This is a genomic window from Streptomyces sp. SX-6, assembly GCF_059089585.1.
The window spans coordinates 1-57,671 of record NZ_JBTHHU010000033.1 but is presented as its reverse complement, the minus strand read 5'-3'; the positions used below and the strand labels follow the sequence as shown (position 1 = coordinate 57,671).

44 protein-coding genes and 2 pseudogenes (1 of these 46 running past the window's edge) are annotated in these 57,671 nt (G+C 69.6%); 22 read left to right on the top strand and 24 right to left on the bottom strand.

What is annotated here, in order from left to right; translation table 11 throughout:
* The 4 genes from ACV530_RS29685 to ACV530_RS29670 form a co-directional block, all read right to left on the bottom strand.
* Nucleotides 1-450, bottom strand: partial view of an LURP-one-related/scramblase family protein gene (locus ACV530_RS29685; RefSeq protein WP_494335736.1) — the 5' portion only. 54 nt of this gene lie to the left of the window's left edge; 450 of the gene's 504 nt are visible here — the first part of the coding sequence; it begins with the start codon at nt 448-450; its stop codon lies beyond the left edge, outside the window.
* Nucleotides 451-1,001: 551 nt separating this feature from the next.
* Nucleotides 1,002-1,181: a hypothetical protein gene (locus ACV530_RS29680; protein ID WP_494335735.1), complete on the bottom strand. Its 180-nt coding sequence runs from the start codon at nt 1,179-1,181 to the stop codon at nt 1,002-1,004.
* A 104-nt stretch (nt 1,182-1,285) separates the two neighbouring features.
* Entirely contained in the window at nt 1,286-1,966 is a 681-nt protein-coding gene (locus ACV530_RS29675; RefSeq protein WP_494335734.1) for a hypothetical protein, read from the bottom strand.
* Entirely contained in the window at nt 1,963-2,568 is a 606-nt protein-coding gene (locus ACV530_RS29670; RefSeq protein ID WP_494335733.1) for a sigma-70 family RNA polymerase sigma factor, read from the bottom strand. Before ACV530_RS29670 ends, ACV530_RS29675 begins: the two co-directional genes overlap by 4 nt.
* Before the next feature lie 598 nt (nt 2,569-3,166).
* On the opposite strand from ACV530_RS29670, the gene ACV530_RS29665 reads away from it, so the two are divergent.
* Nucleotides 3,167-3,721 (top strand): NUDIX hydrolase, encoded by a 555-nt coding sequence (locus ACV530_RS29665; protein ID WP_494335732.1) that lies wholly within the window; start codon nt 3,167-3,169, stop codon nt 3,719-3,721.
* 621 nt (nt 3,722-4,342) lie between these two features.
* On the opposite strand, the gene ACV530_RS29660 is transcribed toward ACV530_RS29665, so the two are convergent.
* Nucleotides 4,343-4,975, bottom strand: coding sequence for a M15 family metallopeptidase (locus tag ACV530_RS29660; protein WP_494335731.1), 633 nt, complete (start codon nt 4,973-4,975; stop codon nt 4,343-4,345).
* A 155-nt stretch (nt 4,976-5,130) separates the two neighbouring features.
* On the opposite strand from ACV530_RS29660, the gene ACV530_RS29655 reads away from it, so the two are divergent.
* The 3 genes from ACV530_RS29655 (at nt 5,131) to ACV530_RS29645 (ending at nt 8,470) form a co-directional block, all read left to right on the top strand.
* Nucleotides 5,131-5,463 carry a DUF6183 family protein gene (locus ACV530_RS29655; protein ID WP_494335730.1) on the top strand — a complete coding sequence of 111 codons (333 nt, stop codon included), beginning with the start codon at nt 5,131-5,133 and terminating at the stop codon, nt 5,461-5,463.
* Nucleotides 5,464-5,724: 261 nt separating this feature from the next.
* Nucleotides 5,725-7,518: a sialidase family protein gene (locus tag ACV530_RS29650; RefSeq protein ID WP_494335729.1), complete on the top strand. Its 1,794-nt coding sequence runs from the start codon at nt 5,725-5,727 to the stop codon at nt 7,516-7,518.
* Between the two features lie 535 nt (nt 7,519-8,053).
* Entirely contained in the window at nt 8,054-8,470 is a 417-nt protein-coding gene (locus ACV530_RS29645; RefSeq protein WP_494335728.1) for a hypothetical protein, read from the top strand.
* A gap of 164 nt (nt 8,471-8,634) precedes the next feature.
* Here ACV530_RS29645 and ACV530_RS29640 read toward each other — a convergent pair whose 3' ends face one another.
* On the bottom strand, nt 8,635-9,234 hold the full coding sequence (locus ACV530_RS29640) for a cysteine hydrolase family protein (RefSeq protein WP_494335727.1): 600 nt from the start codon (nt 9,232-9,234) through the stop codon (nt 8,635-8,637).
* Between the two features lie 87 nt (nt 9,235-9,321).
* Nucleotides 9,322-10,566 (bottom strand): MFS transporter, encoded by a 1,245-nt coding sequence (locus ACV530_RS29635; protein ID WP_494335726.1) that lies wholly within the window; start codon nt 10,564-10,566, stop codon nt 9,322-9,324.
* A 139-nt stretch (nt 10,567-10,705) separates the two neighbouring features.
* Here ACV530_RS29635 and ACV530_RS29630 point away from each other — a divergent pair, with 139 nt between their 5' ends.
* The gene (locus ACV530_RS29630) at nt 10,706-11,641 is read left to right on the top strand and encodes a LysR family transcriptional regulator (protein WP_494335725.1); all 936 of its coding nucleotides are present in this window, start codon (nt 10,706-10,708) and stop codon (nt 11,639-11,641) included.
* A gap of 146 nt (nt 11,642-11,787) precedes the next feature.
* Here ACV530_RS29630 and ACV530_RS29625 read toward each other — a convergent pair whose 3' ends face one another.
* Nucleotides 11,788-12,297, bottom strand: coding sequence for a VOC family protein (locus tag ACV530_RS29625; RefSeq protein WP_494335724.1), 510 nt, complete (start codon nt 12,295-12,297; stop codon nt 11,788-11,790).
* A gap of 248 nt (nt 12,298-12,545) precedes the next feature.
* Between ACV530_RS29625 and ACV530_RS29620 the strand changes: the two genes are divergently transcribed.
* The gene (locus tag ACV530_RS29620; protein ID WP_494335723.1) at nt 12,546-13,325 is read left to right on the top strand and encodes an ATP nucleotide 3'-pyrophosphokinase; all 780 of its coding nucleotides are present in this window, start codon (nt 12,546-12,548) and stop codon (nt 13,323-13,325) included.
* A 65-nt stretch (nt 13,326-13,390) separates the two neighbouring features.
* Here ACV530_RS29620 and ACV530_RS29615 read toward each other — a convergent pair whose 3' ends face one another.
* Complete coding sequence (locus tag ACV530_RS29615; protein ID WP_494335722.1) at nt 13,391-15,064, bottom strand: L-lactate permease; 1,674 nt, start codon at nt 15,062-15,064, stop codon at nt 13,391-13,393.
* A 135-nt stretch (nt 15,065-15,199) separates the two neighbouring features.
* On the bottom strand, nt 15,200-15,943 hold the full coding sequence (locus ACV530_RS29610; RefSeq protein WP_494335721.1) for an IclR family transcriptional regulator: 744 nt from the start codon (nt 15,941-15,943) through the stop codon (nt 15,200-15,202).
* Nucleotides 15,944-16,040: 97 nt separating this feature from the next.
* On the opposite strand from ACV530_RS29610, the gene ACV530_RS29605 reads away from it, so the two are divergent.
* Together ACV530_RS29605 and ACV530_RS29600 are read left to right on the top strand one after the other, a co-directional pair.
* The gene (locus tag ACV530_RS29605; protein ID WP_494335720.1) at nt 16,041-17,207 is read left to right on the top strand and encodes a pyridoxal-phosphate-dependent aminotransferase family protein; all 1,167 of its coding nucleotides are present in this window, start codon (nt 16,041-16,043) and stop codon (nt 17,205-17,207) included.
* 12 nt (nt 17,208-17,219) lie between these two features.
* Nucleotides 17,220-20,123, top strand: a complete 2,904-nt coding sequence (locus ACV530_RS29600) for an FAD-binding and (Fe-S)-binding domain-containing protein (protein WP_494335719.1) — start codon at nt 17,220-17,222, stop codon at nt 20,121-20,123.
* Here ACV530_RS29600 and ACV530_RS29595 read toward each other — a convergent pair.
* Nucleotides 20,118-21,569, bottom strand: coding sequence for an NAD(P)/FAD-dependent oxidoreductase (locus tag ACV530_RS29595; RefSeq protein WP_494335718.1), 1,452 nt, complete (start codon nt 21,567-21,569; stop codon nt 20,118-20,120). The two genes, ACV530_RS29600 and ACV530_RS29595, sit on opposite strands and share 6 nt — an antisense overlap.
* 184 nt (nt 21,570-21,753) lie before the next feature.
* Here ACV530_RS29595 and ACV530_RS29590 point away from each other — a divergent pair, with 184 nt between their 5' ends.
* The 12 genes from ACV530_RS29590 to ACV530_RS29535 all read left to right on the top strand — a co-directional run bounded on the left by ACV530_RS29590 (nt 21,754) and on the right by ACV530_RS29535 (nt 44,399).
* The gene (locus ACV530_RS29590; RefSeq protein WP_494335717.1) at nt 21,754-23,565 is read left to right on the top strand and encodes a non-ribosomal peptide synthetase; all 1,812 of its coding nucleotides are present in this window, start codon (nt 21,754-21,756) and stop codon (nt 23,563-23,565) included.
* A 47-nt stretch (nt 23,566-23,612) separates the two neighbouring features.
* The gene (gene asnB / locus ACV530_RS29585; RefSeq protein WP_494335716.1) at nt 23,613-25,424 is read left to right on the top strand and encodes an asparagine synthase (glutamine-hydrolyzing); all 1,812 of its coding nucleotides are present in this window, start codon (nt 23,613-23,615) and stop codon (nt 25,422-25,424) included.
* 64 nt (nt 25,425-25,488) lie between these two features.
* On the top strand, nt 25,489-26,991 hold the full coding sequence (locus ACV530_RS29580; RefSeq protein WP_494335715.1) for an amino acid adenylation domain-containing protein: 1,503 nt from the start codon (nt 25,489-25,491) through the stop codon (nt 26,989-26,991).
* A 26-nt stretch (nt 26,992-27,017) separates the two neighbouring features.
* Complete coding sequence (locus ACV530_RS29575) at nt 27,018-28,820, top strand: acyl-CoA dehydrogenase family protein (RefSeq protein WP_494335714.1); 1,803 nt, start codon at nt 27,018-27,020, stop codon at nt 28,818-28,820.
* Nucleotides 28,817-35,479, top strand: a complete 6,663-nt coding sequence (locus ACV530_RS29570; protein WP_494335713.1) for an amino acid adenylation domain-containing protein — start codon at nt 28,817-28,819, stop codon at nt 35,477-35,479. The genes ACV530_RS29575 and ACV530_RS29570 overlap by 4 nt, the downstream gene beginning before the upstream one ends.
* The gene (locus ACV530_RS29565) at nt 35,476-36,750 is read left to right on the top strand and encodes an MFS transporter (RefSeq protein WP_494335712.1); all 1,275 of its coding nucleotides are present in this window, start codon (nt 35,476-35,478) and stop codon (nt 36,748-36,750) included. Before ACV530_RS29570 ends, ACV530_RS29565 begins: the two co-directional genes overlap by 4 nt.
* Before the next feature lie 24 nt (nt 36,751-36,774).
* On the top strand, nt 36,775-37,209 hold the full coding sequence (locus ACV530_RS29560) for a beta-ketoacyl synthase N-terminal-like domain-containing protein (protein WP_494335711.1): 435 nt from the start codon (nt 36,775-36,777) through the stop codon (nt 37,207-37,209).
* Nucleotides 37,206-39,788: a type I polyketide synthase gene (locus tag ACV530_RS29555; protein WP_494335762.1), complete on the top strand. Its 2,583-nt coding sequence runs from the start codon at nt 37,206-37,208 to the stop codon at nt 39,786-39,788. The genes ACV530_RS29560 and ACV530_RS29555 overlap by 4 nt, the downstream gene beginning before the upstream one ends.
* Complete coding sequence (locus tag ACV530_RS29550; protein ID WP_494335710.1) at nt 39,785-40,567, top strand: thioesterase II family protein; 783 nt, start codon at nt 39,785-39,787, stop codon at nt 40,565-40,567. Before ACV530_RS29555 ends, ACV530_RS29550 begins: the two co-directional genes overlap by 4 nt.
* Before the next feature lie 167 nt (nt 40,568-40,734).
* On the top strand, nt 40,735-42,888 hold the full coding sequence (gene helR, locus ACV530_RS29545; RefSeq protein ID WP_494335709.1) for an RNA polymerase recycling motor ATPase HelR: 2,154 nt from the start codon (nt 40,735-40,737) through the stop codon (nt 42,886-42,888).
* An 81-nt stretch (nt 42,889-42,969) separates the two neighbouring features.
* On the top strand, nt 42,970-43,830 hold the full coding sequence (locus ACV530_RS29540; RefSeq protein WP_494335708.1) for a haloalkane dehalogenase: 861 nt from the start codon (nt 42,970-42,972) through the stop codon (nt 43,828-43,830).
* 35 nt (nt 43,831-43,865) lie between these two features.
* A complete protein-coding gene (locus ACV530_RS29535; protein ID WP_494335707.1) occupies nt 43,866-44,399 on the top strand; it encodes a GNAT family N-acetyltransferase in 534 nt (177 codons plus the stop codon).
* Between the two features lie 116 nt (nt 44,400-44,515).
* On the opposite strand, the gene ACV530_RS29530 is transcribed toward ACV530_RS29535, so the two are convergent.
* The 3 genes from ACV530_RS29530 to murJ all read right to left on the bottom strand — a co-directional run bounded on the left by ACV530_RS29530 (nt 44,516) and on the right by murJ (nt 49,090).
* On the bottom strand, nt 44,516-46,423 hold the full coding sequence (locus ACV530_RS29530; RefSeq protein WP_494335706.1) for an ABC transporter ATP-binding protein: 1,908 nt from the start codon (nt 46,421-46,423) through the stop codon (nt 44,516-44,518).
* A gap of 125 nt (nt 46,424-46,548) precedes the next feature.
* Nucleotides 46,549-47,295: an NAD-dependent epimerase/dehydratase family protein gene (locus ACV530_RS29525; RefSeq protein WP_494335705.1), complete on the bottom strand. Its 747-nt coding sequence runs from the start codon at nt 47,293-47,295 to the stop codon at nt 46,549-46,551.
* A gap of 106 nt (nt 47,296-47,401) precedes the next feature.
* Nucleotides 47,402-49,090, bottom strand: a complete 1,689-nt coding sequence (murJ, locus tag ACV530_RS29520; protein ID WP_494335704.1) for a murein biosynthesis integral membrane protein MurJ — start codon at nt 49,088-49,090, stop codon at nt 47,402-47,404.
* Nucleotides 49,091-49,282: 192 nt separating this feature from the next.
* Here murJ and ACV530_RS29515 point away from each other — a divergent pair, with 192 nt between their 5' ends.
* Nucleotides 49,283-50,440, top strand: a complete 1,158-nt coding sequence (locus ACV530_RS29515; RefSeq protein WP_494335703.1) for an alpha/beta fold hydrolase — start codon at nt 49,283-49,285, stop codon at nt 50,438-50,440.
* Between the two features lie 73 nt (nt 50,441-50,513).
* Here ACV530_RS29515 and ACV530_RS29510 read toward each other — a convergent pair whose 3' ends face one another.
* The 10 genes and pseudogenes from ACV530_RS29510 to ACV530_RS29465 form a co-directional block, all read right to left on the bottom strand.
* The gene (locus ACV530_RS29510; protein ID WP_494335702.1) at nt 50,514-51,482 is read right to left on the bottom strand and encodes an alpha/beta hydrolase; all 969 of its coding nucleotides are present in this window, start codon (nt 51,480-51,482) and stop codon (nt 50,514-50,516) included.
* 34 nt (nt 51,483-51,516) lie between these two features.
* Complete coding sequence (locus ACV530_RS29505; RefSeq protein WP_494335701.1) at nt 51,517-52,092, bottom strand: TetR/AcrR family transcriptional regulator; 576 nt, start codon at nt 52,090-52,092, stop codon at nt 51,517-51,519.
* 54 nt (nt 52,093-52,146) lie between these two features.
* A complete protein-coding gene (locus ACV530_RS29500; protein WP_494335700.1) occupies nt 52,147-52,650 on the bottom strand; it encodes a GNAT family N-acetyltransferase in 504 nt (167 codons plus the stop codon).
* Between the two features lie 89 nt (nt 52,651-52,739).
* Nucleotides 52,740-53,277, bottom strand: a pseudogene (locus ACV530_RS29495) (hypothetical protein).
* Nucleotides 53,278-53,413: 136 nt separating this feature from the next.
* Complete coding sequence (locus tag ACV530_RS29490; RefSeq protein WP_494335699.1) at nt 53,414-53,956, bottom strand: hypothetical protein; 543 nt, start codon at nt 53,954-53,956, stop codon at nt 53,414-53,416.
* A 45-nt stretch (nt 53,957-54,001) separates the two neighbouring features.
* The gene (locus ACV530_RS29485) at nt 54,002-54,178 is read right to left on the bottom strand and encodes a hypothetical protein (RefSeq protein ID WP_494335698.1); all 177 of its coding nucleotides are present in this window, start codon (nt 54,176-54,178) and stop codon (nt 54,002-54,004) included.
* A 133-nt stretch (nt 54,179-54,311) separates the two neighbouring features.
* Nucleotides 54,312-55,505: an alpha/beta hydrolase family protein gene (locus ACV530_RS29480; protein WP_494335697.1), complete on the bottom strand. Its 1,194-nt coding sequence runs from the start codon at nt 55,503-55,505 to the stop codon at nt 54,312-54,314.
* Between the two features lie 157 nt (nt 55,506-55,662).
* Nucleotides 55,663-55,956: pseudogene (locus tag ACV530_RS29475) on the bottom strand (DUF899 family protein); the annotation flags it as partial.
* Between the two features lie 28 nt (nt 55,957-55,984).
* On the bottom strand, nt 55,985-56,206 hold the full coding sequence (locus tag ACV530_RS29470; RefSeq protein WP_494335696.1) for a hypothetical protein: 222 nt from the start codon (nt 56,204-56,206) through the stop codon (nt 55,985-55,987).
* Nucleotides 56,199-56,762 (bottom strand): RNA polymerase sigma factor, encoded by a 564-nt coding sequence (locus tag ACV530_RS29465; RefSeq protein WP_494335695.1) that lies wholly within the window; start codon nt 56,760-56,762, stop codon nt 56,199-56,201. Before ACV530_RS29465 ends, ACV530_RS29470 begins: the two co-directional genes overlap by 8 nt.
* A gap of 116 nt (nt 56,763-56,878) precedes the next feature.
* Between ACV530_RS29465 and ACV530_RS29460 the strand changes: the two genes are divergently transcribed.
* Nucleotides 56,879-57,671, top strand: a 793-nt coding sequence (locus ACV530_RS29460; protein ID WP_494335694.1) for a cbb3-type cytochrome c oxidase subunit I, incomplete at its 3' end; no start/stop codon positions are given.

Here is a 57,671-nt window from a genome sequence, read left to right as displayed (position 1 = left end):
GACCGCGAAAATGATCAGCAACAGTGCCTCCCGATCGTCGAAGACGTCGACCGAGTAGGCGTCGCGGATGGTGAACCAGCGCCTGGAGACATGGGCCAGCGTGGTGCCCTCGTGCCGGATGTCGAACTCCCGGTCCCAGAAGTTGCCGTCCACCCGCAGCCGCCGCCCGTCCCGGAGGACGACCTTGAAGCGGTCGCCGAAGAGGTTGAAGGCGCGCTTGCTGATCCATCCCACCTGCTCGCCGTCCTGCTCGATCAGGATCGTGTGGTGGAGAGTGAAGAACTTCTTCACGATGGCCGCCACCTGCCGGCCTTCGGTGTCCACGAAGTGGAACGTCGGGCGGAACCGGAAGAACTTCCGGTCGACCCTGAACAGCTTCTGCCGGTGCTCGGTCTCGACCCACGCCTCCTCGTGAAAGGCGAGCATCCGGTCACGTACCAGGTAACGCATTGAACTACCCCCGTCGGATCAGCCTGCGTCGCAGCGTAGCTGTTGTTGCCGAGTGCTCCGGGCACTCGGGGTCCACCGGACAGCTCACCGGCACGGATTCCTGCCCGCGCCGGTGAGCTGACGCACTGCGGCGGGGAACTGAGCTCCGGCTTGACTCTCGACCGGCGCATCTCCCTCAAGAGGGCTAAATTGGTGGAAAGCGCATGCGAGAGGAGGGGCGATATGTCCTCGAAACGGCGCCGCAAGAAAAAGAAGGCTCGTATGAAGGGCGCCAATCACGGCAGGCGGCCACAGTGCTGAACGCCAGCCGGCGCCGCCCGGTGATGTCCGGGAGGACTGCCGGGACAGCGGGTCCGTCGGACCACTCCCCGTCGGCTCCTGGCCACGGCCGTAGAGATCGACGGGTGGCGGACGCAGGACATGCTGGAGGTGTGTGACGGCGTCCAGGTCCTCACGTCGTCCGCCGCCCGCGCTCCTCGGCGCGGTGGCGTGGCGGCTCTGTGTGATGTGCAAGCAGAGCAAGCACCGCCAGTCGCACGGTATTTCAAAGGTCAGCGACGGTTCTGGAGCCAATAGACGAGCAGACTGACCGCACCGGTGCCAGCGCCGTAACAGATGCCACGCAGAACGTGCCCGAGAGCGGTCGCGCCGTGGTCGGCGACATGGCGGGTCAAGTGATGTGATGCCTTGCGGAGTTGCTGCAGGGGCTGGGTCGGGCGGCTATCGTGCATGGTGGATGTCCTTCTTCGGGGATGTCGTGTGAGGAGCCCTGTGCGACGCGTGGCCTGGGAACCGGAGTCGCAGTGAGGGCTCCTTGCTGTGTGCCGGGGGTGGTTCAGTGACGGTAGAAGTGCCGTAGCCGGTCGGCCAGGCGCCGGTCGGGGCGGCGGACGATGATGCACTGGCCGGTGCCGTCGTCGGCGAGCCGGTCGACCTCCATCTCCAGGCTCCCGGGAGGAGAGCAGGCCCGGGAGCCGTGGTCGTGCACGTAGCGGGCTATGCCCTCCACGCTCTCGACGAAGTCTTCGTTCAGCTGGTCGCCCGCCGACACCGGGGCGTGGACCACCTGGTGACGCCAGTGGGCCGCCTCACGGGACTCACCGAGGGAGAGGTGGTGGAGGTAGAGGCAGTAGTCGCCCACGCGGTGACCGGCCCCGGCAGCCAGCTGCCACCAGAACTGGGCGGATTCCGGATGCTCCGTCAGGTACAGCAGGCAGGCGAAGACCATCGCGCCCTCGACGTCGAGATTGTCCTCCTCGACGAGGGCATCCGGACTGTCCGGGCGGTCCTGGGCAAGGCAGTCGACATGATGGGCCGCGCCAGGCTGATTGAGGATCCGCCGGGCGACGACCAGCAGGCGCTGGCGGGCAAGGGCCGCGCGGCGCATGTCCGGGCCCGGGGCGGCCTGGGCGGCGTCAGCGGCCAAGCGGCGCAAGGCTGCGCCGACGTCGAAGCCGCGCGCCGGGGGAACCGGCACTGCGGCATCCGCCAGAAGCTCGTCGATGGTCGAGGTCACTGTTGTCCTTCCCACTTCTTCCTCGGTTTGTCAGCGGGCAGCCCCAGCCGGACCCGCAGGCGTTCCTTGGCGCGGCGGCCGTGGTAGTCGACGGTGCGCGGGTCCAGGCCCATGAAGCGGGCGATGCGGTTGGTGGGGAAGCCGAGCAGGTACTTGAGCACGATGACGGTGAACTGGCGGGTGGGCAGCTCGAGGATCGCTTCGTACAGGCCGGTGGCGCCGTCGGCGAGTTCCATCTGGCTGCGGACCGCACGCAGGGTCTGCGCTATGGGGCCGGATATCACGAACGCGGGCGGTCGCCCCTCACGGTCGAGTTCCTCCCGCACACGCCGGCTGAGGACGGCCAGGGCGCGCTGTTCCAGGTCCGTTTCCTGCAGCAGGTCCTCCCAGCCGGCCAGGACCTCCAGGAACGCCTTGTGGACCACCTCCTCGGCCTCGTGCCGGTTGCCGAGGTGGAGTTCGGCGAAGGCGTGGAAGAACTCCTGGTGTCCCAGGTAGTACGCCTCGAAGTCCAGCGGCAGCAGCAGCGGTTCGTCCAGCGGCTGTGGCCGTCCGGGAACTGGGGCTCCAAAGGGCTCCACTAGGTGCTCGTCGTTGGTCATCGTGTCCCTGTCGCGTGTCGGGGGCCTGAGCGACCCGGCCGGAGGGGTGCAGAGCCGGTTGACTCCGCTCTCCACGATGTCGAGTTGTGCGCCCGCTCACTCATGAGGGCCCGAAAAAAGTCACCCCATGATCACGATCGACCACTGAACGTGTTCGCGAATCGGGCGAGTTCGTCCACTGGAGGCCATCTGACCTGCAGGGCTGACCGCACCGTTGCAACGAAGCGGTGGGTTCCCCATCCTCAAGTGGCATTCGTCACAGGCGAGTTACATGCCCACTACGCCGAGCACGACAGCGGTGCTCAACACGACTGCTCGCTCGCACCGGCGGGCGTCAACCGACGGTGCGGAACATGAGCCGCCAGAGGAAGGCCGAGGTGCGATCGTGCGCACGAACCGCGCAATTCCCCGCAAGGGTGAGTCACCTCGCGCGGGTGGCCTCGAATACGCCGTCACCCACCGGATCCCAGGCACGACTTGACGTGCGGGAGAGCGTCGAATCTTCGTTTCACCTTTCGCTCGGCCGCGCCAGTGACGGGCCTCTGATCAGTAGCGTTGTCCCCGACGTCCACCTCAGCCGCTCGCCCACGGAGGCCACATGACCCCCTCTCCGGCATCATCGCTCCGCGTGCCGCGTTCGAAATCCGTCTCTTCGGCGACCGGCCGGGGGTTGACGGTTTCTTCGATCGTGCTGGAGGAGAGGGAGACCATGTCGTTCGTGCCGAACATCGTTGGCGCACACTTGTTGTTCGAACGAAGAGGCGGCGTCCTGTTGGGGCTACGGCCGCCGGACGCGCTGTTCGCGGCGAATATCTGGCATGTGCCGGCCGGGCATGTGGAGCGGGAGAGCGCACGGGCCTGCGCTGTGCGGGAAGCCTACGAAGAGCTCGGTGTCGCCGTTGCCGAGCCGGACCTCGAGCTCGTGCACACCGTGCATCTGCTCGACGCCGATGACGCTGTGCCGCGGCTGCAGCTGTTCTTCCACGTTCACCAGTGGGACGGCGAGCCGCGGCTGATGGAGCCGGACCGGTGCGTGGAGTGGCGGTGGTGGCCGTTGAACGCTCTGCCCGACCCGATGGTGGAGTACACGGTCGCTGCTCTGGAAGGCGTCGCGAACGGCTGGCCGTACACGGACATGGGCTGGCCCTGCTGAACCTCCCAGGCGCACCGGCGGCCGGCCGCCCCTGGGCAGATGCTGCCCAGGCGCCGACCGGCACCTCAGGGGCCAGTGCAGGAACATGCCCCAGCCACGACGCAGCATGATCTGTGCCGGGGCCTTCGTCATGCCAGCAGAACCGCGATGCCACGCAGCACCCACCAACCCGCCACGGCCAGGAGCAAAAGCCGCAGGAGACCCGGCCGGCGCCGGAGAAGCCGGAGTTGACGGTCAAGAGCATGCGCATCGTCGACAGCCCGCTCGAGACGAGTATGGTCACGGCGAAGGTCAGCAAGGCGCAGGTCTACGTCATCCACGCCAGCACGGTACGCGGCCGCCCGGGACACCGAACAGGCCAAGTCACCCTGCAACGGCGATCGGCGCCGGCTCGAGAGCAGAAGTCTCTCGCCGTGCGGCGATGCCCAGGCCTCCTCGCGGGGCACCTTTGCGTACTTGTTTCTCGACGAGTTCCCCACCAGTCATGAAGACCCGACGGTCGGCCCGATCACCTTCCGATGCACGCTGGTTGAGACAGGTGCCGAGTCCCACCGTTTCCAAGCCACCGCATCCGAAACGCCGAGCGAGACCGGCGAGTGGGCGAACGTCGCCGCCGGAGCGTCAGATCGGTCCGTAGACAGCAGCGCGGGCGCCAGTCGCGAGCGCCCAGTAGCGGTCGCCGTAGGACCAATGCCACCACTCACTCGGATAGTTGACGAATCCCTCCGCGCTCAGGCTCCGGGCGAGGAGGGCGCGATTGTCGCGAGCGGTCTCCGACAGCCCCGGAGCGTCAAGTGGGCACGACCTTTCATCGCCCGTGCGGTGCCCGTTCACCGGGCCGCCCATGTCCAGCTCGACGCCATCGGCGTCGATGAGCGTCAGGTCGATGGCAGAGCCGACGCAGTGCGGGGCCACCTCGACCGGAGAGACGAACGCACTGGCCTGGCGCCGACGCTCGGCCGGGTCTGTGATCCCCGACAGGCGCAGGCGATCCTCGTACGGCGCGAACCGGCGCGCTTGTTCATTCAGGCTGCGATGGCCCTCGATGACGAGGAACCTGATGCCCGCAGGGAGCCTCTCGGACGCTGAACGCAGGCGTTCGAGCACCCCGGCCCTGACCCGCCCGTACTCCCCGGCCTCATCCCGTTCCCGCGGGTCCAGCGTTACAGCCGAAACGGCGGCGATCTCTACAAGAGGTTCGCCACAGTCCACCACAGGGATGTTGACCACCGCAGGGTCGCTCAGCAAGACCATGGGCCATGAGCTTATCGATCCGAGTGCGGCATTTGTAGGACGAACCAGCGATTCGCGCATCGCGGTCCCTGCTTGTCAGCCGCCCACACCGCCCGTCGGGGGCGCTGCGGTGTTGCTTGACCGCGGCCTGGGCACCCGCATTCCCCCCGGAAGGGATGGACGACAACGACCGCTTCGAAGCCGCGCCCTGTTCGCTTGCCGAGGTCTGGCACATCCTTTTCGTAGGCGCTTCGAGCGGCGGTCTGTGGGGCCCGGGCGTCCACGGTGCCTTTGGCCGTCTGGCCGCATGGCGGTCCATCGCCGGGCTCTGTGGCGCCGCGCGGGACGCCACACCGGCCGAAGTCGAGCAACAGGCGCTGGCCTGCAGCTGGTTCCGTTTCGAAGCGGATTCGCCGTGGTTCGCTGACCGTATCTACGACTACGGAATCGCGGTCGTCACACCGGACGGGTGCCGCATAGCCGTGGTGGCAGCCGTGGACGTCGACTGACCTCACGACTCAAACCGTGGTGCGCCGGGTGCGTACCATCAGGTTCGCGTGCGGATCGTCGGACGGGTCTTGGCGTCGCGCTGTCGTCGGCGACGTTGCCGGAGTCCGGGGGCATGGCCAAGGCGTCCGCGCCTGGCCGGAGCGGCCGGATGCGAGCCGGACGGCCGCGACGGAGAATGTCGGGTGGCGGCGTGTTCGATGACGTGCCCATCGGAGGTGTCGTCGCCGCCGGCACACACCAGCCGAGTGGGAGCACCCGACATGACGCTGAACATCTCGGTCGGACCCAACGTCCAGGTCACCTTCGACGGCAATCCGGCCAACGACCGTAGCGAGTCCTCGCTCACCGCGGATCCGAACAATCCCGCCCGGATGGTGGGTGCTTCGAAGAAGTTCACCGACCCGGCCCGCTACGCGTTCACGCTGGCCGCCTACCTGACCACCGACACGGGCAGCACATGGGCCGAGGCCGCCGCGTTGGAGCTGGACCCGGCCTGGGGCGGCATCTCGGACCCGGTCGTGGCGATCGACGACCAGGGGGCCGCCTATCTCGTCGCCCTCCCGTTCCTGCCCGGCACCGGCACCGACGCCTCCGGAGACGTGGTCGGGATCGCCGTCTACCGCTCCGCGGACGGCCTCGACTGGGGTCGGCCCAACCTGATCCACACCAGCAAGAACGACGACAAGCAGGCCGTCGCCGCCGACGGCAACCCGGCGAGCCCGCACTACGGCACCGTGTACGCGGCCTGGGACGATGCCCCGGACCTCGCCTTCGCGCGGTCCGTCGACCACGGCCGTACATGGGGCGGCGTGGGCGGGCAGCCGGTCGGTACCGCGCTCGCGCAGAACTCGTTCTCCCCGGAGATCGCGATCGCGCCCGACGGCGCCGTCTACATCACCTGGGTCGGGGCCGCGACCGGGACCGACCTGTACTTCGTGAAGTCGACGGACGGCGGCGCCTCCTTCTCCGCGCCGGCACCGGTCGCCACGCAGATCACGCCGCTCGGACCCCCCGGCCTGCAGGCACCCGACAGCTTTCCCGAACTGCCCGGCGGCACCTTCCGCGTGGACACGATCCCCACCATCTGCGCGGGCCCCGGGAACGTGGTGGCGGTGGCCTGGGCCGACTACCGCGAAGGCGTTGCCCGGATCTGCTTCCGGCGCTCGGCGGACGGCGGCACGACCTGGGACGGCCCGGCCTCGGGACAGCTGATGACCGGTTCGGCACCGAAGCTCCACGATTTCGATCCGCAGCTGGCGGTGAACGAGGTGGGGACCATGCTCTGCTCGTTCTACGAGTTCGGGCCCACCCCGACGCAGAACCTGGTCAGTGTCCAGGCCGCGGCGTCCGGGGACCTGGCGCAGAGTTTCGGCTACCGGGTCACGGTCACCGACCGTCCCTGGGATCCGGCAGTGAACGCACCGCTCTCCCACGGGCGCGCCACGACCACCTTCATCGGGGACTACTTCGGCCTGGCAGCCAGTCCCGCCGGTTACTTCCCGTTCTGGACCGACACCCGTACCGGCGTCCAGGAGATCTTCTGCGCGCGGATCCGGATACCGCCCACCGTCACCGTGGTACCCGGCCGCAACGAATGCGGCCTGGCCGACGGATCGTTCAGCGCGGAGACGATGAACATCCCGACCGGCGTCACGGTCCGGTACGCCTGGTCCGTGGCAGGCGGCACGATCGAGGGAGCGGCCGACCAGCGGTACGTCCGGGTGACGCCGGCCGGAACCGGGAATCAGATCGAGATCACGGTCGACGTCACGGTGGACGACGGCTACAGCATCTCCGCATCGACGACGTGGGTTCCGCTCTCTCGTGAGCTGGGGGAATTCCTGTCCACGCTCTGCGAGGTGATCCATGACGTGAAGTACAACCCGTTCGTCGACCCGCTCTGGGACCCGCTGCGGGATCTGATCGTGCGGCCGGTCGAACAGGGCGACGAGACCGGGATCCGTGCCACGGCGGCCACGCTCGAACGCATCGGGGACATCCTCCAAGACGCCGCCCGGGCAATGGACTCGGGGCGCGCCACGAGCCAATCCTGATCTCGGCCCGGACGATCGGCCCGGCGGTCAGGGCGATCCCACCAGGTTTCAGTTGATGCCCCGGGTGAACACCGGCTGGTTCGCCGGGTCGCCGACGCCGGTGTCCGCCCCAGGCGTGCGCCGGCCGGGCGGAGTCCGCGCGCTCTGCACTGCCTCCGCCTCCTCAGCGTGATCAGGTGCCGAAGACGTCCCTCCGAGGAGTACTTCCGGTAGCGGGCGGTCGCGGCCTGCGGAGTGTCTCGGCCAATTCTCGGGCGGCTCGAACTCGCCTGTCTCCGCGTACACCTGACGGAGAGGGTCATGGGCGGTGTCATTCCAGTTGACCGCCGGGGAATGCTCGGGTGGCTGCCGAGCCTCCCCCTGCCGCAGGGGCGCCGGGTTCGCCACGTATCACGTGCGATTGCCCCAACTGGACGTCGGCAAAAGGCTGGTGGCGTAATCCGAGCGGCCTGGAGGCAGTCCGGGCACCAAACGCAACATCGAACGTGTAGACGAGTGCTGTTATTTATCCGCTCGGTTTCATGAGGTGATGATGATGCGCATCAAGACTCTGGCCGCTCCCCTCGCCGTAGGGATGGCCCTGACCGCCATGGCCGTCTCCGCACCCACGTCGTTCGCGAGCACGGCCTCCGCGACCGACACGATCGTGCTGACGAACACCGACAGCAACACCACGGTGTCGGTGCACAGCGGGGACGTGGTCACGGTCCAGCTGACGGGTTCCAGCACGAACGGAATGACGTGGACGTGGTCCACGCCCACGTCGGCCAGCACGGACGTGCTCAACCCGATCGAGTCGGCGCCGCTGGGCAACGGCAGCGTCACCGCCTCCTTCCAGGCAACCGCCACCGGCACCACGCAGGTCACGTCCTTCAAGCGCTGCGTGCCCGACCCCGGCCACTTCTGTTCGAACCTGATCCAGAAGTGGAGCGCCACGATCAACGTCAACTGACCAGAGAAGAGTGATGGTTGTGCCCCGGTCCGTTCCAACGGACCGGGCACAACCGCGTTGCTACATGGTGTGCGGGATGCTCCGGTGGCGGAGCCCCCTCTTCGGGCCCCGGCCGCGTACTGGTGGGTGCGGCGGCTGTGGGTGGGACCACCTCATGGCTCGAGTCAGTCAGCCCGGAGCAGGGCGTGCAGCTCGGCGGTGTCGACGATGTGGGCCCGTGAAGGGAGGACTTTGTGAAGCAGGACGTCGTGGACTTCGGTGTCCGGGTCGGCGACGCCGTCGGACAGGACGTAGAGCTCGTAGTCGCGGTCGGCCGCGTCGATGACGGTGGACAGGACGACGCCGCTGGTGCTGATGCCGGAGACGACCAGAGTGGTGATGCCGCGCTCGCGCAGCTGCCGGTCGAGGTCGGTGGTGTACATGCCGCCGTAGCGGATCTTGCGCACGACGATGTCGCCGTCCTGGGGAGCCAGGCGCTCGTGGATGGCCGCGGCAGGGTCCTCGTGGTGCATGACACGGTGTTCGGCCAGCGGGGCGAAGGACTTGTTGACGGCCGGGATCGCGTCCCAGTCGGCCTCGGTGAAACCGACGCGTACGTAGGCGATGGTGCCGCCCTTTGCGCGAACGTCGGCGATGGCCCCTTCCACGCGGCCGAGCAGGGCTTCGCAGTCCTCGCCGTCGGGTAGACCGGCCAGGATCGCGGGCTGGTAGTCCATGACAAGAAGAGCGGTGTGCGCGGGGTCGAGCGCGGGGGCAGTGCTCATGCGGGTGTTCTCCTTGCTGGTGGTGCGTCTGGTCGATGTGGACATGCGTCGGCGGATCAGCTGCGGCCCGCGGGCTTCAGCGGTGCGTCATGCGTGGCTACGGGACGGTTCCGGCTCGTGCTGCGACATCTGGTCGCGGCGGGGAAGCAGGAGCGGGGTGGCCAGGATGAGCAGTCCCGCGGCCGTGAGAGCGGTGCGTGGGCCGGTGACATTGGCGAGCAGCCCGCCGAGCGCGGTGAGGACGGCGATGGACGCCTGCTGGCCGATCGACCAGGCCGACAGGGTGCGGGCGACGAGGTGATCAGGCGTGTGTTCGAGCCGGTAGGTGGCGAGCACCGGGGTGTACAGGCTCATGTTGATGATGATCGCCAGCTCGACAGCCATCACGGTGACGAGGCCGACGATGCCGGGACGGACGAAGACCAGGCCGATCAGCCAGACGGCGCGCAGGGTGCCGACGGTCCGGAAGACCCGGTGCCGGCCGTAGCGGGCCACGACACGAGGGGCCAGCCGGGAGCCGATGAGTCCGCCGAGACAAGGGGCGGCGAAGGCGAGGCCGTACTGCCAGGGTGGGAACTCGAGCTGGCGCAGGAGGAGCACGGCCAGCAGCGGCTCGGTGGCCATGATCAGGCCGCCGACGAGTACTTGGTTGAGGTAGAGCGCCCGCAAGCCGGGATCGCCCATGATGTGTCGCCAGCCGTCGAGCAATGCGCCCGCCCGTACCGGGCTTTTGCCGGTTGGTTGCGGCGCTTCCTCTCGGCCGTGGATCGCGGTGATGCCCAGTGCGGAGAGCAGGTAGCTGAACGCGTCGGCCACCACGGTGGTGACCGGCCCGAACAGTCCGATCGCCGCCCCGCCCAGCGGTGGCCCGACCGCGATGGAGCTCCAGTTCGTGGACTCGAACCGTGCGTTGGCCACGAGCAGGTCGTCCGGCCGGACGAGGGCCTTGAGGTAGGCGCCGCTGGCCGCGTTGAACGCGATCTTGGCCGCGGCGACCACGGCCGAGACCACGAGCAGCTGGACGAAGCTGAGCCAGCCGAAGGCGTACGCGACCGGGATTGTCGCCATGGCCGCGAACCGGGTCAGGTCCATCGCGATCATGACCGGGCGCTTGCGCCGGAACTCCACCCACGGCGCGAGTGGCACCGCGATCAGCGCGCCCACCGCAGGCCCCACCGCGGACAGCGCGGACACCTCAGCGGGGCCGGCATGCGACACCAGCACGGCGATGAGCGGCAACGCCCCGAACCCCAGCCCGGACCCATACGCGCTCACCGCATATGCCGCCCACAGCCAGCCGAACTGCCGGCCCAACGGTCTCCTGCCCACCATGCTTGGCACGCCCCCTCGATGTCCCACCCGAACAAACCAACGTTGACCAGTGAGAGCTAAGTGGGCGGCACAGCGGCAGGTCAAACAACTGCCCTGCCTGCTCTTCACAACGATCCGTTGTTCACTAAGGTGGGTCGGCGTGGATCTCGAAGCCGTACGTACCTTCGTCGCCGTCGCGGAAGCGGGCCAGTTCCAGAAGGCCGCCGCCGACCTGTCGGTCACCCAGCAGGCCGTCTCCAAACGCATCGCCACGCTGGAGGGCAACCTTGGTGTGCGGCTGTTCACCCGTACGCCGCGTGGCGCCGAGCTCACCATCGACGGGCAGGCGTTCCTGCCCCACGCCCGCGAGTTGCTGCGCATCGCCGAACGCGCCGTCGCCTCCGTGCGCACCGGCCATCGTCCGTTGCGCGTCGACGTGCTCACCTCGCGCAGCGCGCAGTCGGGCCTGATGCGCGGCTTCCACCACGCGCACCCCGAAATCGACCTCGACGTGCTGATGTTGTTCGACATCGAGACGGCCGTCGCCGCCATCCGATCCGGTGCGATCGACGCGTCCTTCCGCGCCGTCGCCATGCCCGGCCGACCCCTTCCCGAGGACATCGAATCCGTCCGGGTGCTCGACGAGCCGCTCCAGCTCCTCACCGGTCCCGCCCACGCGCTGGCGGGCGCCCGGTCGGTGACCGTCGCTCAGCTCGCCGGGCACCGCATCTGGATGCCCGGTGTCGTCCCCGGCACCGAGTGGACCGCCTACTACGACGACCTCGTCGCCGAGTTCGGCCTCACCATCGAGGCGACCGGCCCCAACTTCGGCTCCGATGCCCTCCTCGACACCATCGCCGACACCCCGGCCCTGGCCACCTTCATGGGCGAGCACACCCGCCTCATCTGGCCCGCCGGCCACGACCTGCGCCGCATCCCGGTGACCGACCCGACGTCCGTCTACCCGCACTCGCTCCTCTGGCACCGCGACAATCCCCACCCGGCGCTGGCCACCCTCCGCGCCCACCTCGCCGCCACAGCGGCCGACCACGACGCCCCCAGGACCTGGACGCCGCGCTGGGTCACTCCGCGCTGAACACCGCCGCCTCCGCGATCACCGTGGCCGGATCGGCCTCGCCCGCATCGGCCAGGCCGGACCTTCCTCGGACTGCCACAGGCCTCGTCGGGTGTCAGTGGGCCGGCGGATCAGCAGCAGGGTACCCAGCGGCGTCCGGATCGCCCTCAGCCGGTCGACGTTGACGCGGTCGGCGACCCGCGAAGGTGCCACGTTCGCGGCCACTCAGTCGAGACAGAACTCGTTGCCCTCGATGCCAGGCGCTCTTCACCCACGAGCCCGATACCGACCCGCACGTCAAGATGCAGCCGGTTCTTGACGACCTTGCCTTCGGGAACGCGCTGGAAGTACAGCCGCGGGCCCACACTTGAGGGATCAACGCATGCAAACCCTGTCGGGAACGTCGCATGCACGCAGGTGAGTTGTAGCCACGCCCCAGCGCAACGAAGGGGCGTACGGCAGGCAATCCGCCCGCGCTCATCGCACCAGCCCAGCCACGAGAGCACCGGCGCACGCCGGGGGTTCCAGGTGTTCACCGCGGAGCTGCCCCACAGCAGTTCCAGGACCTCGCCGAGCCGTTCGGCAGTCTTGCCCACCCCGATCCCATAGTTCCGGACCGTGTTCGGGTTGCCGAACGAGTCGAGGAACACGTCCGCCGTCGCGCGAACGATCAGCACCTATCCGGCCGACAGCTACACGACGGTGGACACACCGCCTCCCCCTGCCGCAGATAGCAGGGCCGCTTCACACGGCGGCCGACGAGGCCCGCGACCGGCTGGAGACCGCACTGCGCGAAGCGACCGGCTGACCTGTCGCGCGAGGCGTCGACCGGCTGCGCCGGTCCGGTCCGCGGCGTGAATCCATCGGTTCGGCACAGGCATGTGGTTGATTCTCGTCGGACTCACGGAGAGGCGACCATACGTCAATGAGCATCAGGAACACCGTCACCCGCGCCGCCACCGCCGCGGCGCTGGCCACCGCACTCGGCATGGGCGGGGTGCACTCCGCGTACGCCGCCGCGCAGGGAGACGGGCGGAGCCGGCTCGTTCGCATTCAGGACGACAGCGGGTGGCACAAGGACGGGCTCGACCTCAATGCCGCCGACAACAGGAAAGTCGACGAGTTCGCCGTCCACGCCGCCAAGGCCGAGCGTTCGATCAGTCCGCAGGTGCGGGCCGCCGCCCGGCTCAGCCATGCGCAACTCATAGGATTCGACCACCGGTTGAAGTCCCCGGACTCCCTCAAGCGCAAGGTCGCCACCGCGATGAAGGAACAGGGGCAGAGCGTCGATCAGGCCTTGGCGGCCATCAACGACTCGGTCCACTACACCCTCCAGTGGCCGGATGCGCGCTACACCCACGGCGTGGCGGTCGCCACGTCCGCGTTCGCCGGCTGGCGGAACGACAGCCGGAAGTGGTCCAACACCTGGGGCCGGGAAAAGGGGTACAAGGGGATCAATTCGGTCTGGCGTGCGCCGCGTTCCGGCCAGGTCTTCGAGGTGCAGTTCCACACCCCGGAGAGCAAGCACGCGCAGGAGGTCACGCACAAGCTGTACGAGGAGGAGCGGCTGCCCACGACCTCGCCCGAGCGCAAGCGGGAGTTGCAGGCAGAGCAGGACCGGATCTTCGCGGCGGTGCCGGTGCCGGACGGCGCGGTGAATCTGGCGGCTCCCGCGCCGCGGCAACCGGTCACCGCCGGGCGGTAGTTCAGCGACGATCCCGCCCGAGCCCGGGATCGGAGACCGAGACCTCAACGGTGCCGGGTGGCTGTTCACCCACCCGGCACGGTCCAGCCCAGGACCGACGTGGACTGCAGCCACGCGAGCAGGCACAGCGCGGCCAGCACGCCAAGGCTCCAGCCGATCACTTTGCGGAGGATCTCGCCCTCGCGGCCGGAGATGCCCAGCGCACTGGCGGCGATCACCAGGTTCTGCATGGCGGCGGCCTTGCCCTGGACGCCGCCGGTGCTGTTGGTGGCGGCCATGAGCAGAGGGGACAGGCCCGCCTGCCGGGCGGCGGAGACCTGCATGGCGCCGAACAGGGCGTTGGAGGAGGTGTCCGAACCGGTCAGGGCCACGCCGAACCAGCCGAGGAAGCCGGAGAGCAAGGCGAACGCGCGGCCGAGGCCGGCCAGCCAGGTGCCCAGGGAGACGGCCATGCCCGAGAGGTTCATGACGTAGGACAGGGCGAGCACGCAGGCGATGGTGAGCGCGGCCCGGCGCAGCCCGTGCAGGGTCTGCAGGTAGCAGCGCACCGCCCGGCGGGCCGGTACGCGCAGGATGGCGGCGGTGAGGACTCCGGCGATCAGCAGCACGGTGCCGGAGGCGCCGAGCCAGCCGAAGTCGAAGACGGTGACGGTGACCGGGCGGCCGTCGGTGCCGAGGACGTCGAGGCCGGGCCAGGAGAAGGCCACGTCCCGGGACTCGATGAAGCGCTGTACGGGGCCGTGGTACGAGGTCAGGGCGAACAGGGCGATCAGGAGTGCGTACGGGGAGAAGGCCCGGAGGATCTCCGAGGGGCGGTCGGGGCGTTCCGGTACCTCGCTCGCCGTCGCGGCCGCTTCCCCGGCGTCCCCGGTCGGCGATCCGGCTGTCACGGCTGCCACCGGAACCGCCGCGCGGTGGCTCTGCGGACTCCGTGGCTTCCAGACCCGAAGGAGCACGACCAGGGCAGCCGTCGAGGTCAACGCCGCGACAACGTCGGTGAGTTGGTAGGCGAAGTAGTTCGAGCACAGGAACTGTCCCGCGCCGAAGCCCGCTCCGGCGGTCAGCGCCGCGGGCCATGCCTCCGCCAGGCCCCTGCGGCCGTCGAGCATGAGCAGCAGGACGAACGGCACGAGCGCGGCGATGACGGCGGACTGCCGGCCGACCATGGCGCCGAGGTCGTGCGCGGGGTACGCGGTCACCTTGGCCAGTGCCTGGATCGGGTTGCCGACCGAACCGAAGGCGGCGGGGGCGGTGTTGGCGAAGGTGGCGACCGCTGCCGCCCTGAGCGGTCCCAGGCCGAGGGTGAGCAGCAGTAAGGACGTGATCGCGATCGGCGTGCCGAAGCCGGAGAGAGACTCGATCAGGGCGCCGAAGCAGTAGGCGATGAGGATGGCCTGCACGCGCGGGTCGCCGGAGAGCGAGGAGAACGTCCTGCCCACGATGTCGAAGTGGCCTCCGACGCGCTGCAGTCGGTTGATCCAGACGGCGTTGAGGACGATCCAGACGATGGGGAACAGCCCGAAGGCCGCTCCTTCGGCCGCGCCGTCGACGACCTGGGGCAGCGGCATGCGGTAGGCGGTCGCGGCGATCAGGGCCGCGGTGGCCAGGCCGCCGAGTGCGGCGCGGTGGGAGGCGGTGCGCAGGATGCCGAGCAGGGTGAGGAGCACCAGCAGGGGCAGGGAGGCGAGGAATGCGCTGAGGGCGGGGTGCCCGAGAGGGTCGGGGACTTGTCGGAACACGGATGCGTCTCGCTTTCTCCGGTACCGAGGGGGGATCCAGCCACAGAGAATTCCGCTATGCGGAAGTGCGATTTCGGTAGTCGCAGCATGGGCCGCCGGTGTCCCGGCGTCAAGAGCCCCGCCCACGCCCGGCGTTCAGCGGTCCGCCAGCGCAGCGCCCAGCGTCTGCGCCGCCTCCGCGACCAGCGCGCCGAACGCCGTGCGCGAGGTCTCGCTCATCCGGCTGGTGGGGACGTTGACGCTGATGCCGGCCACCGGCAGCCCGGCTCCGCCGACGACCGCCGCCGCGACCGCCGAGACGTCCGAGCGCCACTCGCCGCCGTTGGTCGCGTAGCCCCGCGCCCGGATGACGGCCAGTTCCGCCCGCAGCCGTTCCGGGTCGATGATCGTGGTGTCGGTGTAGCGGGGCAGGCCCTCGGCGAGGTGGCGCTCGATCGTCTCCGGCGGGCTCGCGGCGAGCACGGCCTTGCCGTTCGAGGAGGCGTGCAGCGGCAGCTGCTGCCCCAACGGCAGGACGATGCGCACGGGTTGGGATGTCTCCAGCCGCTCGATCAGTACGACCCTGCCGCCCTCCGGGACCGTCAGGTGGACGGTCTCGTCGGTGCGCCGGCGCAGTTCCTCCAGCACCGGGAGCGCGACGTCCCGCAGCCCGAGCTCGCCGGTGGCGCTCCGGCCCACCTGCAGGGCCTTGGTGGTGACCACCCAGCGGGTGACCGTCTCCCCCGCGGGCCGGATCCACCCCGCTTCGTGCAGGGTGACCAGCGCGCGCTGCACCGAACTCTTCGGCAGGCCCAGCGTCCTGGCCAGCTCCGCGACGCCGGCCGGCTGGTGGGCGGCGACCTCCTCCAGGGTCCGCAGGGCGTTGAGGACGCTCTGCATCCATTGACTCCTTCCGCTTTCCGCGCCTACTCTCCGGCATGCCTCTTCACGGTACGGCGTGCCGTAACACGGCACAACCGCTTGGGAGTTGATCGTCATGGCCTCCCGCATCGGACAGCACTTCCTCCAGATCCCCGGCCCCACCAACGTCCCCGACCGGGTGCTGCGCGCCATCGCGGCACCGACGATCGACCACCGGGGCCCCGAGTTCGCCGCCCTCACCCTGAGGCTGCTCGACGCCCTCAAGCCGGTGTTCGGCACCGACGGCCCCGTCGTGATCCACCCCGCCTCCGGCACCGGCGCCTGGGAGGCCGCCCTGGTCAACACCCTCGGTCCCGGCGACCGGGTGCTCTTCTGCGAGACCGGCCACTTCGCTACCCTCTGGCAGCGGATGGCCCGCTCCCTCGGCCTCGACGTCGTCTTCCTGCCCGGCGACTGGCGCCACGGTGCCGACCCGGAGGCCGTACACCGCGAACTCGACGCCGACAGCGGCCGGTTGATCAAGGCGGTGTGCGTCGTGCACAACGAGACCTCCACCGGCGTCACCAGTCGCATCCCCGAGATCCGGCAGGCCGTCGACGCCGCCGGTCACCCGGCGCTGCTGCTCGTCGACGTCGTCTCCTCGCTCGCCTCGATCGACTACCGCCACGACGCCTGGGGCGTCGACGTCACGGTGGCAGGCTCGCAGAAGGGCCTCATGCTCCCGCCCGGACTGGGCTTCAACGCCGTCAGCGGCAAGGCACTCGACGCCGGCCGCGCCGCCCGGCTGCCCAGGTCCTACTGGGACTGGCGCCCCGTCATCGAGGCCAACCGGCACGGCCGCTTCCCCAGCACCCCCGCCACCAACCTGCTCTACGGGCTCGAGGAGGCCCTGCGCCTGCTGCACGCCGAGGGCCTGCCGCAGGTCTTCGCCCGGCATGCCCGGCACGGCGCCGCCACCCGGGCCGCCGTACGCGGCTGGGGACTCGAGGTGCTGTGCGCCGACGAGCGCGAGCATTCCGCCACCCTCACCGCCGTCGTCCTGCCCGACGGTCACGACGCCGATCACGTACGCGCCGTCATCCTGGAGCGCTTCGGGATGTCCCTGGGCGCGGGGCTGGGCCGGCTCGCCGGGCGCGTCCTGCGCATCGGACACCTCGGCCTGATCGGCGACCTGACGCTCGCCGGCACCCTCGCAGGCGTGCAGATGGGGCTCCAGCTCGCCGGCGTCCCCCTCGACCCGCGCGGACTCGACGCCGCTCTCGACCTGCTCCGCGCCCCCTGAACGGAGACTCCTGTGCCCTCAACTCCCGGCAGCAGCACGGCCGGCGGCCTCGTCCGCCGGCTCCGCCGCGACCTCGACGGCGAGGCCCGCTTCGACGAATACACCCGTCATCTGTACTCCCGCGACGCCAGCATGTACGCCATCACCCCGCTCGGCGTCGCCTTCCCCCGCCACGCCGAGGACGTCCGCGCGGCCGTCGCCGCGGCCGCCGAGCACGGCGTGTCCGTCACGGCCCGCGGCGCGGGCACCAGTCTCGCCGGACAGACCGTCGGAGACGGCCTCGTCCTCGACCTCTCCCGCCATATGCACCGCATCGTCGCGCTCGACCCCGAGGCCCGCACCGCCGTGGTGGAACCCGGAGTCGTCCAGGACCAGCTCAACCGGGCCGCCGCCGCCCATGGCCTGGTGTTCGGGCCCGACACCTCCACCAGCAACCGGGCCACGATCGGCGGCATGATCGGCAACAACTCCGCCGGCAGCGGCTCCCTGCGTCACGGCATGACCATCGACCACGTCCGCGCCCTGGACGTCGTGCTCTCCGACGCGACCCGCACCCGCCTCGCCCCCGTCACCGAGGCCGAACGCGCCCGCCGCGCCGCCCTGCCGACTCTCGACGGCCGCATCCACCGCGACCTCCCGCACATCCTCACCGCCAACTCACGGGCGATCGCCGAGGATTTCCCCGCCTTCTGGCGGCGCGCCTGCGGCTACCGGCTCGACCGGCTCGCGGGCGACGCTCGTTTCGACCTCGCCCGGCTCGTCGTCGGCTCCGAGGGCACCCTCGCCCTCACCACCCGCGCCGAAGTCGGCCTCGTACCCGCCCCCGCCCGGACCGCCATCGCGGTCGGGCACTTCACCTCCGTCGACGCCGCGGTCGAGGCCACCGAGGACGCCCTGGCCTGCGACCCCGCCACCGTCGAGCTCCTGGACCGCACCATCCTCGAACTCTCCCGGCAGAGGATCGAATACGCCGCGCTGGGCACCCTGCTCGAGGGCGACCCCGGCGCCCTGCTCTTCGTCGCCTTCACCGGCGACGACGAGCACGAACTGTGCACCCGCCTCGACGAACTGACCGCCCTGTGGGCCCGCCACGGCCACGGCTACCACACCCTGCACGCCACGACCCCCGACCGGCAGGCCGCACTCCTCAAGGTCCGCAAAGCCGGACTCGGCCTGCTGATGAGCGCCGGAGAAGGCACTCGACGGCCTCTGGCCTTCGTCGAGGACACCGCCGTCCACCCCTCCCACCTCGCCGCCTACACCCGCCGCTTCCGTGCCGCCCTCGACCGGCACGGCCTGGCCGCCGGCTTCTACGGACACTGCTCCGTCGGCTGCCTGCACATCCGGCCCTTCATCGACCTCACCGACCCCGCACAGGTCCGCACCATGCGCGCCGTCGCCGAGGAGATCAAGGACCTGGTCACCGAATACGGCGGCGTCAACTCCAGCGAGCACGGGGACGGTCTGGCCCGCAGCGAGTTCAACCGGGAGATCTTCGGCCCCCGTCTCTACGAGGCCATGCGCCAGGTCAAACGCCTCTTCGACCCCGACAACCGGCTCAACCCCGGCAAGATCGTCAACGCCCCCGCCATGACCGCCCACCTGCGCGACGCCGCGCTCGTCCCCGCCCCACCGCTGCGCACCCGGCTCTCCTTCCCCGTCGTCGACGGCATGCGCGGCGCCGCCGACCGCTGCATGAACATCGGTGCCTGCCGCAAGACGGACACCGGCACCATGTGCCCGTCCTACATGGCCACCCGCGAGGAACAGCACTCCACGCGCGGCCGCGCCGGCGCCCTGGTCAAAGCGCTCTCCTCCCCCGACCCCCGGCGCGCCCTGGGCGACGAACAGCTCCACGAGGTCCTCGACCTGTGCCTGATGTGCAAGGCGTGCAAGAGCGAATGCCCCCTCGGCGTCGACATGGCCACCCTCAAGGCCGAGGCCCTCTCCCACCACCACGACCTGCACGGCATCCCGGCCCGTTCCCGCCTCTTCGCCGACGCACGTACCCTCAACCGGCTCGGCTCCGCCACCGCTCCCCTGTCCAACCTCCCCGGCCGGATCCCCCTGCTGCGCACCCTGCTCGACCACGCCCTGGGCATCACCCCGCACCGGCCGCTGCCCGTCTTCGCCCGTGGCAACCTCGTACGCTGGTCCCGTCGGCGCACCCCCACGGCGCGGTCCGCACCCCAGGGCCAACTCACCTTTCTCGCCGACTCGTTCACCACCTACACCGAACCTGGCATCGGCCGCGCGGCCGTCGAACTGCTGGAACACTGCGGCTGGACGGTCCGCCTGGAACACGGCGGCTGCTGCGGCCGCGCCGCGCTCTCCAAAGGCCTGGTCGACGATGCCAGGAAGCACTCCCTCGCTCTCGCCCACCGCATCGCCGCCGCCTCACCACCCGGCTCGCCCGTCGTCGGCTGCGAACCCTCCTGTCTGATGACCCTGCGCGACGAGCACCAGGCCCTGCACCCCGGCAATCCCGTCGTCGAGGACCTCGCCGGGCGGGTCCGCCAGGTCGAGGAACTGCTCCTCGGAGCAACCGCCGACGGCCGCCTCCGGCCACGCCCCGACACCTGGCCCGCCGGCCGGCGACTCCTCTACCACGGCCACTGCCACCAGAAAGCCGAGGTCGGCACCGCGGCCACCGTCGCCCTGCTCAAAACCGTCCCCGGCGCCGAGGTCATCGAACCGGACACCGGCTGCTGCGGCATGGCGGGCTCCTTCGGCTACGAGTCCGAGCACTACGAACTGTCCATGGCCGTAGGAGCGGACCGGCTCTTCCCGGCGATCCGGGCCCAACCCGACGACACCGTCATCGTGGCCACCGGCACCTCCTGCCGCCAGCAGATCCTCCACGGCACAGGACGAAGGGCCTGGCACCCGCTGGAAATCATGCGCGCGACTCTATGAGGGACGGGCGGCCACGGCTCCGAGATAGCCGGCCACTTGCCGGACCCGGTCCGCGCCGGCCTCGGACACGGCGTCGAGGACCTCCGGTGCCAGCGCGACCGGGACGCCCAGCCGCTCCACGCACTCGCGCGCCAACTGCCGGCACGCCGCGGCGATCGGCTCCGTGTCGAAGATGTACGGCAGCCGCATGCCGCGCTCCACGGCGACGAGGAGCGCCATCTCGGCGAAGCGCTCCCCCGCGTCGTCCACCGTCATCGTCTCGATGGGTTTCCGGCCGGGCGTGAAGACCGCGCACGGATCATTCTCAGGGGTGGCGCCGCCGGTCAGGAGCCCGGCCAGGTGGCGGGCGATGGCCGGGGCGCCGTGGAAGCCGTCCCGGTAGGTCCCCGTCGCGAAGAACAGGCCCGGCACCGGCGCGCGGCCCAGGAGCGGGAAGGTGTCCAGCGTGACGGGCCGCAGGCCGTAGTGCCAGCGCCGTACGGCCGAGAACGCGATGTTCCGGTCGAACTGCGCGACGCAGCCGGACAACAGCGCCTGGACCATGCCCAGCCGTGGTCCGTCAGGCACGTCGACGCGCACGTGGTTGGTCGCGCCCAGATACTCGACCCCGTCCCCGAGCGGCACCACGTGCAGCCCGCAGCCGCCCGCGAGGGTGGGCGTGCGCACGACGTACGGCACGGCCTCGCCCCGCACACGCCGGGTCTCCAGGGCGAGGCCCGTACCGTTCAGCACCGGCTGCACCGTTCCCACGGGCAGTTGCCCGATCAGGCGCCCGGTCGCCGCGCCCGCCGCCAGGACAACGGCTCCCGCGGGGAGCGTCGCTCCGGAGGACAGCCGCACTCCGGTCACCGCGTCCTTGGCCGTCACCAGGGATGCCACCTCACCGGCGACGCGTGTGACGCCGAGCCCGGACGCGGCGGCGTCCAGGGCCGCGATCACGCGCCGGGCGTCGAGCGCCCCCTCGTTCTCCAAGTACAGCGCGTCCACGGGCTGGTCACCCGCCTCCGGCTCCAAGAAGCCGATGCCGTAGGGGTCCACGTCCTGGAACGGCTCGCCGTGCTCCTCGGCGGCCGCCCGGATCGCCCGCATGCTGCCCACGCCGTCACCCGTGGAGCGCGCCCCCAGCACGACCAGCGTCCCCCGGGTGCTCCCGACCGGAACCGCCGCGTGCCGCGCCGTCTCCGCGAGTTGCTCCAGCCAGCCCGGCCACAGGCGAGCCGCGTCGCGCGCCAGCGCGAACTTCGCCCGGAACGCGGGATGTTCATCGGTACGCCCCGTGACCTCGGCAAAGCAGTTGAGCATCGCTCCGGCCGCCACGGAAGCGGCCCCGGGGCGCGTCTCCGGGCCGACCACGGCAATGCGCAGGGCTCGATCCTTCGACGCCGTTTCCACGGCAACCGACAAGCCCAGCACGCCGTTCCCCACGATCACCACATCGACTGTCATGCCCCTCACCATTCCCGATTCCCGGAGGGCAATCGCGCACGTGCGTTTATCGGACGTTGACCGGTTGGAGATCACCTCCCCTGAGGCTCTGGCCTGCGCGAACACGGGCGCCGCCCCAGGTTCCGAAGCGAATGCCCCGAACAGAGAGAAAGCCATGTCCTTTTTGCCTGATATAGCTCAGCGGATGGCCATCAGTCCGGACGCTGTCGCTGTCGACTCCTCGGGAACCACGCTGAGTTACGCGGAACTCGACGTCCGGGCCGACGCGGTCGCGCACCGGCTGACCGCGGCGGGGGTGGCCCCCGGCGACACTGTCGGTGTCGCGATGCCACGAGGCATCGAACTGGTGCCGGCTCTGCTGGGGGTGCTCCGGGCGGGGGCCGCCTATCTGCCTCTCGATCCGCGCAATTCCGGCGAGCAGTCGGCCCGTCTGCTGGCACAGGCGGGCAGCCGTGTCCTGGTGACTGTCGAGGAGGGTGGCGTCCGGCTGCCCGCGAGCGCGGCAACGGTCGTTCGCCTGTGCCCCAAGGACCTCGGTGAGGGGTGCGCAACCGGCTTCACGCCGCCGCGGGTCCGCCCGGAGGACACCGCCTATGTCATCTTCACCTCGGGCTCGACCGGCGAGCCGAAAGGCGTCGCGGTATCGCATGCCGCGCTGGCCGGTCACGCCAGGGCCATGGCGAGCGTGCTGGAACTCCGGCCCGGGGACCGGGTACTGCAGTTCGCGAGCATCGGCTTCGACGTGGCAGCGGAGGAGATCTTTCCGACTCTCGTCGCCGGCGGGTGCGTCGTCCTCTGTCCTGACCCGCCGTCACCCGCGGACCTGACGAGCTGTCTGGACCGCGGTGGAGTGACGGTGGCCAACCTCCCGTCCGGCTACTGGCAGCGCTGGAGTGCGGCGCTCGACCCGGCGGAGCCGTTTCCCGTCCCCTCGCTGCGCCTGCTCGTCGTCGGCAGCGAGAGGGTCAGCGCGGATGCCGTGGCCACCTGGAGCCGGTGGACGGGGGTGCGCCTGATGAACGCCTACGGCCTGACCGAGACGGTGATCACTTCCCTGGTCCACGAGGTCGAGAAGGACTTCGACGCACCGCTGGTGCCGGTCGGCCGTCCCCTCCCGGGTGTCCGGGCGTATGTCCTCTCGGCGGATCTGCGACCGGTACCGCCCGGTGGAACGGGCGAGCTCTACATCGGCGGCGCAGGACTCGCGCAGGGATACCTGGGCCGCCCCGACCAGACCGCGGAACGGTTCGTCCACGACCCCTTCGCGCCCGGCCCCGGCGCCAGGATGCACCGCACCGGTGACCGGGCCCGGCTGCGCGAGGACGGGGCCGTGGAAGTGCTGGGCCGGCTGGACGACCAGCTCAAGGTGAACGGCTACCGCGTCGAGCCGCGCCAGGTGGAGGCCGCCCTGGAGGCCCACCCCGGGATCCTTCAGGCGGCCGCCGCCGCCCGGCCCGGCCCCGACGGCACCCAGCGGCTGACCGGATACGTCGTCACGGGCGACGGCACCGTCCCCGACGACCTGCGCGCACACCTGGCCGAGCGTCTGTCGGCCCATCTGGTGCCGGAAACCCTGGTCGCGGTGACGGAGATGCCGCTCACCGCCAGCGGCAAGCTGGACCGGGCGGCCCTCCCCGCACCCGACACCCATACCCGGACCCGGCGCACGACAGCGGCACCGGCGCGCGACGGCCTGGAAGCACAGCTGGTGTCCATCTGGCTGGATGTCCTGGGTGTGGACGACATAGGGGTCCACGACAACTTCTTCGACGCCGGCGGCAGTTCGTCCATGCTGGCCGCCGTGCGTTCCCGGCTCAACGAGCTGGCCGTCGAGGAGATCAGCCTGGTGACCCTCTTCCAGCACCCGACGATCGCCGCACTGGCCCGCCACCTCGCCCGCCGGACCGAGCGCCCGCTGCCGGCCGCCGGTCAGGAGGACGCCGTCCGGGCAAGGCGGACGCGTACCGCGCTCCGTAACCGGCGTGCCGCGAGCTGACCTTCCCGTCCCCGACACGGCTCCCCCACCGGAGCTCTGAGGAAAACATGTCTGGAATATTCGGCTGGTCCGACACCGAACGCAGCCTGCGCGTCGAAGGCCCACCCGCTGCCGTCCTCATGTCCGGAGCAGCCGCCCGCGGCGCGGGAGGAAAGGACAAGTGGCTGGGCGAACACGCCATGATCGCCCAGCGGAAGGGCTCCTCGCAGCGTGCCGGACGAGGCCCCGCCACGGCAGAACGCGACGGGCGGCCGATCGTGGCGGTCTGCGACGGATACGTGCACAACCTGACGGACCTGAGGGCCGCCACCGGTGCCGAACGCCCCTTCGGCGGCGGATGTCCGGAGGCCGAGGCCGTACTGAACGCCTACCTGCGGTGGGGACTCGCGGCCGCGGAACGGCTGGAGGGCGCCTTCGCGTTCGCGGTATGGGACGGCCGTACCGGGGAACTCGTGCTGGGCCGGGACCGCCTGGGCATCAAGCCGCTCGGCTATGTGCCGACCGCCGGTGGTGTCGTGTTCGCCTCCGAAGTCGCTTCCTTGGCCGCTCACCCGTTGGTCGAGGCCGAACTGGACGCCGACGGGCTGTGCGCTCTGCTGACCCAGCTCCGAGGCCAGGGCCACGGAGCCCTGCGGGGATTCCGCGAGGTCGTCCCCGGATGCGTCGTGCGCTGTACGGCAGGCCGTCAGGAACAGCGGCGCTACTGGTCGTTGCAGGCTCAGCCGCACGACCTCGGCCTGGAAGACACGGTCAAGCACGTGCGGGACCTACTGGACGACGCCGTCGCCCGGGAGGTGCGGGACGACGCCGAACCCGCGGTGCTGCTCTCGGGCGGCCTCGACTCCAGCGTGCTGACCGGACTGGTGGCGGAGCACACCGGCCGTGCGCCGCGTACCTTCACGGTCGCGTTCGGCCGGTCCGCCGCGGCGGTCCCGGACAGGCCGTACGCACAGGAAGTGGTCGAGTTCTGGGGCTGCGAGCACGAAGAAGTCACCGTGTACCCCGATGAGTTGACGGAACCGTCCCTGCTGGCCGCCGCCCTGGCCGCCAAGGACCACCCGACTCCGTTCGGGGACAAGAACTCCAGCCCGTACCTGTTCAGTCTCCGGGTCGCCCGGCGGACACCCGTGGCGCTCAGCGGTGAGGCGGCCGACGCGTTGTTCGGCGGGCTGGGCGGGAAGATCGACGCGGACCGTGTGCTCACTTCGTTCCCCTGGGTCGAGCGGGCGCGCGCGTTCGGCATGCCCCATGGGCTCGGCACCGGCCTCTTCCGGCAGGACCTCCTTCAGGAGATCGATGTCTCCGGCCACGTGGACCGGCTGTACCGCGAGGCTCTCGCCGAGGTCCCGCACCGTCCCGGCGCCTCGCGTATCGAGCGGCTGGCGAGACAGGTGGACTACCTCACCGTCACCCGCCTCCTGGAACAGACCGTGTACCACTCCGAACGGCTCGGTACCGCCGCGGGGTTGCAGGTCCGGTTCCCCTTCGCGGATCACCGCCTGCTCTCCTTCCTCTACAACGTGCCGGCCGAGCTGAAGTCGTTCGACGGACGGGAGAAGAGCCTGCTGCGCGCGGTGGGCACGGACCTGGTGCCGCGTTCGGTCCTCACCCGGGCCAAGGTGCCCTATCCGATCACCTACGACAAGACCTACAAGTCGGCGCTGACCGCCCGGCTGCGGGCCCTGCTCGACGACTCGGCGGCACCGGTGCTCCCCCTGCTGGACCGGTCCGCGGCGGTCTCGTACGCGGAGAACCCCCGGTTGCTGGACCGCGGCGGATGGCTCGGACGTGCGGACGTCGAACAGGTCCTCCAACTCGACGCGTGGCTGCGCCGCTTGCGCGTGCGCGTGACGCTCTGACCCGTGCGGCCGGCCGGTACGTACCACCACCTCGAACCCACCGAGAGAACCAGGTAGCCCCTTCATGTACGACTTGTTCGCCCACCAAGCCTCACGGTCAGGCGACCGTACGGCTGTCCGCGACCTGCACGGATCGCTGACCTATGCCGAACTCTCCCGCAAAGCCGGCGCGTTGGCCGAAGAGCTCCGCAGCCGGTGCCCGGGTACGGGCGCACGGATCGGCCTGCATCTCGGCCGCACCACCGATGTCGTTACCGCCGTGCTCGCGGTGACGGCGGCGGGTCACACCTACGTGCCCATGGACCCGGCCTACCCGGCCGAGCGGCTGCGGTACATCGCCGCGGACAGCGCGGTCTCGCTCGTCCTGTCCGACCGGGCCGTGCCCGAGGACCTGTCCGGGGCGCCGGTGCTGAGGGTCGACCGGCTCGACCCGGCGTCCCCGTCCGATACCGGGGACCACGCCGCCCCCGATCCCGATGCCATCGCCTACATCATCTACACCTCCGGCTCGACAGGCCGCCCCAAGGGAGTGGCAGTACGCCGCCGCAACGTCCGCGCCATGGTGGAGGCGGTCCGCGCGCGCTACGACTTCACCCCTGACGACGTCTGGACGCTCTTCCACTCCTGTTCCTTCGACTTCTCCGTGTGGGAAATGTGGGGTGCGCTGGCCACCGGAGCCACGCTCGTGGTCGTTCCCGCCGAGACCGCGCTGTCCCCGCGCGCGACAGCGGAGCTGCTGATCCGTGAACAGGTGACGGTGATGAACGTCGTGCCGTCCGTATTCCGTTATCTGACCGCGGCGGTGGCGGCGATGCCGGAACGGCCCCGGAAGATGCGCCGCATCATCTTCGGCGGCGAATCGGTCGATGTCGCTGACATCCGTGCCTGGCGGGAAGCGGTCAGCCGGTCATGCGAATTCGTGAACACCTACGGCATCACCGAGACGACGGTCTTCGTCAGCACGAGAACGCTGCTGCCGTCCGAGCTCGACACTGGTGCGGACGAACGCGAATTCGCGAGGGATCTGGGCCGGCCACTGGGCGGGTGGGAGATCCAGGTGCTGGACGAGCACGGGGTTCCGGTCGGCAAGGGAGAGACCGGCGAGATCTGTGTGGCCGGGGCCGGTACGGCGGCGGGCTACCTCAATCTGCCCGAACTCACCGAAGAACGGTTCCGCACACTGGCACTGCCCGGCCAGGAGGCCCGGCTGTTCTATCGAAGCGGCGACCTCGCTCTGCGCACTCCGCACGACGTGTTCTGCTATGCGGGCCGGGCCGACGACCAAGTGAAGATCAACGGCTACCGGATCGAACTCGGCGAAGTGGAGACCATCCTGCGCCGGATCTCCGGGGTCCAGGACCTGGCGGTGGTGTGCGCCCGCAGCCGGGTCGGTGGGTTGATGATGACGGCCTATTACACCGCGCACTCCGACCTGCGCTCCCATCTCACTGCCGAGGCGAACAGGATTCTTCCCCAGCACATGGTGCCCGGACGTTTCGTGCGGCTGGACGAACTGCCGCGCAACCCTTCGGGAAAGACCGACCGGCGGGCTCTTGCCGACCGCTGACACGAAGCACCCGGCCAAGGAGAGACATGAAGAAGGCAACACGCAACGCGACGAGCGATCCGGACAGGCCGAGCTTCCTCGAGGAGCTGTACCAGGGACGGTTCCGCTGGGACATCATTCGCGATTTCCCTGTGCAGGACCCGGTGGACCGGAAACTCGGCGACGAGTTCATCGAAGGAATGACGGGGCTCCTTCGTGAGCGGATCGACCCGGATGAAGTGGACGAGCGGCGCAGCCTGCCGGACGGATTTCTCGACGAGATCGCCGAACGCGGATATTTCCGGCTCCAGTTGGATGCCGGCCTCGGCGGGCACGGGTTGTCGCACTACAACACCCTTCGCGTGGTGGAGGCCGCGGCAAGCTGGTGTGTCCCCATCGCCGTGTCCATCGCCCTGGAGAACACACTCGGCGCCCCCGCCTTCGTTCCCCTGCTGCCCGAAGGGCCGCTGCGGGACATCGTGCGAGACCACGCGGTGACAGGCGGGTTCAGCGCGAGCGCGGACACCGAGCCCGCGGGCGCCGGGAACCGGGGAAGGAGCACCGTCGCGGAGCGCACCGAGGAAGGTGACGCCTACCTGCTGACCGGGCGGAAGCTCTTCACGGGACATGCCCCCGTCGCGGGACTGATCGGCGTGTCGGCGACGGTGCGGGAGGGCGGCAAAGAGCGGATACGCGAATTCTTCGTCCGTGCCGACAGCCCCGGCGTCACCTACGGCGACTGGCACGAGTACATGGGAATCAAAGGATTCCCCAATGGCTGGCTGGAGTTCGACGCCGTTCGCGTACCGGCCGAGCAGATGCTGGTCGAGCCCGAGACCGAGCACGAGGTCCGCATGACCCGGGCCACAGGCCGGCTGGTCACACGCGGCAGGCTGCACCACATGGGGGCACCCGCCCTCGCCGTGTCCAAGCTCTGCGTCCAGTGGATACGCGAATTCGTCAAGGGGCGGACGATAGACGGCCGGCCCCTGGCGCACTACCAAGAGGTGAGCCGACAGCTGGCGGAATGCCTCGCGGAGACATTCGCCATCGAGACCGTATGCCAATGGAGTCTCCTTCCCGAGGACAACGGACATCAATGGAACGTCCTCTTCGAGCAGAACGCGGCCAAGAACATCACGTCCCTCCTGTGCTGGGACATCATCGACCGCACCATGTCGCTGCTGGGGGCCGAGGGTTACGAGACTGCGCAGAGCAAGGCGCGCCGGGGAGCCGCACCGTTTCCGGTCGAACGCTTCATGAGAGATGTGCGTAATCTCCGGGTCTCCGGAGGCGTGGATTTCCAGATCGACAACTGGATTTCCAGAATGTCGATCCTCTCCTACTACGACCATGAGCCGGACGGCACTTCCGAACCGGAGCCGGCTGCCGCGCAGCTCCCGGACGAGTTCGAAGGATGCGCACTCGGCGAGCGCGCTGCGGACCATCTGCGCTGGGTGGCCGGTGAGGCACACGCGTTCCGGGGCATCTGCGTGGACCTGATCCACCGCTACCCCGACCGTTCCGCTCTGCTGGAGCAGGAACGCGTGCTCATACATCTCGCTTCTCTGGCCCGTGAACTCCTGGTCGTATCACTGACGTTGGCCCGTGCCTCCACGATGTCCGCGGGCGGCGACGGCTCGGGAGAGGCGCTGGCCGATGTCTACTGTGCCGCGGCGAGGCATCGTGTCGCCGACCTCAAGCGCAAAATCGCCGACTGTTCGGATGTGAACTCCCCCGCGGTCAGCGCCGCATGGCTGACCGGGCACTGCCTCGACCACCTTGCCCGGGACGTCATCGCGGTCACCGAGGCGGCATCCGGTAATCGTCCAGAGGAGAACAACGCATGAACCCGGTACGCCGGCAGGTACCCCTTTCCGTCGGGCAGGAAGCCATGTGGCTGGCCTGGAAGCTCGACCCCGACCAGTGGATCCACATCATTCCCACGCCGTTCGCCGTGCACGGCAGCATCGACCGGGAACGCCTCGAAGAAGCGGTCGCCGCGGTGGGCACGGCATACCCACAGTTGCGTGCACGGGTGACTCCCGCCCGGGACGGCCGGGTTCACCTGCTCGACTGGTCGGACGCCCCCAGGATTCCGGTGCGTGAATCCACGACGACGCTGGAACGCGACGAGGCGATACGACTGGCGTGGCAGGTGCCGTTCGACCTGCGCCAGGGGCCGCTCGCCCGGGTGGATCTCCTGCACGGTCCGGACTACACCGTATTGCTGATCGCGGTGCACCACCTGGTGTACGACGGCGCGTCGATCCTGATAGTGCTCGATGCCCTGGCGCGCGCCTACGCGGGCGAACCGCTGCCGGCGGCGGACAATGCCGCCCCCTTGAAGATGTTCGCCGACCGCTCACGAGAGCTCGTCGAAACGGCTGCGGGCGATACCGACCGGGCCTACTGGCGAACCCTGTTGGGCTCGGGCGCACCCGACTTCACCTTGCCGCCGAGCGTGGACGAACCACAGTACGTCGCCCGAAGCGAGAAGCTGCCCGACGATCTCGCCGAAGCCCTGCGCGGTTCCGCGACGATGCTGGGCGTCTCGTACGTGACCGTCCTTCTCGGCGCGTACTGCGCACTGCTGCGCCGGCACAGCGGAGCCGACGACATGCTCGTCTTCGTGCCGTATCACGGACGGACCGGGGAGGAACTGCGGGACAGCGTCGGCTATTTCGTCAACGCCCTGCCGGTCAGGATGACGCTCGAGCCGTCGGACACCTACGCGGACCTCTTCCGGCGAGTGCGTAGCCGCGTCAAGGACAGCATGAGGCACGGCAGTCTGCCGCTCCCCGACATCATGCGCGCGGCCGGTCTGACCGGGCCCGCGGCGTATGCGCGCACCCATCAGACCGTCTTCCAGTTCTGGCACGCGGGCCTGCGCGACCACGTCGATGTGCAGCGGCTCCGGCTGGAGGCGCCCGGTTCCTCGGCCGTCCTGAGTCTGCTCGGCATGGAGAGCAGCGCCGGGTTCCCGCTGGCCGTGATGGTGCGCGAGGACAGCGCCGGCACCCATGTGCTGTGGAAGGACCCGAACGGTGCGGTGGGGCCCACCCGGATCGGTGCCATGTCCGACGACTACCGGGCCATCCTGCGGGACATCGCCGAGGATCCGTACGCCCCGTTGGCCGGCGTGCTGGCCCGGGCCGCGGACAACGCGCACCCCGCCGCCCCGGAACCACTTGCCTTGCCCTCCGCCTCGGTTGACGGCCTCGCGGAAATGATCGAGACGTGGCAGGAGATCCTGGGAGTCCAGGACATCGAGCCCGACGACTCGTTCTTCGAGCTGGGCGGGCACTCGTTGCTGGCCGAGCAGCTGGTCCTGGCGGTGTCCCGGCGGTTCGGCCGCGACGTGTCGATCCGTACCCTGTTCGACCACCCGTACCTGTCGGAGTTCACCTGCCAGGTCCTGGAACAGGTGCCGGAACCCGCCACCGCCGCGGCCCCGGAGACGTTCGCCGCGTCGAGCTTCCAGCAAGGGATCTGGCTGGCCGAGCTCCTGGAGCCGGGACGCGCCCTCTACAACGTGCCCCTGGCCTGGCGGGTCCCGGGCGGCGGTCTGGACACGGCGGCACTGGAGCACGCGCTGGCGGCCCTGGTGGCACGGCATGAGATCTTGCGCACCTCGTTCCACGAACGGGACGGCGAACTGCGGCAGTTGGTGGGACAGCCGTGGGCGCCGGAGCTCTCCCACATCGACCTGCGCGACCGGCCGGATCCGGAGCACGCGCTGCGGGACTGGCTGCACACCGCGTCCCACGAGCGGTTCGACCTCGAGTCGGGGCGGCTTCTGTCAGCGGCGCTCGTCGAACTCGGCGAAGACGGCCAGGTGTTCTTCCTGTGCCTCCACCATGTGCTCTACGACGGCGCGTGCTCGGCCATCCTGCTGAGAGATCTGGACTCCTTCTGCACCGAGGCGTCGGCGTCCCCGGTTCGCTCCTCGGAGCCACTGGAACTGCCCCAGTGGCGGCCTCGCCCGGCAGGCACCGGCTACGAGCAGCAGTCCGTCTCCTTCACCCTCCCCTATGCCCCCGGGACCGGGGCTCCGGCGAACGGGACGCCGTGCGGCACGTCCGACGTGCTCCTCGCGGCTTTCGCGGCGCTCCTCGGCTGGTACACCGGCAGGGAAGAGCTGCCGGTCGCCGTCCGCAAACCTGGCACGCTGCTTCCGGTGCAGCTGTGCCCGCTGGTCGGCAAGACCTTCACCGACCTGGTCGCTGAAACTGCGGCGCAAACGGCGAAGGCAGCTCTCGCGGGCGGGAGTGATCCGACCGCGCTGCCCGACGCGGTGTTCGCCTACGAGGCCGGATCCCCGACCATCGACAGCCATGGCGGGCACGGCCTGCAGCTGTGTCTTCGGCCCGAGTCCGGGAGGCACAGCGGCCGGATCCTCTACGACGCCGGCCGCTTCGACCGCGATCAGATCCAGCGGATGGCCGAGCACTACACGCGGCTCGTCGCACAGCTCACGGAGCATCCCGACCGTGGGATCGGCGCGGCCGAGCCGCTCACGGAGGCCGAACGGCACACCCAGCTCGCCGTGTGGAACGCCACGGAAGCCGGTTACGCCGAGACGCCCGTTCACGAGCTCATACGTCAACGCGCCCTCGCCAGGCCCCAGTCGGTGGCGCTCACCGCCGGGGACACGCACCTCACGTACCGCGAGCTTCTCGACTCCGCGGAAGCCATGGCCCAGGGGCTGCTGGCCCAAGGCGTCGGAGCGGGCGACCTGGTCGCGCTCGTGCTGCCACGAGGAGCGGACCAGGTCCGGATGCTCCTGGCGGTTCTCCTCGCGGGCGCCGCCTACCTCCCGGTCGACCCGGCCTCCCCGGCGGAACGCGTCGGACTGATCCTCGCCGACTCCGGAGCGCGCTGGGTCGTCGTCCCCGACCGCACCGCACCGCATCCGGGGCTGTCGGTGTTCGAAGGGCGGGTATTCGACGGGGACTTCCTGGCCGGTGCCGCGGCCCCCGGGGCCCGGCCCCTGCCGCGGACGGATCTGGACTCCCCCGCCTATTGCATCTACACATCCGGCACCACGGGCCGTCCCAAGGGTGTGGTGATCAGCCACAGAAATGTGACGCGGCTTCTCCAGAACGAGCGCTTCCCGTTCGCCTTCTCGGAGTTCGACGTGTGGACGATGTTCCACGCGTACACCTTCGACGTCTCCGTCTGGGAGGTCTTCGGCTGTCTCTCGCACGGCGGCAGGCTCGTCGTCGTCTCCGAGGAACAGGCGAAAGACCCGTGGCTGTTCTGGGAGTTGCTGCAGGAGGAGCAGGTCACCGTCGCCTGCCAGACCCCCAGCGCGTTCGGCAGACTCCTGGCGTTGCCCCCTCGGTCCCCGGCCGGCCTGAGCCGTCTGCGGTACGTCATCCTCGCGGGGGAGGCACTCAAGCCGGCTGTGCTCGGGCCGTGGTCGGAGCGCTTCCCGCATGTGCGGCTGGTGAACATGTACGGCCCCACCGAGGCCACCGTGTACGCGAGCGTGCACACGGTGACGCGTGCGGACATGGAGGCCGACACGAGCGTCATCGGCGTACCCCTTCCGACGACCACGCTTCTGGTCCTGGATCCGCGTACGGGCGGCAGGCTGCTGCCCGTCGGTGCCGTGGGCGAACTCTGCATCGGTGGTGCCGGAGTGGCCGAAGGCTATCTGAACCGTCCCGAGCTCAGCGCCCAGCGTTTCGTCACCTCCCCTTTCGGCACCGGAACGCTGTACCGCAGCGGCGACCTGGTCCGCTACCGGCCGGACGGCACACTGGAGTTCCTCGGGCGGTCCGACTCCCAGGTCAAGGTCCGCGGCTACCGCGTCGAACTCGGCGAGATCGAAGCCTGCCTGCGCGCGCATCACGCGGTGAAGGACGCGGTCGTCGTCGCCGAGGACGACCGGCTCGTCGCCGTCGTGCAGGGCAACGCCGAGCTGACGGTGGACGCTCTGCGGACGCACGCCCTGCGCAAACTGCCTCCGCACATGGTCCCGTCGGTGTTCCGGACGGTCGACCGGATCCCGCTGACAGCACACGGCAAGCTCGACCTCGGCGCCGTACGGTCGTTGGTCACGGCACCCGGCACCGTCGTCGAAACCGTCGCGCTGTCTCCGACGGCGATCGTCCTCGCCGAACTGTGGTCCGGACTGCTGGGCGTGCAGTCGGTGTCGGGGGACGACTCGTTCTTCGCGCTGGGCGGCCATTCCCTGCTCGCCTTCCGGCTGGTGGATCTGATCGGCAAGCGCTTCGGGGTCCGTCTGCGGATGAAGGACCTCTTCGAGCACTCCAGGCTGCGGGAGCTCGCGGAAGTGCTGGACCGCCGGCTGGCGGCGTCCGCCCCCGCCCCCTCCGGCCAGGCCGTGGCGGCCGCTGCGGACGGCACCGAGGTCACCGCCTTCCAGCAGCGCATCATGCTGACGGAGCTGATGGACGAACAGGCGGGGCACAACGTGTTCCTGGCCTGGAAGACGGCCGGGAAGCTGGATGTGGACGTGCTGCGGCGTGCGTTGGACCGCCTCGTCGCGGGCCACGAGATCCTGCGCACCGCGTTCACGTCCGACGCGGGGACCTTGAGGCAGGTGCTGAACCAACCATGGCAGCCGGAGATCGAGTTGCTCGATCTGACCACCGTGGACCGGCCCGACCCCGAGCTCGCACGGTGGCTGGATCAAGCCGCCGGGCGCCGGTTCGACCTGGCCAGTGGGCGTTTGCTGCGGGTGGCGGTGGCCGACCTCGGCACGCGGGGGCAGGCCCTGCTCCTGTGCCTGCACCATCTCGTGATCGACGGCGGATCCGTCGCGGTCCTTCTCTCCGAATTGCAGCGCTACTACCTGGCCGCTCGCGACGGCCTCGTGGCCGAGCCCCCCGCCGTTCAATACCGTGACGTCGCCAGGGCCCGGGAAGGCGCACGGGACAGTGCACGGCACCGTGCCGATCTGGCGTACTGGCGGGAACGGCTGGCGGGCGCACCGGCCTTCCTCGATCTGCCGGTTCCGCGACAGCCCGGCGCTGACGGAGCGGTCGCCGTCCCCTTGCCGCAGGGTCTTGTGGAACGGCTGCGGCAGATACAAGCGGGGCACGGCGTCAGCTGGTTCATGGTGTTCGGCGCGGCGCTGGCCCGGGCGCTCCACCGCTGGACCGGACAGCGAGTACTCACGGTGGGTGTGCCGGTGTCCGACCGGGAGCGGTCCAAGGCCGCAGGCTTGCTGGGGCCCTGTCTCAATACGGTGGTTCTGCGTTCCGACGCCGACGGGACGGATACGGCGGCCGATGTTCTGCGGGCCGTGCGTTCCACGCTGCTGGACGCCTTCGAGCACGCCGGGGCGGCCTACGAAGAAGTACTGCGCGAACTCGAACCGGAACGAAAGGCGGGGCGTACTCCGTACGTCGACGTCCTGCTGAACATGAACCTGCGCGGGGACCGGCACGCCGTAGTGGGCGATGCCGCGCTGGAACCGTTCTTCGCGCCGTCTCTCTGGTCCCACGAGACGAAGTTCCCCCTCACCTTGACGGTGGTGGAGCAGGACGGCGTGCCGACGCCCATCCTGTCGTTCCAGGGCCACCGCGTCGCGGCCCAGGACGCCCGGGCCCTCGCCGACGGTATCGCCGAGGCGCTGGCGGAGCTCGCCGGGACGGAGCTCGCCAGGGACGGGGGCGAGCCGTCCGCCGCGGGCATCGCGCCCGTGCAGTACCGGGACTTCGTCAGAGCGGAAGAAGCCCGGCGGGGCAGCGAGCGTGACCGCGCCGACCTGGACTACTGGGAGCAACGGCTGTCCGGGGCGCCGGTCTCCGCCGGTCTCACCGCACCACGGCGTCCCGGGCCGAACGGTGCGGTCGGCGTTCCGCTGCCGGCCGGCCTGACGGCGCGGTTGCGTCCGCTGCAGGCCGAGCACGGGCTGTCACCGTACATGATCGCCAGTGCCGCGCTCGTCATGCTCCTGCACCGGTGGACGGGCCGGAACGATGTGGTGATCAGCAGTGAGATGGCCATGCGTACCGACCCCGGTCTGGCGGACGTGTTCGGCCCGTGTCTGAACACCGTCGTGCTGCGTTCGCGGCTCGGTGAGGCCGACACGGTGCTGGACGTGCTGGCCGCCATGCGCTCCGGGACGCTGGAGGCGATGGAACACTCGGGGGCTCTCTTCGAGGATGTCCTGGCGCGGCTTCGTCCGGCCCGCAGGCCGGGCCGGACCCCCTGGGGCGACGTGGCCCTGGAGTTCGAGACCGTTCCGGAGAACCCCCCGACACTGGCCGGGCGCCCGCTGCTGCCCGTCCGGATCGGCCTCGAGGACACCGGTTACGCGGGCAAGACCGCCGTCACCGTGTCCTTGCGGCTCGGCGGCGAAGGACTGTCCGCCCAGGTCGCGTACCGGGGCGACAGCGTCGGCCGTGCGGACATCGAACGCTTCGCCGCCTCGCTGGGACGGCTTCTGCGGCTGATCCCCGACCGGCTGGACCAGGCTGTCGCCTCGCTGGACATCGACGAGGACTCGGCAAGGACCGGCAGGGCATGACGGAGCCCGGAACGCCGGTCCGGCCCCTGCTGCGGCACAATCGCGTTCTGCGGGGGCTGGTCCTCTCCGAGACCACCTCGATGCTGGGGACCCAGCTCAGCGCGGTCGCCATCCCCTGGATGGTGCTCGAACTGACCGGGTCCCCCCGGGACATGGGCCTGGTCATGGCGGCGCAGCTGGCCGGCATCGCCCTGGCCGGTCTGCTGTGCTCACCCTGGGTGGGCCGCTTCGGGCCGCGGCGCGTGATGCTCGTCGGCGACCTCGTGTGCGCGCCGCTCGTCGCCCTGCTGCCGGTGCTGCACTTTCTCGGCGCCCTGTCCATGGCCATGCTGACAGCGGTCATGTTCGCGCTGGGAGCGTTCACCGCTCCCTACCTGGCGAGCCAGCAGGCCGTACTGTCGGCCGCGGCCGGAATCGGTGAGGACGAGAACCTGCTGAGCCGGGCCACTGCCGCGCTGCAGAGTGCCACCCGGCTCAGCACGATGATCGGTCCCGCGGTGGCGGGCGTGCTCGTCGCGACGTTCGGCGCACCGGCTGTGCTCCTGCTGGACGCCGTCAGTTTCGCCGTCTCCGCACTCGTGTTGTGGCGCCTCGTGCCGACCGTACGGGCACGGGCTTCGGCGGGCCGTCCCTCGCTGGGCATCGGTCTGCGGGCGATGCTGCGGGACCGGCTGCTGGGTAGCTGGTCGCTGGGCCTCGCGTTCGGCGAGACGGCCTGGCAGGGGCTCTTCGCTCTGCTGCCCGTCATCGCCCTGGCCGGACATCACGGTTCCTCGGTGACCGCCGGTGGCCTCCTGGCGGCCTTCGGCGGTGGCGCGCTGGCCGGCACCCTGCTGGTGGGGCCCGCGCTGCGGCGGATGTCCGCCCGTGTCCTGGCGTGTGCGGGAAGAACGGCCCTGGGTGTGGCGTTCGCGGCGCTGTTGCTGCCGTTGCCGCTGCCGGCGCTCGTCCTCTGCCTGCTCGTCGTGGGATTCCTCAACGGGCTGTCCGGAGCTCCCGTGGCCGCGGTCCGGCTGATGCGTATTCCGGACGGGGCGCGATCCGAGACGTTGACCGCCGCCACCGCCATGGCACTGGCCGGCGGTACGGCGGGCTGGATCCTGGCGGGCTCCACGGCCCAATCGGCCGGGCTGCACGCGGCGTTGGGTGTTCTGGTCTCGCTGCAGGCGGCGGCCACCGCGCTCTTCCTGTTCGGCGTGACCACACCGCGCCGCACCGCACCGGCAGTTGCCGGTACCGACAGCGTGCCGCATGCGCGGCCGAAGACCTGAAGAAGAGAAACGAAGAAGAGAAACATGGAGACAATGGCCAACGAAGAACCTGACGAGAGCGGCTTCATCGCGGTCATCGGCATGGCGGGAAGATTTCCCGGCGCCGCCACCGTGGAACAGTTCTGGGACAACCTGTGCCAGGGCAAGGAGTCGGTCTCCGCACTCGAGCAGCACACCGATACCGCTCACCCCGGCTATGTTCCCGCCTACGGAGTCCTGGACCGGGCCGACGAATTCGACGCGGGCTTCTTCGACTGCTCTCCCCACAGTGCTCTCCTCCTCGACCCGCAGCAGCGGGTCCTCCTGGAGTGCGCGCACGAAGCCCTGGAGAGGGCCGGGCACGGCGGCCCCGGACGGCCGCTGACCGGCGTCTTCGTGGGGGGGGTTCCCACACCAGGTACCGCGAGCATCTCAGGGCCGGGCTCGACCGGCTCCCTTTCGCCGACACATGGCAGATAGGCCACGGCAACGACCTGGACTTCCTCAGCGGCAGGATCGCCTACAAGCTCGGTCTGACCGGCCCCGCGCTGACCGTCCAGAGCGCCTGTTCCACCTCCCTGGTGGCCGTGCACACCGCTGTCCAGTCGTTGCTCGCGGGCGATTGCGACATGGCACTCGCCGGCGGCACCAGCGTGCACGTCGGCGTCACCGAGATCCCCTACACGCCCGGCGGGGTCATCGCCCCCGACGGCCACTGCCGTGCCTTCGACGCGGCTGCTGCCGGGACGGTCAACGGCAGCGCCGCCGGTCTGGTCGTGCTGCGGCCGCTGAGCGACGCGCTGGCCGCCGGGGATCACATACACGCGGTGATCCGCGGATCGGCCGTGAACAATGACGGCCGCGACAAAGTCGGGTTCACGGCCCCCAGCGTCACCGGACAGGCCGAAGCGATCCGCGCGGCCCACCTGGTCGCCGGCGTCGGCGCCGACGAGATCGGCTACGTCGAGGCCCACGGCACCGGCACCGCGCTCGGTGATCCCATCGAAGTGGCCGCGCTGACCAACGCGTTCCGCGAAAGCACCGAGGAGCGGGGCTACTGCCGGATCGGTTCGGTGAAGACCAATATCGGCCACACGGACGCCGCGGCCGGGGTCGTCGGCCTGATCAAGACCGTGCTCTGCGTCGAACACGGCGTCATACCCGCGAGCCTCCACTACAACGAGCCGAACCCGCACATCGACTTCGCGTCTTCCCCGTTCGTCGTCAACGCGGTGACCGGGCCATGGCCGGCGGCGGACCGTCCGCGTATCGCCGCGACCAACTCACTCGGCCTGGGCGGGACCAACGCCCACGCCGTGGTGGCCCAGGTGCCGCCCCGTACCCGCACCACGCCGGGGCGGCCGCACCAACTCGTCGTCCTGTCCGGACGGACGGAGACCGCCGTCGGCACAGCGGGCCAGGACCTCGCCCGCCACCTGGCAGAGCGCCCGGACACCGAACTCGCCGACGTGGCCTGGACCCTGCAGACGGGACGCACCCACCACCCGTACCGCCGGTTCCTCGTGGCGGAGAACGCGTCCGATGCGAGCGCCGGGTTCCGCGCCGGACGGGCGAGCCACGGAACGGCGGCGGGCGAGCGGCGCGTGGCCTTCATGTTCGCCGGGCACGGCGGTCAGCACGTCGGCATGGCCACGGAGCTGTACGCGCACGAGCCGGTGTTCCGCCGCCAGTTGGACGAGATCGCCGAACTGGCCGCCCCGCCCCTCGGCCTCGACCTCCGGGACGTCCTGTTCCCGGACGGCGACAGCGCACGGGCATCGGCCACCGCGCGGATGGCCGGGATGGCCGTCGGACAGGCCGCGGTGTTCTCCGTCCAGTACGCGCTGGCACAACTGCTCGTCTCCTGGCGGCTGATGCCCCATGCCGTGACCGGACACAGCCTGGGTGCCTACGCGGCCGCCTGTGTGGCGAACGTGTTCTCCCTGCCGGACGCCGTACGGCTCGTCGTCGAACGCGGCCGGCTCCCGGACGCGACCGGAGCCGGCGGCATGGCGGCCGTCAGACTTCCCGAAGCGGAAGTGACCGCCATGCTGCCCGCGGGGCTGAGCGTGGGGGCCGTGAACGGCCCCGCCCAGTGCACGGTGACAGGGCCCGCGGACCTCGTCGCCCGCTTCGCCCGGGAGCAGGCGGACCGATCTGTCGACGTCAAACTGCTGCGCATCGCCACGGCCGGGCATTCCACGCTGGTGGAACCGTTGCTGCCGCGCTTCGCCGAATTCGTCGCCGAACTTCCCCTGCACAAGCCTGATCTGCCCCTGATCTCCGACATCACCGGGACATGGGCCGAAGCCGATGAGCTGACGTCCGTGGACTACTGGGTGCGTCATCTGCGCCGGCCCGTCCGCTTCGACGGCGTCCTGTCCACCCTCTTCGGTACGCCCGATCAGCTGCTGGCGGACATCGGGCCCGGGCGGACCCTCTCCTCCCTCATCCGGCAGCACCCCGACTACAGCGGCAAGCAGCCCGTGGTGCACATGTCGCCGCACCCGGCCGAGGCGGCGTCGGACGGGGCGACTCTCCTCACCGCGGTGGGCGAGGCATGGGCCGCCGGTGTCCCCGTCGACCTCGCCGCTCTGCACGACGGCGAGAAGCGCCGGCGGGTGGTCCTGCCCACCTATCCGTTCGAGCGACGCCGTTACCTGGTTCCTTCTCCGGAGGCCCAGCAGACGCACGTCTCCGGAGAGACCCCTGCCGACTGGTACGGCGACAGCCCCGCGACCGGTCCCCTGGCCGACCCGAGTCGGGCCGACGACGCACGTCCACCCGTACTGTCCACCGTACTCACGGCCTTCGGGCAGGCCCTGGGTGTCCCTGACATCGACGCCGACGACAACTTCTTCGACCTGGGCGGCGATTCCCTCACCGCGACGAAACTCGCGGGCTGGGCCCGTACGAAGTTCGGCGTCGACATCTCGGCCGCCGACATCATCAGAAGCGGCGACGCCGGACGGCTCGCCGAGGAGATACAGCGGCGCGTCGACCACAACGACGGCGGGGACACCGGGATCGCCCCCGCACCGCGAGGAGCCATACGATGACCCGCACGTCCCCGGCCGACCGCAGCCCATGGACCATCGGCAAATCCCTCCGGCAGGAGCCGGACATCCACCTGTACTGCTTCACGCACTCCGGCGGGCTCCCCAGCGAATACGTGCGCTGGGCAAAGGACTTGCCGGGCATCCAGGTATACGGGATATGCCCGCCGGGCCGAGGACCGCGCGGCCTCGAGACACCGCTCGTCGAACTCCCCGAATTCATCGACGCCTTGCTGGACGACACCCGTTTCTCGCCCCCTTTCGCCTTCTTCGGGCACAGCCTCGGATCACTGGTCGCCTTCGAGACCGCACGTGCCCTGCGGGCACGGGGACTGCCCGGCCCGGCCGGACTCGTCCTGTCGGCATACCCGGCCCCCCACCTGCCGCGCGCGGCCATGGGCTGGCACACGCTCCCCGACGCCGAACTGCTGGACTTCGTGAGCGAGGGCTACGGAGGGATTCCCGCGGAAGTGGCCGCCGACCCCGAGCTGGTGTCGCTGCTGCTTCCCGCCTTCCGCGCGGACTTCGCCATGCTGGACGGCTACCGGTACCGAGAGGACGAACCGCTGCCGGTACCCATCCATGTCCTCGGCGGCGATCGCGATTCGATTCCCTTCAAAGACATCGAGGAATGGCGTCGGCACACCACCGGAGCGTTTCGCGCTCACCGCTTCCCCGGCGGGCACTTCTACTTCCGCGACACCCCGGTCTTCGACACGCTGAGAACCGTGTTGCGCGAGGTTCGGGGTCGCGACCTGCTACGGGGAGCGCCCGTGCGGTGAATCCCCGATCGCGTCCAGCGGACGGCAAAAGGAAAAGGCGAGGAAGTCGCTCGCTCCTCGCCACTCTCAACATATAGCGCACTGGGGGGCTTGCGGCAAGCCCCCCATCGTGCCGCACAATCACCGGCCGAAGCCGGAAAACCTATGGTGAGAGCGGAACTGAAGACATGAACCCCTTGACCACCAACGCTTTCGATCTCCCGGACCACCTCTCCCCCAAGGCCGACCCGGCGCTGATCGCCCGCGACGAGCAGCACTTCGCGGCCATCGCCCGGTGCCTCGAGCTGACGATCGCCGACCTGTCCGACCGCCTCGACGCCGAGCTCAAGGCACCCGGCGGCACAGGCCAGCAGGCGATGGACCGGGACATCGAGGTCCACCGGCTGAACAGCCGGCTGCGTACGCTGCGCCGCTTCGGCCTGGACCTGTGCCTCGGGCACATGGTCCGCGCGGACGCCCCCGAGCCCGTGTACGTCGGACGGCTCGGCCTCACCGACAGCGAAGGCCGCCGGCTGCTGATCGACTGGCGCTCCCCCGCGGCCGAGCCGTTCTTCGCGGCGACCCATGCCGACCCGATGGGTCTGGCAAGCCGCCGCAGGTACCGCTGGACCGGCGGCCGGATCAGCGACTACTGGGACGAGGTGTTCACCGCCGACGATCTCGAAGGGCATGCCGCGCTCGACGACCAGTCGGCCTTCATCGCCAGCCTGGGCACGCACCGGTCGGCCCGGATGCGCGACGTCCTCGCCACCATCCAGGCCGACCAGGACGCCATCATCCGCGCAGGGTCCCGCGGCGCTCTCGTCGTCGACGGCGGTCCGGGTACGGGCAAGACCGTCGTCGCCCTGCACCGCACCGCCCACCTCCTCTACTCCGACCCGCGCCTCGGTCACCGCCGGGGCGGTGTGCTGTTCGTCGGTCCGCACCGGCCCTACCTGAACTACGTCTCCGACGTCCTCCCCAGCCTCGGCGAGGAGGGTGTGCAGACCTGCGTCCTGCGGGACCTCGTCACCGAGGGGGCCTCGGCGACGGAGGAGACCGACCCGGAGGCGGCCCGTCTGAAGTCGTCCGCAGACATGGTGAAAGCGATCGAGACCGCCGTCAGGTTCTACGAGGAGCCTCCCACCGAGGCCATGACGGTCACGGTCGACTGGTCCGGCATCCGGCTCGGCGCCGACGACTGGGCCGAAGCCTTCACGGCACCGGAACCGGGCACTCCGCACAATGAGGCGCGCGACCAGATCTGGGAGAAGCTGGTCGAGATCCTGATGGACAGGTACGACGGCGGCGTCGCACCCGACCTGTTCCGCAGGGCGCTGCGGCAGGACGAGGACCTGAACGAGGCCCTCGGCCGCGCGTGGCCGCTGCTCGACGCGGCCGACCTCGTCGCAGACCTGTGGTCGGTACCGGCCTACCTGCGGATGTGCGCTCCCTGGCTCGGCCCTGACGAGGTCCGCAAGCTGCAGCGCGCGGACGCCCGGGCCTGGACGGTGTCCGACCTGCCGCTCCTGGACGCGGCACGGCAGCGGCTCGGCGACCCCGAGGCGTCCCGGCGCAAGCGCCGGCTCGAGGCATCCGCCGCCGCCGAACGCGAGTACCGGGCCCAGGTCACCGAGAACCTGCTCAGGACCGACGACTACTGGCAACGCATGATGATGACGATGCTGCGCGGCCAGGACATGCAGAACACTCTGGTCGACGAGGACGCGATACCCCACACCGAACCGGACCTGCTGGCCGGCCCGTTCGCACACATCGTCGTGGACGAGGCCCAGGAACTGACCGACGCGGAGTGGCAGATGCTGCTGCTCCGGTGTCCGTCCCGGAGCTTCACCATCGTCGGGGACCGCGCCCAGGCCAGGCACGGGTTCACCGAGTCGTGGCAGGAACGGCTCGAGCGGATCGGGCTCGACCGCATCAACCTGGCCTCCCTGAGCATCAATTACCGGACGCCGGAAGAAGTCATGGCGGAAGCCGAGCCGGTCATCCGGACCGTGCTCCCGGACGCCAACGTGCCGGCCTCCATCCGCAGCAGCGGCGTCCCCGTCGTCCACGGATCCACTTCGGATCTGGGCTCGATCCTCGACACCTGGCTCGCCGCGCACGCCGACGGGATCGCCTGCGTCATCGGCGACCCCGCATTCCGGGCGGTGTCGTCCCGTGTCCGTTCGCTGACCCCGGAGTTGTCGAAGGGGCTCGAGTTCGACCTGGTCGTCCTCATCGACCCGGAGGAGTTCGGCACGGGCATCGAAGGAACCATCGACCGCTACGTCGCCATGACCCGGGCGACCCGGCAACTCGTCATCCTCACAAGCCCCTGAACCCGGCTCGCCGACGCTTCGGTCACCGGATCGCGCACTCGGGTGCACCACATATAGTCTGGCCATCAGGGGGAGGGTCCGATGCTGATCGACTTCGTTCCCGACGGGGGTCTGTACCCTTTCGAGTCGCGCTGGTTCGACTCGTCCGTCGGCCGGGTTCACTACATCGACGAGGGAGTTGGGCCGCCGCTCCTGTTCTGTCATGGAGCTCCGGCGTGGAGTTTCCTGTACCGGCACATCGTGAAGGACCTGCGCGACCGCTACCGGTGTATCGCCGTCGACTACCTGGGGTTCGGATTGTCCGAACGTCCTGCGGATTTCGGCTACACGATCGCCGAGCACACCACGGTCCTCGGCGAGCTGATCGATCACCTGAAGCTCGACGGCTTCGTTCTGATGGGACAGGACTGGGGCGGACCCATCGGTCTGGGCGCGATCACCACACGCGCGGACCGGGTAAAAGGAATCGTACTGGGCAACACCTCGTTCTGGCCGACCGAAGCAATGGCCAATCGGGCGTTCAGCGTGATCATGAGCAGCCGTCCGATGCAACGGCGGGTACTCGAGCAGAACTTCCTCGTCGAGCGCGTCCTGCTCGCAGAGCTGGGACACAAACTCACCACGGCCGAGGCCGACCATTACCGCAAGGTGCAGCCCACCGCGGAAGCCCGGCGCGGACTCGCCATCATGCCCAAGGAAATCCGGGCCGCGCGCCCCCTGCTGGACCAACTCGCCCGAGACGTACCCGCCTTGCTCGGCGGCAAGCCGGCCCTGTTGGTATGGGGAATGCGGGACATGGTGTTCCGTCCGAACGCCTGCATCCCGCGAATTCGCGCGGCCTTCACCGATCTCGACGTAGTCGAGCTGCCACGCGCGCGGCACTTCATTCAGGAACACGCACCGGACGCGATCGCGGCGGCGATCGCGAAGCGGTTCCCGTGATCACGCAAAGCCGGCGCGACTGACATCATGCTGAGATGGCTGATCACTTGTCTCCCGCGTCGCCGGTCGTAGAGCGGCTCGCGCGGTACACGAAGACCGAGCAGGGCGAAATTCTCGGCAATGCCCCGGACCCCTTCGGCGTTGCGGACACCGGCTTGACATGGCTCCCCAAGGAGGATCACTTCGGTATCAGACTGCACGGCCGTCTCGTAGCCCATGCGGGTCTGCGGAGGCTTCCCATAGCGATCGGGAGTGCCGACACGGAGGTCATGGGCGTCGGCGGAGTGGCCGTCGCAACCGACCTACGAGGGCACGGACTCGCACGGCTGGTCGTGACGGCGGCCTTGGACCACGCACGGATGCTGGGACCCCGGCACGGGATTCTCTTCTGCCGACCGCCGCTCGTCCCCCTCTACCAGCGACTCGGCTGGCAGGCGCTGGACGGTGAAGTCCTGGTGGAGCAACCCCAAGGACCTGTGGTCATGCCGCTGCGGACCATGTGGACGCCCCTGCACGACGACGCGTACTGGCCGACCGGAAAGGTGCGCCTGCTCTCGTTCCCCATGTGACCAACCCCTGTCCGGCCCTTGCGCGACTTTTCCGGGTGTGCGTGGGGCTGTCCCTGGCACGTAGGCCGAGAGGCGACATCGGCCAGAGCCACCCCCACGCACCTCCAGAGGTGCTGCTATCCGGTGCGTCCTCGGTCTTGGCTGAGTTCGTACAGCTCTTGGAAGATCCCTCCGCCGGTGGCGAGTTGGTCGAACGTACCGTGTTCGGCGATGTGTCCGCCGTCCATGACGATGATGCGGTCCGCGACGCGCGTGTTGGCGAGTCGGTGGGTGACGACGACGGTGATCCGGTCCGGGGCGATCTCGCGGAGAAGCTGGAACATGCGGTGCTCGCCTCTGGGGTCCATGTCGGAGGTGGGCTCGTCCATGATGACCACGGCCGGCTGCCGGTAGAGGACGCGGGCGCAGGCGATGCGCTGCCATTGCCCGCCCGACAGGCTCACGCCGCCCCACAGCTCGGCGGCGAGGAGAGTGTCGAGCTCATGGGGCAGTTCCTCGAAGGCCGGTCGCATTCCCACCGCTTCGACGGCCTGCCATACCCGCTCGTCGTCCCAGGCGACCGGCTGGCCCATGGTGATGTTGTCGCGGGCGGAGATGGGCCAGTAGCCGAACTGCTGGGTGACGAAGCCGGTTTGCTCCCACACCTGGCGTACGTCCACGTCGGCCAGGTCTACGCCGTCCCACAGCACCCGGCCTTTTTCCGGGGCGTACAGGCCCGACATCAGCCGCGTGAGCGTGGACTTCCCGGACCCGTTCACGCCCAGGACGGCCACCAGTTCGCCCCGCCGCAGCGTCAACGAGACGCCGTCGACGGCCGGGCGGTCCTTGTTCGGGTAGGTGAAAACCACATCCTGTACCTGGATGCTCTCCGGACCGCGCGGCACAGGCACCGTGCCGGACAGGGGGACAAGTGCCTTCGACCCCTCGATGAACCGGCTCCAGTCGCCGAGGAAGAGCGAGGAGTGGAACAGCGAAGCGGCGTAGTGCACGACGTTCGTCAGGTTGCCCAGCGCAGTGCGCACCGCGAATACGGCGGTTGCCGCGATCGCGAGCGACATGCGGCCGGTGACCGTCAGCCACAGCAGTGTTCCCCACGCCAGCGACAGGCAGATCCCGCCGAACAGCGCGGCGATCAGATTGGCCCGTAGCTGCCGCCTCGCGCCCGTGAGGGTACGGGCGTCCAGGCGAGCCGAGATGGTCCGGTACCAATGCGAGAGGTAGCCGGTCATGCTCATCCCGCGCACCTCGTCGGCGAGCTTGGAGGTGGTGACGAACCAGCGCATCATGCCGCGTACGTTGCGCCCTGTGCTGTTGGCGTGGTGGACCTGGTGCTCGATGCGCGCCTCGGCCATGGCTCCCACCCCCGACGGCAGTACCGCCAGGACGAGCACGGGCAGCATCAGCGGATGCAGGGCGGTGAGCACGCCGAAGGCGGCGACGAGCTTGATGAGCGCGGACATGAACGACTGCACGTCGTAGATCAGCCGGTCGCAGCGCACCGAACCGGTCTCGGCCGCCTCGTGCTCCTCGGCGAACTCGGGCCGCAGGAACGCGGCCAGCTCGACGTTCAGCATGGAGTCGACCACCGCGACATCGGCGGCCGTCATCAGCCGCGGCTTCAACCGGATGACCGACCACGAGGCCAGTCCGTAGGCGATCCGACCGACACCGGCCGATACCGCGATGACCGCGAGCGCGGGCAACGCCTCGTGCACCCGGTGCGACACCGTGCCTGTACCGAGGATCGGCGCCATCGCCCGTGCCATGGCGGCGAGCGCCACCGCCGACCCCACCCCGTAGACGATCTGGGCGCCGACCATGATGAGCACGTCGCGGCGGTCGATCCGCCAGGCCATCCGGAACACCTGGGCCAGTACGGCCGGGATCGTGGTCGCCAACTGCCAGACGCTGTACCGGTCGAACGCCGACTTCGTCCACTGCGACTTGCGCTGGATGTCCACCGGCTCCGGGTACGGTGGCCGGGGCAGTGTCGGGGCCTGTTTATCCCCCTGCGAACCCCCCATGGATGATCTCCTCCCCTAGGTTGGTAAAGAGCGCGGTGCTGAAAGCACCCGGTGCCTAACGGGAGCGATCTCCGGATGGTCACGGCCGAGGCATACCGGCTGCGGTGACAGCGGCGGAGGATCCGCTATTCGGCGAACTCCCCGCCTTGCCAACGGTCGGTCAGCGGGCCGTCGATGCGGTGGTGATCGGCGTTGTCCTCGGGGCGGTAGCCGAGTTCGTCCCAGCCGTCGCGCGGCCACCACTGCTCGCTGTTGTCCGACGTGCCGTAGACGGTGAGGTGGGGGCAGGGAAGCGGCCGGGTCGCGGCGGCCGTTACGAGCGAAGCGGCGTCGCGGGGGCTGAGCCAGGTGGCCCGATGGCGCGGCTCGGTCGGACGGTCCCGGTAGCTTCCGATGCGCAGGGCGACAACCTCGATTGCGTATTTGTAGGCATAGAGGAACCCGAGAGCTTCCATGGTGACCTTGCTGACACCGTAGAAGCTGTCGGGCTCCATGGCCGTGACGTTCTCCTGGGGGACGGTCACGGAGCGGCGCCCCGCGGCATGGTGGCTGCTGGCGAGCACCACGCGCGGGACGCCGTGGGCACGGGCGGCTTCCAGCACGTTGTACGTACCGGTGATGTTGTGGTCGACGATCCGAGGGAACGGCGCCTCCTTGGCGATCCCTCCGAGATGGATGACCACGCTCACGCCCGCCATGGCCTCGCCTACCGCGTCCGCGTGGCGCAGGTCGGCTCTGACGAACTCGGCGCCGGAAGGCAGTTCGGCGGGCGGGACCAGGTCGAGCAGCCGCAGCGGAACACCGGCCTGGGCGAAGGAGCGGGTGAGGTCGGTGCCGATGATGCCGCTCGCGCCGGTGATCAGCCAGATCATGAGTGCCTGCCCCCTGCCTCGAAGACGGTCTCGGCCCACTCACCGGCGGGATACGCGAACACATTGCGCATGGGCGGAGCGTAAACGGCTGCCCGTGCAAAACCGGCTACTTCAGCCCGGGAAGCCTGCGCAGCTCGCCTATCTTCAGGACGCGCGCGAGCAGGAGGAACAGCACCACCATCGTGGCGCCTCCCGCGGCCAGGGTCAGGGCCGGAGCCCAGGCTGCTGCCGATGACATCGCGGAACAGTAGTGGGCCGCGAGCCAGCCGACCCCGCCCGCTGACACCGCGGAGACAACGAGCTTGCCGTAGGTACGGCACAAGCGCTTCCCGTCCAAACGGCCCTCGAGACGGCGGCGCAGCCGGACAGCGGTGATCAGCAGCCCGATGGCGTAGGAAGCGGCGTAGGCCGCGGCCATGCCCGTGACTGCCCAGCGTGCGGGCAACAACAGGTGGCAGGCAGTGGCCAGGGCGATGTTCACGGCACCGATCCACACCGCCATCACGAACGGGGTCCGGGTGTCCTCGAAGGCGTAGAAGCCGCGCAGCAGCAGGTACTGCGCGGAGAAGGGGATCAGCCCGAGCCCGAACGCCTGGAGCATATGGCCCAGTGGTCGGGCGGAGGCAGGATCGGCCGCGCCGTGCGCGAAGAGCAGCTGCGCTGTCTCGGGCCCGAAGGCGAGGAAGAAGAACGAGGCGGGGACGATGACCACACCACTGATCCGCAACGCACGGGACAGGTCACTGCGTACGTCGTCCAGACGTTGTTCGGCGACAGCCCGGCTCATCCGGGGCAGCAGAGCGGTGACCAGCGAGACCGTGACGATCGCCTGGGGCAGCATCCAGATCGTCTGTGCGTTGGAGTAGGCGGTGAACCCCACGCCGCCGTTCGGCAGGGCCTGGTCCGCGGCCGAGGCATAGCGGGTCACCACAGTGCCGGCCACCAGGTTGGCCAGTACGAACAGCAGTGTCCAACGGGCCGCGCCGACGCTCTTGCGCAGGCCCGTCCCACGCCAGTCGAAGCGCGGGCGGAAGCGGAAGCCGGCCGCGCGGACGAACGGAACGAGAGCAATGGCCTGGACTGCCAGGGCAAGCGTCGTCCCGGCCCCGAGCCAGGTCACCTGGGTACTGGTGATGTCCTGCACCCGGTCCGGGATGGTCATGAGTCCGACGTAAACACCGAACACCGCGATGAGGACGATGTTGTTGAGGACCGGTGTCCACATCATCGCGCCGAAACGGTTCCGGGCGTTGAGGACTTGTCCCAGGATGCTGAACAGACCGTAGAAGAAGATCTGCGGGAGCAGGAACCGGGCGAACGTCACCGTGAGCTCGAAGGCCGCGTGATTGTCCGGTGTGTCGCTCTGGTAGAGGCTGATGATCTGCGGTGCCGCCCACACCGCCAGCGCCGTCCCTACGCCGAGCACGCCCAGGACCAGGGTGACCAGGCGCTGCTCGAAGGCCTGCCCTCCATCGGGATGTTCGGCTCTGGCCCGTACCAGCTGCGGCACCAGGACAGAGTTCAGGGCTCCTCCGATGACCAGGAAGTACAAGCTGGCCGGCACAGTATTGGCCTGGTTGTAGGTGGTGGCCAGCAGTCCTGTCCCCAGGGCGGCCGCCTGCAGCACTTGCCGGATCAGCCCCGTCGCCCGGGACACCATCGTCCCCGCCGCCATCAACAGGGACGAACGCGCCAGGCCGCCCTTGCCCCCGCCCTGTTTCGGAGCGGCGTGCCGCCCGTGCTTACGCTTCCTCCGCGACCGGGCAACCGCCGCGGTCCGTATCCCCTCGGTCATGTGTCCAACCTACGGGACAAGATCACGCCGGGCGCCGGAGAGCACATCGGCGCAGAGCGTGGCCCGTACTCCCGCCGCGGTAGCAGCGATGCCTCCCGGCAGCGGACGCGGCCGCCGATCGCCGCGGCGCATGCTGACCTCTGTAACCGCCACAAGGCCCCACGGGGCTCATGAGCCAGGAGGCGACCGGCCATGACTCGGATCAGCAGGGAGCCAGTGGACGGGCACCTGCCGCAGCTCGCCAGAAGGCGACTGCTGGGGACGACGCTGGGGGCGGCCGCGGCGGCGGTCGTGGGCACGACCGGGGCCGCTTCGCCGTCGAGCCGACGACAGATACGCGGGCGCGTCGGCTACTCGGAACGCCCGGAGGCGATCCGGCACCGGATCGTACGGACGAACGGCATCGACATGCACGTGGCCGAGGCCGGCAAGGGACCCGCCGTCCTCCTCCTGCACGGCTTTCCCGAACTCTGGTACTCATGGCGGCACCAACTGCCCGCCCTCGCCGCGGCCGGGTTCCGGGCCGTGGCACCCGACCTGCGCGGCTACGGCCGTACGGACGCCCCGGCGGACGCCCTCGGCTACAGCCTGCGCAACAATCTGGCCGATCTGACCGGTCTGCTCGATGCACTGGGCATCGAGCAGACCGCAATCGTCGGCCACGACCAGGGCGCCACGATCGCGTGGGCGGGAGCGCAGCTGCACCCCGAGCGGTTCCCTGCGCTGGTCGCACTGGGCGTACCGTACTCGGCCCGGTCCCCCATGCCCATCACCCAGCTCATCCGCAAGAACAACCCGGGCAAGTTCAATGTCGTGCTCTACTTCCAGCAACCCGGCCCAGCCGAGGCGGAGTTGAACGCCGATGCCGCCCGTACCTTGCGCATGACCATGTACGCCCTGTCCGGCCAGGCACCGGCGGACCTGGTTCCCCGCTGGCTGCTGGACACTCCCGGGTCCTCCGGCTTCCTCACCCCACTCCCCGACCCGGGCGCCCCGTCGCACTGGTCCGACTGGATCAGCGACGGAGAACTCGGCCACTACGCGCGGGAGTTCCGGAGGACAGGATTCGACGGCGCGATCCGGCGCTACCGCACATTCGACTTCGACTGGTCGGACCTGCCCGAAGTCGGCACCCTCGAGGTCCGGCAGCCCACGCTGTACATCACGGGCGTGCTCGACTCCGCGTACCGCTTCAACTCCCTGGACGCGATGCGCGCGTCCGTCCCGGGCCTACGAGGCATCGTCGAGCTGCCGGACTGCGGCCACTGGACCCAACAGGAGCGGCCGCGTCAGGTCAATGACCACATGGTGGCCTTCTTGCGCTCCGTATACGCGCCGACGTCGAGGTAGGGCCGTCACTCGCGGCGCAGTCCCTCGGCGATCGCGCATGTGCAGCCCGCGGGGCGACCGTGTGCCGGCCTGGTCAGGTGGTGTGTTTGGTGACGAAGTCCGCGATGGCGTCCTGCATTTGCTGCAGGCCGGGCTCTTCGAGGGGGTAATGGCCGGCGTTGTCGAGCATGACGGTGTCGACGGAGACCTTGGTGATGCGGGACAGGACGGGCAGGCTGAGGTGGTGAGGGGTCCAGCGGTCCTCGGCGGGCTGGGTCAGCAGGACCGGGCAGGCGTCGAAGTCCTCGGGTTCGACCGCAGGGGCGTAGTTCATGTAGCGGTCCAGGAAGCGGACGCTGACCCAGTTCGCGGCGGAGGTGCGGTCCTTGAGGAAGACCTTCATGGCGCCCGGATCGTTGGCGAGGGCGGACATCTTGCCGGCCAGGCTCATCGGGTACTTCATCGAGGCGGCCGGGGTCTTGGCCAGCAGGCTCATGAGGGGGCTGCCCAAGCGGGCGGTGAGCTTGTCGTGGGCGGTCTCGTCGCGGACCTGCTGGTTGCGCTGGTCGAGGAAGGTCATGCCGACGATCCCGGCCAGGGCACCGCGCGGGGCCTTGGCGGCGACGTGGTAGGCGAGCATGCCACCCGCGCTCAACCCGTACAGGACGATCGGGCGGTCGTCGCGCGACTGCTCGTAGGCGAGGAAGTCGACGACCAGGTCTATCCAGTCGTCGTAGGAGGGTGTCGTGCCCGGCTTGACCTGGGTGAGGCCGTAGCCGAGGTTGTCCAGGGCGACGGTCTCGAAGCCGCGGTTCGCCAGCGGGGCACCCAGGACGAGGGACATCTGACGGCCGTTGGTGCCCACGCCGTGGTGCAGGACGACCTTGGCCTTCGCCGAGGCGTTCGGATAGCGGTCGAGGTGGACGCGATGTCCGCGCCAGTCCCAGAACTCTTCTTCGGGTGCTGTGTCATCGGTCAGGCGCAGGCGGGCGGGCAGGAACTGCTGCAGATCGCGCCATGCCTGCTGATCACGGTAGTGGACGGGGGCGGGGGCGGTGTTCATCGTAACTGCCTTCCGGCTGCGACCTGTTGGCGGGTCAGGCGGGGTTGGAGGAGGCTGGGTGGCCCAGCGCCCCACGGGTGATCATCTGTACTCCGGTCCTGAGGTCCCGGCGGGCCGCTTCGACGTCGCGCAGGTCGTCCTCCAGACCCCGGGTGAAGGTGAGCAGCACACCGGCCGCCTGCTGGGCGGTGCCGGGGGCGACGCCGGCCAGAGCAGAGGTCAGGAGCTCGGTCAAACGGTCCACGTAGGCGGTGATCAGTTCGGGAGTGTGGATGGAGGCCGTGGACAGCAGCTCGTACGCGTGCGTCGGGCTGTCGCTCCACAGCCGGATGGCGACCTCCAGTTTCACCATGAGCACACCGAGCACCTTCTCCTCGGGCGTGCCAGCGACGGCTGCCGCCCGCTCGGCCACCGCCGAAGCCCGCTCCAGCTCCGCCCGGATGACCTTGGCGAACACTTCACCCTTGGTCCCGGCGTACTTGTAGACGGTCGGGCGTGACAGCTGCGCCTCTTCGACGATGTCGGACATCGTCGTACGGCGGTACCCGTTGCGGCAGAAGGCACGGTAGGCGCTGTCGAGCACGACTTGGGCGGACGGAACCTTCGACATGGCTACAAATTTAACACTTGACTTGAAGAGTGTTAATCCCTGGAGCCAGCCAACTCAGCCGGCTTTTCGGGCCGATTGGTCCACGAAGTAGACCGTGCACGGGTGGCCGAACAGCACGTCCTCACGCAGAGGAGTGAAACCGAGCCGTTGCGCCACTCTCACCGACGCGGTGTTCCCTGTGCCGATCATGGAGATGAAGCAGTCCGCGCCCAAGGTCGCGAAACCCCAGTCCAGGCATGCACGGGCTGCCTCGGTCGCATAGCCGTGGCCCCACGCCTCGGCCTTCAACACCCAGCCGAGCTCCACCTCGTCGAGAATCCCCCAGTAGTTCAGCCCGACCCGGCCGATGAACTCACCGTTGGACTTCCGCTCGACGGCAAACAGCCCGTGACCTCGTTCCGCCCACTGCCGGCCGTCCGAAGCCAGCCGTTCCAACGCCTGTTGGCGCGAGTAGGTGCCGACGAACCGGTTCACCCGCTCATCCCCGTGGAGCGCGACGAACGCATCGACGTCCTCAGCCCGGAGACGCCGCAGCAAGAGCCGTTCAGTCTCAATCACCCGACCCAGCCTATCCGCGCGGCCACCTGCACATTCCGGGATACGGACGCCCAGGATGCCCTGCCCGGGCAATCAAGTGTGGGGCTGCCTCAGTCTTCATCCGCGCCGGAGAGAGCCTGGGCGATCATGCGGGTGGCGAAGTCACGGTCGTCGGTGAGTCGGTTGATGTGCTCCGCGAGCAGGAAGGTGACGACTTCCAGGGGAGTCAGCTCGTCCTTGGTCCAGTACCCGTAACTGCTTGCGCCACAGGCTGGGGCTCAGGTCGGTGCCCGCGGCGATGAGCAGGCCGGCCATGGTGGGAATGGCCTCGGGAGGAACGCTCTTGGGCATCATGCGCATCGTGGCCACGAGGTTGGGCACCACGTACTCGATGACGTCCTTGTCGTGGTCCTCGTAGGCCATCCGCAGCCACTGCATGAACATGTAGATGAGCGTGCAGGTGCCGTCCAGCATGTCGTCGACTTCGCCGGGGCCCAAGGAGGCGGTGAACTGGTCGGTCAGCGCTTGTTGTTCGGCGTCGGTCTGGGTCTTGTCGTCGTAGATGGCTTTGAGCCGAGAGTCGATCATCATGAGTGCTGCGCCCACATCGCCGGCGGGAGCGTGCTGGGGGTCGCAGGGCGATGGCACAGGGATTCTCCTCAGCTGGCCGTGGGCAGCGTGGCGTGCCCGTACAGTAGCCCGCCGATGATGCGAGAGTCTGACGAATCCCGATGAAGGACCTGTGATGGCCCGCCGCAGTGTGGCAACTGCCCCGCCGGGACTGTCATGTTCGGCCCGTCGAGGCCCGTGTCGCGTCGTCCCAGGCATGGGGGCTGAGGTAGTGGTTCGCGTGTCCCGCGGCGAGCACGGACCGGAGTTCCGCGAGATGCGGCGTGTCCGCCGGGAGTTGCAGTCGCGCGAGGAGGGCCAGTGCGGTCGTCGGCTCCAGGTCGCCGTATAGGTCGTGGTAGCCGGCCAGCAGGCCCTTGAAGAGGGGTTCGTGCAGGGCGGGGACCCGCACGACGGCGTCGTACACCTTCTGCTTCACGGGCCAGGGCACGGGGCCCGAGCAGGCCAGTACCCGGCCGGCCCGGCGCAGGGAGGCGTCGGTTCCGTCCGCCACGATGCGGTCGATGTCGTTCCCGAGCACCTCGGCGAAGGCTGTCGCGGCGGTGTCACGGTCCTCGAACCAGTCGGTCCAGAGCGAGTAGGTGACGGCCTCGGTGTCCCGCTCCGCCTCCAGCCGCCGACGGTAGCCCTCCCACAGCACATTGGCAGGCAGGGGCCCCTCCGGACCTTGGTCCGCGAACCGCATCTCGCACGTCACCCAGTATTCGTCGAGGAGATCCAGCAGCCCGAAGGCCAGCCGCGACTACTCGGCCACATCCAGGGACTGGTCGGCGAACACCTTGCCGGCCCAGGAGTGCGCAATCTCGTTGGCGGTGAGCAGCCGACCCGGCATCTCGGCATCGGACCACCCGCCACCGGCCTCGACAACGCCTCGCCCGGCGAGCCAACTCCGCGCATCCTCCGCAGTTTGCACCTCCATACGAAAAGTATGACAAACCCCGCTCTCGTGAACACAACCAGCCGGACCGTCCCCGCGTGCGCGGGGCCGTCCACCGACGAGGCCGCCGCGCAGCGTTCCGACGGCCCCGCGCAGTGACGACTGCCCGCAACGGCTACGGGTGGAAGCTGATCTCCGGGTTCTCGGGGATCGGCCCGTTGAGGATCGGCTGGTCGATCCCCTTCAACTGCAGGTCGAAGAAGGCCGCCACGTACTCCCGGGTGAGCCGCACCCCGCGCTCGGCGCCGACCGTGGTGCCGGGAGGCTCGGGGAGGCCGAGCTTCTCGAAGAACAGCGGGCTGTCGGTGAAGGTGCCGTGGTTGGAGCCGGTGACGGTCAGCCAGCGCTTCCAGCCGTCGAGATTGGCCCAGCTCTCCGTCCAGCTGGTGTCCTCCTGGCCGTCGCCCAGCGGGTGGCCGATCATCAGGAACGGCTTGCCGTCGAGCCCGGTGGCGGGCACCGGGAAGTCCATGGTGCCGTCCAGGTTCACCCCGGCCCGGATCCGGTCGTCGGTGAGCAGGGCCGGGACGGTCGCGGAGCCACCGACCGAGTGCCCGGCCATGCCGATCCGGTCACGATCGATCATGCGGGCGTAGCGCCAGGCCGGGTGCCGGTGGGTGGTCAGCCGACTGATGACGAAGGAGACGTCCTTCGCCCGGCTCTCGTTCAGGGCCGCCCATTCCTTCTTGGTCTTCAGCTTGCCGCACATGACGCAGGTGAGCGTCTGCCCGTCGGGAAAGGTTGTTCCGGTGTTCTCGTAGGTGTGGTCGACAAGCGCGACGACGTATCCGCGGCTGGTCAGGTCCTCGGCGAGGCTGGTCAGTTCGGTGCGCGGCATGGTGAAGCCGGGAGAGAGCACTACCAGCGGGAACCGGCCGTGCAGCGGGCGCGCGCCGGATCCGGCCCAGGTCCGGGTGCCGGTGACCACCTCGGTGGGGATGGTGTTGCCGGGCAACTTCGCGTCCAGCATGAGTCTGGCGGCCTCGGGGGTCATGTACGGGGCCGGGCCGCCCGTCCCCTTCTTGGCGGGGTAGTACATCGACACCATCAGCTGGCGCGGGCCCGCCGACGGGACCCACGGGTCGGGCCGGTCCCGGTCGACGAGGTGCAGGATCTCCCGGCCGAGGGCGTACGGTCCGGTCGGGCGCGGGAGATCGACGTGGATGCCCGTCGGCGAGGTGGGCAAGGCAGGTGCGGTGGCTGGGACAGGGGCGGCGGGCGCGGCCAGCGCGGGAGCGGTGGCGACAGCGGACAGCGGCAGGGCAAGCAGGAGCGCCGCCGCCGCGGCAGTGCGACGAATACCGGTCATGGCTGGGACCGTAGGCTGTCCGTGCGGTAGTTGACGTCCCCTCAGCGACGTAGGGGGTTCACCTGAGGGTGCGGTGGGATTCGGGGATGGCCCCTAATTGATATCCCGTACGGGATATCAATTAGGGGGATTTGGGTGCCGTCGACGACAAGGCGCGTCAGCGGTGGCGGCCGTGCCGGCCGAGGGTCTCCACGGGGGTCTCGCCGGGGCGGGTCCACTGCGGCACGGGGCGGCTGGTCGGGCCCCAGGTGGCGTTCCCGTCCGCGTCCGAGCGCCAGGACCAGCACAGGCTGTGCCCCTCGGGCCGGCCCTCGGGGTTGTCCTCCCATGCCTCGCCTCGGCCGTAGGGTGTCATGTCGAGCAGGCCGAGGGACCCGTTGACCCGCTCGTTGCCACGGCCTGTTGTGGAGCAGGCGAGGAACATGCGGTCGCCGTCGCACCGCCGACAGGCCCCGCCTACCCGGCCCGAGCAGACCTGCTCAACGGAACGCCGACAGGCTCAGGGCAAGCACCCCGACCAGGGCGAGCACTGTGGCCTCGGCCCGGACGATCAGGAGAACCTTGGCCCTTCTGACACGGTCGCTGTACAGGAGGCGGTTCAGGGCGCGTTCGGCGTCGGCGTCGAGCGGGCGGTCGCGCCAGGGGCCACCGTTGGCGGGTACGGGGTTGGCCGTGCGCAGCAGTTCCAGTTCGTCATGCATCGTCGTCGCCTCCAGCACGCACGTCGGTTCGTGTCTCGGACCCTACTGGCAGGGCAGGCCGTATGCGGTCGACCTCGGCGCGCAGCCGACGGCGGGCCCGGTGCAGGCGCATGGCGGCGGCACTGCGGCTGCAGCCCAGAGCCACGGCCAGTTCGTCGAGGGACAGTTCCTCCCAGGCGGTCAGGCGCAGCGCCTCCTGATCGGCCGGCGAAAGGCGGGCGAGGGCCTCGTGCACCCAGGCACCGGGGCGGTCCACGTCCGGACTGTCCACGGTGTGCCGGCGGTGGGCGGTCTCGTGGTGACCGAGCCTGAGCAGCAGACGGCGGTAGCGGGACATGCCGCGGACGGTGTTGGCCAGGCAGTTGCGGGCCACCCCGTACAACCAGGGCAGTGGCGGGTCGGGAATCTCCGTACGGCGTCTCCAAGCTATGGAGAACACCTCCGACACCACTTCTTCCACCTCATGCGCCTGCCCGTCCAACCGTCGCGCCACGAAGCGGCTGACCGCCCAGTAGTGCGCGCGATAGGCAGCGGCGAAGGCTTCCTCCGTGCTCATGATCGGCTGGTGTCCGGCATGGAAGAGATCTTCACACATGTACGACGTGAGGTGGATCGCACTCCGGCGGACCCTGGAACGGTGAAGGAACGCGAACGTCCGGACACGTAAGGGGCATGAGATCCCCAGTGAAGTGGCTGACCACCACCGACCACAAAACAATCGGCACGCTCTATCTGGTCACGGCGTTCGCGTTCTTCTGCATCGGAGGGCTGCTCGCCCTGCTGATGCGCGCCGAGCTGGCCCGGCCGGGTCTGCAGATCATGTCGAACGAGCAGTTCAACCAGGCGTTCACGATGCACGGCACGATCATGCTGCTGATGTTCGCGACGCCGCTGTTCGCCGGATTCGCGAACTGGATCATGCCGCTGCAGATCGGTGCGCCCGACGTGGCGTTCCCGCGGCTGAACATGCTCGCCTACTGGCTCTACCTGTTCGGCTCCCTGATTGCCGTCGGCGGATTCCTGACTCCGCAGGGGGCCGCCGACTTCGGCTGGTTCGCCAACTCGCCGCTGTCGGGAGCCGCGTACTCGCCGGGTGTCGGCGCCGATATGTGGATCATGGGTCTGGCCTTCTCCGGCTTCGGCACGATCCTCGGCGCGGTCAACTTCATCACCACCATCATCTGCATGCGCGCCCCGGGCATGACGATGTTCCGCATGCCGATCTTCACCTGGAACGTCCTGCTGACCGGTGTCCTGGTCCTGCTGGCCTTCCCGGTCCTGGCCGCCGCCCTGTTCGCCCTGGAGGCGGACCGTAAATTCGGTGCGCAGATCTTCAACGCGGCCAATGGCGGCGCCCTGTTGTGGCAGCACCTCTTCTGGTTCTTCGGACACCCAGAGGTGTACATCATCGCGCTGCCGTTCTTCGGCATCATTTCCGAGATCATCCCGGTCTTCTCCCGTAAGC

What these genes read in the sequence shown, in the direction of transcription:
- ACV530_RS29680 (WP_494335735.1), bottom strand. Translation starts at nt 1,181, where the DNA reads ATGCACGATAGCCGCCCGACCCAGCCCCTGCAGCAACTCCGCAAGGCA.
- ACV530_RS29670 (WP_494335733.1), bottom strand. Translation starts at nt 2,568, where the DNA reads ATGACCAACGACGAGCACCTAGTGGAGCCCTTTGGAGCCCCAGTTCCC.
- ACV530_RS29665 (WP_494335732.1), top strand. Translation starts at nt 3,167, where the DNA reads ATGACCCCCTCTCCGGCATCATCGCTCCGCGTGCCGCGTTCGAAATCC.
- ACV530_RS29660 (WP_494335731.1), bottom strand. Translation starts at nt 4,975, where the DNA reads ATGGTCTTGCTGAGCGACCCTGCGGTGGTCAACATCCCTGTGGTGGAC.
- ACV530_RS29655 (WP_494335730.1), top strand. Translation starts at nt 5,131, where the DNA reads ATGGACGACAACGACCGCTTCGAAGCCGCGCCCTGTTCGCTTGCCGAG.
- ACV530_RS29650 (WP_494335729.1), top strand. Translation starts at nt 5,725, where the DNA reads ATGACGCTGAACATCTCGGTCGGACCCAACGTCCAGGTCACCTTCGAC.
- ACV530_RS29645 (WP_494335728.1), top strand. Translation starts at nt 8,054, where the DNA reads ATGCGCATCAAGACTCTGGCCGCTCCCCTCGCCGTAGGGATGGCCCTG.
- ACV530_RS29640 (WP_494335727.1), bottom strand. Translation starts at nt 9,234, where the DNA reads ATGAGCACTGCCCCCGCGCTCGACCCCGCGCACACCGCTCTTCTTGTC.
- ACV530_RS29635 (WP_494335726.1), bottom strand. Translation starts at nt 10,566, where the DNA reads ATGGTGGGCAGGAGACCGTTGGGCCGGCAGTTCGGCTGGCTGTGGGCG.
- ACV530_RS29620 (WP_494335723.1), top strand. Translation starts at nt 12,546, where the DNA reads ATGAGCATCAGGAACACCGTCACCCGCGCCGCCACCGCCGCGGCGCTG.
- ACV530_RS29610 (WP_494335721.1), bottom strand. Translation starts at nt 15,943, where the DNA reads ATGCAGAGCGTCCTCAACGCCCTGCGGACCCTGGAGGAGGTCGCCGCC.
- ACV530_RS29605 (WP_494335720.1), top strand. Translation starts at nt 16,041, where the DNA reads ATGGCCTCCCGCATCGGACAGCACTTCCTCCAGATCCCCGGCCCCACC.
- ACV530_RS29595 (WP_494335718.1), bottom strand. Translation starts at nt 21,569, where the DNA reads ATGACAGTCGATGTGGTGATCGTGGGGAACGGCGTGCTGGGCTTGTCG.
- ACV530_RS29590 (WP_494335717.1), top strand. Translation starts at nt 21,754, where the DNA reads ATGGCCATCAGTCCGGACGCTGTCGCTGTCGACTCCTCGGGAACCACG.
- asnB (WP_494335716.1), top strand. Translation starts at nt 23,613, where the DNA reads ATGTCTGGAATATTCGGCTGGTCCGACACCGAACGCAGCCTGCGCGTC.
- ACV530_RS29580 (WP_494335715.1), top strand. Translation starts at nt 25,489, where the DNA reads ATGTACGACTTGTTCGCCCACCAAGCCTCACGGTCAGGCGACCGTACG.
- ACV530_RS29575 (WP_494335714.1), top strand. Translation starts at nt 27,018, where the DNA reads ATGAAGAAGGCAACACGCAACGCGACGAGCGATCCGGACAGGCCGAGC.
- ACV530_RS29570 (WP_494335713.1), top strand. Translation starts at nt 28,817, where the DNA reads ATGAACCCGGTACGCCGGCAGGTACCCCTTTCCGTCGGGCAGGAAGCC.
- ACV530_RS29565 (WP_494335712.1), top strand. Translation starts at nt 35,476, where the DNA reads ATGACGGAGCCCGGAACGCCGGTCCGGCCCCTGCTGCGGCACAATCGC.
- ACV530_RS29560 (WP_494335711.1), top strand. Translation starts at nt 36,775, where the DNA reads ATGGAGACAATGGCCAACGAAGAACCTGACGAGAGCGGCTTCATCGCG.
- ACV530_RS29550 (WP_494335710.1), top strand. Translation starts at nt 39,785, where the DNA reads ATGACCCGCACGTCCCCGGCCGACCGCAGCCCATGGACCATCGGCAAA.
- helR (WP_494335709.1), top strand. Translation starts at nt 40,735, where the DNA reads ATGAACCCCTTGACCACCAACGCTTTCGATCTCCCGGACCACCTCTCC.
- ACV530_RS29540 (WP_494335708.1), top strand. Translation starts at nt 42,970, where the DNA reads ATGCTGATCGACTTCGTTCCCGACGGGGGTCTGTACCCTTTCGAGTCG.
- ACV530_RS29535 (WP_494335707.1), top strand. Translation starts at nt 43,866, where the DNA reads ATGGCTGATCACTTGTCTCCCGCGTCGCCGGTCGTAGAGCGGCTCGCG.
- ACV530_RS29530 (WP_494335706.1), bottom strand. Translation starts at nt 46,423, where the DNA reads ATGGGGGGTTCGCAGGGGGATAAACAGGCCCCGACACTGCCCCGGCCA.
- ACV530_RS29525 (WP_494335705.1), bottom strand. Translation starts at nt 47,295, where the DNA reads ATGATCTGGCTGATCACCGGCGCGAGCGGCATCATCGGCACCGACCTC.
- murJ (WP_494335704.1), bottom strand. Translation starts at nt 49,090, where the DNA reads ATGACCGAGGGGATACGGACCGCGGCGGTTGCCCGGTCGCGGAGGAAG.
- ACV530_RS29515 (WP_494335703.1), top strand. Translation starts at nt 49,283, where the DNA reads ATGACTCGGATCAGCAGGGAGCCAGTGGACGGGCACCTGCCGCAGCTC.
- ACV530_RS29510 (WP_494335702.1), bottom strand. Translation starts at nt 51,482, where the DNA reads ATGAACACCGCCCCCGCCCCCGTCCACTACCGTGATCAGCAGGCATGG.
- ACV530_RS29505 (WP_494335701.1), bottom strand. Translation starts at nt 52,092, where the DNA reads ATGTCGAAGGTTCCGTCCGCCCAAGTCGTGCTCGACAGCGCCTACCGT.
- ACV530_RS29485 (WP_494335698.1), bottom strand. Translation starts at nt 54,178, where the DNA reads ATGGAGGTGCAAACTGCGGAGGATGCGCGGAGTTGGCTCGCCGGGCGA.
- ACV530_RS29480 (WP_494335697.1), bottom strand. Translation starts at nt 55,505, where the DNA reads ATGACCGGTATTCGTCGCACTGCCGCGGCGGCGGCGCTCCTGCTTGCC.
- ACV530_RS29470 (WP_494335696.1), bottom strand. Translation starts at nt 56,206, where the DNA reads ATGCATGACGAACTGGAACTGCTGCGCACGGCCAACCCCGTACCCGCC.
- ACV530_RS29465 (WP_494335695.1), bottom strand. Translation starts at nt 56,762, where the DNA reads ATGAGCACGGAGGAAGCCTTCGCCGCTGCCTATCGCGCGCACTACTGG.